The sequence below is a fragment of the Mitsuaria sp. CC2 genome, from assembly GCF_048957715.1.
Classification (GTDB): Bacteria; Pseudomonadota; Gammaproteobacteria; order Burkholderiales; family Burkholderiaceae_C; genus Roseateles.
Genome location: NZ_JARVXN010000009.1, coordinates 1 through 56679, shown reverse-complemented (window position 1 = coordinate 56679; position 56679 = coordinate 1). Strand labels below are relative to the sequence as shown.

Sequence of the window (56679 nt, the reverse complement as noted above, 5' to 3'; positions counted from 1 at the left end):
CGCCAGCTCGTGGACATCGCCCGTCGGAACAAGGCCGCGGAACTCGCCGCGACCGCCGCGCGCCTCGCGGGCACATCCGCGCCGGCGGGCGTACCGATGACGATCCGCGCTGCCACCGATGGCGGCACGCATCAGGGCTCGCGGAGGCTTCCGCAGCTGTGGTCGCTCATGGCCGCGGGCGGCCGCTGGCGCGCCGAAGTGCTGCTCGACGGGCGCCTGCATGCGGTCGACGCCTCGTCCGGACCGGACGCACGCATCGGTCCCTGGCGCATCGTCGGACTGCTGCCGGAAGGGCTGCGCTGCGAGCAGGTCGCGGCGGCCGGCGCGCCGCCGCTTGTCCTGGTGCTGCCCCCGCCCGGGCGAGGCGGCTCCGCGACCCGCTATCGCTTCGATCGTTTCCGTCCGCCCGCCGCCGATGCCGTCGATCCCCCCGGGCAAGGCGTCGCCGCACGTTCCGGCCCTCCGCACGCGGAGGACGATGCGGTCGATGCGAGCCCCGAGGACGATGCCGCCGTCCGGCGTGCCGCCCTTTTGCCGATACCTGCGCCGATACCTGCGCCGACATCTGCGCCGATGCCTGCGCCGATGCCTGCGCCCCTGCCGGCCGTGCCGCCGCCTTCCGGCGCTTCCTCCGCTTCCGCCCCTTGAACCGCCACATCGATGTCCCCGAGGGCCTGCCGCCGTTCGAGCGCGTCCTCACCGTCAGCGCGGACGCGTCGCTCGCCGCGCCCGCCGCCGACCTGCTGCCCGTCGCGAGTCGCAAGCAGGACCGGCTGGCGGCGCTCGCGCTGGGCGGCGGCCGCTTCCTCGTCGTGTCGGCCCCCGACGAGGTCCATCGGCCCGACTGGTATCGCCTCGTGCAGGCCGGCAAATCCAGGGGGCTGACCTACGCCGGCCACCTGACCGCGGCGCCGGAAGTGTTCGCGGCCCTGCTCGACCGGGTCGCCGCGCTCGGGACCTCCCTGGACGAGCCCCCCGGAACGTCTGAGGCGTTTGAAACGACCGCCGACGAGCGCCAGGCCGCGGAGACGGCCCGCGACATCGACGCCATGGTGGCCGCATCCTCGCCGCTCGAGTGGTTCCGGGCCCTGGTGCAACGCTGCCGCCTCGCCGGGGCCAGCGATCTCCACGTCGAGCTGCGCGGCGCGATCGCGCTCGCCCGCGTGCGTCTGGACGGCCGCATGCGCGAACTCGGCCGGCATTCGGCGCGCACCGCCGTCGACGGGCTCTCGGCGGCGTACACCATGCTGGCCGAGGAACGGTCCCGCTCCGAGGTCGCCTTCAACGGCGCGGTGCCGCAGGCCGCGATGATCCCGCTGGACCTGCCCGGCGCCAGGCTGACCTTGCGCTACCAGAGCCATCCCGCGGTGGGCGGCATGGACGTGGTGATCCGCCTGCTGCGCGCTTCCGGCGGCGCCGGCGCCGGGGCCGGCGACGGGCATCGGCCGCGTCCCGCCGCGCTCGAACCGCTGGGTTTCACCCCCTGGCAGGCCGACCGGCTGCGCGAGGCGCTGGCCTCGGCCTGGGGCGGCGTGTTCGTCGCCGGCGTCACCGGCTCGGGCAAGACCACCACGCTCAACGCGATGATGACGATGCTGGCGCGCGACGGCTCGCGCAAGCTCTTCACCATCGAAGACCCGGTGGAGTACGAAACGCCGGGCGTCAGCCACCTCTCCATCCAGCGGGGCGCGGCCGGCGGCGCGGACCCGTTCCACGGCGCCATGCTGGCGTTCCTGCGCATGGATCCCGACGTCGGCCTGTTCGGCGAGATCCGCGACGGCCTGTCCGCGTCGATGGCGCAGGCCGCGATCCAGACCGGTCACAAGATCCTGTCGACGGTCCATGCGACTTCCGCGCTGGGCATCGTGGGCCGGCTGTCCTCGCGCCTGCTGGGCCTGGCCCGAGAGGACCTCTGCGATCCGGAGTTCCTCTCCGCGATGGTCTACCAGGTGCTGATGCCGGTCAATTGCGACCACTGCAAGCGGCCCGCCGCCGCCGTCATGGGCGCCGACGCGATGCAGGTGTTCCGGGCGGGATTCGGCCTCGATCCGGACAGGATTTACTGCGCCAGCGCGAACGGCTGCACGCACTGCCGACGCCCCGGGATCGACTACGGGACCAGCATGCCCACCGACACCCTGACCACGCCCCGCGACGGCGCCGATGCGCGCATCGCCCCGGACGCCGGAACCGCCCGCCCCGCGGACGACACCCATGAGGGCACGGCCGGCGTGAAGGTCGGCGCCGAGGTGATCGTGCCGGACCTGCGTCTGCTGGACCTGCTCCGGCAGGGCCGGGACGCCGAGGCGCGCCGTCACTGGCGTCGCCGCCGCAAGGCGCCCTTCACCGACCCCGACATGGACGGCAAGGACGCCTGGGGGCATGTGCTGTACGACGTCGCCCAGGGGCGTGTCGATCCTTATCACTTCGAGCGGACCTTCGGCAGCGCGGCGCTGCTGGCCCAGACGCTCGCCGACGACGACATGAGCCCGCTCCGATGACCCACCCGCTCGACTGGCTGCTGCTGCGCCTGGCGGTCCGCCGCCTCCGCCGCCGGCGCGGCGACTTCTACTACGACCTGGCCTCCGCGCTGGAGGACCGCGTCCCGCTGTACACCATCCTGCGCAAGCTCGAGGCCCGCGCCCGGCGGCGCTCGCGCGGCGACCAGCTGCTCTACCGCCGCATGCTGCGCGCGGCGATGGGCGGCTCGCTGGCACGGGCGCTGCAGGGCGTCATGCCGCCGACCGAACTGCTCATGATCGACGCGCTGCAGGGCGGCGGCGACGAGCGCCTGTCGCAGGGCCTGCACTTCCTCTCCGGCACGGTCGACAAGGTCGACGGCATGTTCCGCGCGGTGCGCAAGGCGGTGGCCTACCCGCTGCTGCTGCTGGGGGCGATGACCGGGATCCTGGTGGCCTTCTCGCTGCACGCGGTGCCGGTGCTGGCCGACCTGATCGACCCGGCGCGCTGGCCGCCGCTGGGCCGCGCGCTGTATGCGGTCGCGTGGACCATCCGCCACCACGGCCTGACCCTGGGCGCCGCGGTGCTGGCCGCCGGCGGCCTGTTCGTGTGGTCCCTGCCGCGCTGGCAGGGCCGCCTGCGGCGCCGGCTCGACCGGCATCCGCCGTTCAGCCTCTACCGCGACTTCTCCGGGGCGATGCTGGTGATCTCCCTGTCCTCGCTGATGCGGGCGGGGGTGTCGCTGCGCGCGTCGCTCGAACGTGCCGGCCGCTTCAGCGCGCCCTGGATGCGCTGGCACCTGCGGCAGATCCTGTCGCGGCTGTCGGGACGCGAGTCGGCGCAGTTCGGCCGCGCCTTCGCCACCGGCGTGCTCAACCCGACCATGGAGGACCGCGTCCAGGACGCCGCCGAACGGCGCGACCCGGTGGCCGCGTTCGTGCGGATCGGCGTCGGTTCGATCGACCGGCTGCAGCTGGGCATCTCCGACTCCGCCGCGCGACTGAACGTGCTGCTGATGGTGGCCGCGGCGATGCTGCTGCTCTTCCTGCTCGGCGGATTCCTGGCCACCGTCATGGAGGCGCAGAGCAGCCTTCAATCCGAGATGGGGGGGCTATGACACGCGCGCGCGCCGCCTGGACCCTCGCGCTGGCGCTGGCCGGGGCGGAGGTTCCGCAAGCGCCGGCACTCGCGGCGCCTGCGCAGACGCCGCCGCGGGTCGGACCCGCGTCACGCGCCGAGCCCGCCGATCGCCCCGACATGACCCGTTTCGACCGCTGCTTCCTGCTGGCCGGCGAGCGCTACGGCGTGTCGCCGCTGCTCCTGAAGGCCGTGGCCCGCCAGGAGTCGGGCCTGGATCCGGCGGCATCCAACCGCAACGCCAACGGCTCGACGGACACCGGGCTGATGCAGATCAACTCCTCCTGGCTGCCCATCCTGGCGCGCTACGGCGTCAACGCATCCGACCTGCGCGTGCCCTGCGTCAACATCCTCGTCGGGGCCTGGATCCTGGGCAGCAATTTCCGCTCGATGGGCACGACCGCGGACGCGCTCGGCGCCTATAACGCGCGCGACCCGGCCAAGCGGCTCGCGTATGCGCGGCAGGTGTTGCGGCACTACGCCACATTGAACGCCACATTGAATGCCACCGTGAGCGCCAGGTTGAGCGCCCCCCGACCGGCCGGGCCGGCGCCCGGATCAGCCCGCCAGATCCGCTGACGCCGACGCGTCCGTCTCTTTCGTCGGCGGACCGCCCACGCGCGCGATCATGACCTGGTCGACGCGGTGGCTGTCGACGTCGACGACCTCGAAACGCCAGCCGTGCCATTCCACGACGTCGGTCCGCTTGGGAATGCGGCGCAGCATCACCATCAGGAAACCCGCCAGCGTGTCGTACTGGCCCTGGTGCGGGAAGTCGTCCACGCCCAGCGCGCGCTGCACGTCGGGAATGGGCGTGATGCCGTCGGCCAGGAAGCTGCCGTCGTCCCGGCGGATGATCTGCTGCTCCTCCTCGGCGGTGGAGACCAGGGAGCCCATCACCGTGCTCATCACGTCGTTCAGCGTGATCACGCCGACGACCAGCGAGTACTCGTTGACGATGACCGCGAAGTCCTCGTGCGCATGGCGGAACTGCGTCAGCACCTCGGCCAGCGTCAGCCGGTCCGGGACGATCAGCACCTTCTTGACCAGCGCGGGCTCGGCGCGCAGCGAGATGACCTCGCCGCGCAGCACGCGCTGGAACAGGTCGGTCGCGTCGACGTAACCGACGACCTGGTCGATCTCGCCGGCGCAGACGAGGTAGGTCGAGTGCGGCGAGTCCGCGATCCGCGTGCGGATCAGCGCCTCGTCGTCGTCGAGCGAGAAGTAGACGACGCGTTCGCGCGAGGTCATCGAGGACTCGACGGTGCGGGTGTCGAGCTCGAACACGTTCTCGATCACCTGCTGGTCGGCGGCCGAGACCACGCCGGCGCGCTGGCCCGCCGCGGCGAGGGCGAGGATGTCGTCGTGGGTGATGGTGTTGTCCGGGCTCATCGGGCGGCCAAGCAGCCGCAACAACCCGTCGGCGACGTGATTCAGCGCCCACGCGATCGGCCGCAGCACGACGGTGAGGAAGAGCATCGGCCGGATCAGCGCCATCGCCACCCGCTCGGGCTCGTTCATCGACAAGCGCTTGGGCAGCAGATCGGCCAGCACGACGAACAGGATGGTGACGCAGGTGAAGGACAGCGCGAAGGCCACGCGCTGCGCCGTGTCCACGTCGATCAGCGGTCGCAGCAGCGCCTCGAAATGCGGCGTCAGCGCGCCCTCCCCGACCACGCCGGCCAGGATCGCCAGCGTGTTGACGCCGATCTGCACGACGGTGAAGTAGTAGCCCGGTTGCTCCTGGACCTTCAGCACCTGCGCGGCGCGGTGATCGCCTTCGTCCGCCAGCTGTCGCAGCTTCAGCCGACGCGACGCGGCCAGCGAGAGCTCCGCCATCGAGAAGAACGCGCTGGCGCAGATCAGCAGGAGGATGAGCAGCAGGCTGGAACTCAAGGCGGCTTTCGGAATCTGGAGAGCCGCCAGTGTAGCGGGCGCCCCCCTCTGGGGTACCTCCCCCTTCCAGGCCGGAACCGCCCCCGCCGCCCACCTGGGAAGGTCGGTGGACAGCCAGGGCTGATGCGGGTGCGCGGCTTGCTTCGCGCTCCTAGACTCCGACCACCCTTCCCCCAGACGGAAAATCCTGCCGATGCACGTTCCGCCCGCCGGCCCCGCCGGGCCGCCTTCCCCGCCGCATTCCTCGCCGCCTTCCCCGCCGCATGACGGCCCGCTCGCCCGCGCGCCGCTTCCGGCCCCTGCCGCCGCGCCTCGGTTGCGCCACTTCCTGGACGGCGGCGGCGAGGTGGGGGAACGCCTGCGCGCGCTCGACTGGGCCGCCACGCCGATGGGCCCGCCGGACGGCTGGCCGGTCTCGTTGAAGACGGTCGTGCGCATGATGCTGGACTCGCGCTACGCGATGTGGTTGGCGTGGGGGCCGGAGATGATCTTCTTCTGCAACGACGCCTACCTGCCGACGCTGGGGATCAAGCGGGCGTGGGCGCTCGGGGCGCGGTCGGAACGGGTCTGGGCCGAGGTCTGGGACGCGGCCTACAGCCGCATCCGCCACGTGCAGACGACCGGCGAGGCGACCTGGGACGAGGGCCTGCTGCTGTTCCTGGAGCGCAGCGGCTTTTCCGAGGAGACGTATCACACCTTTTCCTACAGCCCGGTCTACGACGACACGCTGCGCGTGGACGGCATGCTGTGCGTCGTCACCGAGGTCACCGACCGCGTTGTCGGCGAACGCCGCCTGCGCGTGCTGCGCGATCTGGCAGCGCGCACCGTCGGCGCCGGCGACACGCACGACTGCGCGCGGCGCGTCTGCGGCGTGGTGTCCGACGCCCCGCTGGACCTGCCCTTCGCCGCGGTCTACCTGAACGAGCCCGGGGGACAGGTCGCCGGCCAGGTCGCGCGCCGGATCTGCTTCAGCCTCCCCGACGGCTCGGCGTCCTTCCCCGAACGACTCGACCTCCTCGACCCGCCGGACGGTTGGCCCCTGCAGGACCTGGCCGCGGGCGGCGCCGCGCGCGACCTGCCGGACCTGCCGGCGCTGGGCCTTTCGCTGACGCTGCCCGGCTGGCCCGAGGCGCTCCGGCACGCCGTGCTGCTGCCGCTGCGGGGCGCCGGCAAGGACCTGGCGGGTGTCCTGGTCCTGGGCGTCAGCCCGCGCCGCCCGCTGGACGAGGAGTACCGCGACTTCCTGAACCTGGTCGCCGGCCAGGTGTCGGCCGCGCTGGCCGACGCCTCCACCTACGAGGCCGAGCGCCGCCGCGCGGAGTCGCTCGCCGAGTTGGATCGGGCGAAAACGGCGTTCTTCTCCAACATCAGCCACGAGTTCCGCACGCCCTTGACGCTGATGCTGGGCCCGCTCGAAGAGCTGGTGACCGCGCCCCACCTGGACGGTCCCGCCCGCGACCGGCTGGCGCTGGTGCTGCGCAATGCGTCGCGGCTGCAGCGCCTGGTGAACACGCTGCTGGACTTTTCGCGCATCGAGGCCGGTCGCGCGCAGGCACGTTACGAAGCCACCGACCTGGCGGCGCTGACGCGCGATCTCGCGAGCACCTTCCGCTCCGCGATGGAGCGCGCCGGGCTGGCCTTCGAGGTCGATTGCCCCCCGTTGTCCGCGCACGCGTACGTCGACCGCGAGATGTGGGAAAAAATCGTCCTGAACCTGCTGTCCAACGCGTTCAAGTTCACGATGCGCGGGCAGGTGACGGTGCGGCTGCGTGAGGCCGGGCTCGAAGCCGGCCAGGATCTGTCGCAGGCGCAGGCGCAGTCGCAGTCACAGTTGCAGTCGCAGTCACAGTTGCAGTCGCAGTCACAGTTGCAGTCGCAGGCCGTGCTCGAGGTGGCCGACACGGGCGCCGGGATCCCGGCGGACGAGTTGCCCAAGGTGTTCGATCGCTTCCACCGCGTCGCCGGAGCGGAGGGTCGGACGCACGAGGGCTCGGGCATCGGACTGGCCCTGGTGCAGGAACTGGTGCTGTTGCACGGCGGTCGCATCGAGGCGTCCAGCGTCCACGGCCAGGGTGCGGTGTTCCGCGTCGTGCTGCCGCTGGGACGCGAGCACCTGCCGCGCGAGCGGATCGAACGGATCGAGCGGACCGCGAGCACGACCGCCGCCCGGGCCTATGTGGACGAGGCGTTGGGGTGGCTGCCCGCGCCAGAGCCGGCGCAAGATCCGGCGCACGCGCACGGATCCGGAACGGCGCGCGTCGATGAGTCCGGCCGTCTTGCCGCCGCCGGGTGGCCCGCGGCGGACCAGCGCTTCGCCGCGACCTTCGGCGCGCGGATCGTGGTCGCCGACGACAACGCGGACATGCGCGCCTATCTGCGCGACCTGCTGTCGCCGTACTACGCGGTGGAGCTGGCGGGGGACGGCTTGCAGGCGCTGGAAGCGGCGCGGCGCGTGCCGCCGGATTTGCTGCTGAGCGACGTGATGATGCCGCGTCTGGACGGCTTGGCGCTGCTGTCGGCGATCCGCGCGGACGCGCGCCTCGGCGGCGTGCCGGTGGTGCTGCTCTCCGCGCGCGCCGGCGAGGAAGCCCGCATCGAGGGCCTGGACGCCGGCGCGGACGACTACATGATCAAGCCCTTCTCGTCGCGCGAGCTGCTCGCGCGGCTGGGCGCGCTGCTGGAGCTGCGACGCATGCGGCAGTCCGCAGAGGCGGCGTCCCGGGTGAGGACCGAGCAGTTCGAGACCCTGCTCAACGCGGCGCCGATGGGGCTGTTCCTGGTCGCGCTGGACGACGGCGTCCTGCGCGTGCGCGAGGCCAATCCGACCGCCCGCGCCACCTTCGGACATGCGCCGGACCTGATCGGGGCGCGCTTTGATGCGCTGGTGGAGCGTCAATGGGGCCATCCGCTGTCGGACCAGGTCGTGTCGCTGTTCCTGCGCACGCTGGAAACCGGCGAGCCGTATCACACGCCGGAGTTCATCCAGGAGCGCAGCGACCTCGGCGTCACCGAGGCCTACGAGTGGCAGATCAGCCGGATCCCGCTGGCCGACGGATCGATGGGCGTGGTGTGCTACTACCGGGAGATCTCCGCGCACCTGAAGGCCCGGCGGCGGCTGGAGGCCGCGGACCGCCAGAAGGACCAGTTCCTGGCGATGCTGGCGCACGAGCTGCGCAACCCGATCGCGCCCATCCGCAGCGCGGGGGACGTGCTGTCGCGCCTGGGGCTGCCGGATGAGCGCTCGCAGAAGATGGTGGCCATCATCCGGCGGCAGGTGGAGACGCTGACGCGCCTGGTCGATGACCTGCTGGACGTCTCGCGGATCACGCAGGGCCGGGTGGAACTGCAGCTCAAGCCGGTGCTGCTGTCGGAGGTGATCGCGCAGGCCGTGGAGACGGCGGAGCCGCTGATGCGGGAGCGCCGCCACCACTTCTCTGTGACTTCGGTGACTTCGGTGACTTCGGGAACGACCGTCGCGCGGCCCTTGCGCGTGCATGGCGACCTCGCCCGGCTGGTGCAATGCGTGGCCAACGTGCTCACCAACGCGGCGAAGTACACCGATCCGGAAGGCCGCATCGATCTGACGATGAGCGAGGAGCCTGCGCTCGCGGGCGGCCCCGGCACCGCGTTGATCCGGATCAGCGACGACGGCATCGGCGTGCCGCCCGCGCTGCAGGCCACGATGTTCGACCTCTTCGTCCAGGGCGACCGCACGCTGGACCGTTCCCAGGGCGGCCTGGGCATCGGGCTGTCGCTGGTCCGGCAGCTGATCGGCATGCATGGCGGCAGCGTGTCGGTGCACAGCGACGGCGCCGGCTGCGGCGCGCGATTCGAGCTGCGCCTGCCGGTGATGGCGACGATCCCCGCCTCCGACTGAGGCCGCGGCGCGCGCCCCTCAGCCCCTCAGCCCCTCCGCCCGGATCACATCCCGAGCAGCTTCATGCCCTTCGTCAAGGTCTGGCGGCTCTTCCAATAGTCGCGCCAAGGATCGGTCTTCTGAAAGCTGAGCCGGTCGCGCGCATTGGCCAGGGTCCATTGGTCGCCGCGCTTCACGTCGACGAGCTCGTCCCAGTCGATCGGCATCGACACGCCCAGCCCGGGCCGCGCGCGCACGGAGAAGGCGCAGGCGGTCGTCTGCCCTTCCCCGTTGCGGAGATAGTCCGGAAAGATCTTGCCGACACGGTTCTTCGGCCCGCTCCTGGCCGAGAACTTCTTCGGAAAGGTGTCGGCCAGATGCTGTACGAGGGCTTGGCTGAAGGCTTTCGTCGTCGCGTGATCGTGCCGCCGCGCCAGCGGGACCACGACGTGCAGCCCCTTGCCGCCGCTGGTCTTCAGCCAAGCCTGCAGGCCGAGTTCCTTGAGCAGCGCGCGCGTGATGCCGGCCGCTTCCGCGACCGCCTTGAACGCAACCCCTTCGCCCGGGTCCAGGTCGATGATGAACCGGTCCGCCCGATCGAGCTTGTCGTCCTGCGCGTTCCAGGTGTGGAACTCGATGGCGTTCATCTGCGTCAGCTGCATCAGCGCGGCAGGATCGGGAAGCACGATGAGCGCATCGCCGTCGACATGCTTCTGGAAGAACAGCTGTCCCTCGATGCCGTCGGGCGCACGCACGATCGCCACCGGCCGTCGGCCGAGATGGGGCTGCATCCACGCCGACACGCTTTCGTAGTAGCGGACCAGGTCCATCTTCGTATGACCCGAGGACGGATCGATGACGCGCTCGGGATGCGTGATGCGAAGCTGCCCGGACGTGGCCGGCGTCGATGATTCCGCCGGCTTCGACGGCTTCGACGGCTTTGACGGCTTTGACGGCTTCGATGGCTTCGATGGCGTCGATGACTGCGATGGCCCAGGCTTGGTCACCTTGAGTTCCTCCGCGGGCTTGGCCGATTCACGTCCGATGTCCTTGGGCGCCTTGTCCTCCCGCTCGCCCTGGAACGACGCGTGGCGCACATGGCCGTCGGGCGTCCATTCGGCGAAGGCGACCTCGACGACGAGCCTGGGCTTCACCCATCGCGCGGTGCCGCCGGTGCGACCGCCGATACGCGCCCAATGGCTGCGCGCGATGGTCGCGTCATCGAAGTGCGGCGTCTTGACCTCGATCGCGCACAGGCGCCTGTGCATCTCGCCGGCCTGCTTCAGCGACCAGCCGGTGCCCACGCGCCCGGCGTAGCGCAACTCGCCGTCCTCGTAATAGCCGAGCAGCACGCTGCCCAGCGCCTTGGCGCCGTCCGAACGGTCCGTGAACCCGACCACGACGAACTCCTGCCGCTGCTGGCACTTCAGCTTCACCCAGGCATCGCTGCGGGCGGAGACATAGCCGCTGTCGGGTCGCTTCAGGATCAGGCCTTCGAGCCGCATCTGGCAGGCAGCGGCGAGCATCTCCTCCGGCGGAACCGCGAAGTCCTCGCTGAAGCGCAGGCGCTCGTCCTCCTGGGCCACCATCAGCGCGCGCAGCACGGCGCGCCGGTCGATCAGCGGCACCTCGCGCAGGTCGTGGCCGTTGAGGAACGGGAGGTCGAACAGGAAGTAGACGATGTCCTCGTGCCGCGTGCGCTTCGGATGGCCGATCGCGTTCTGCAGCAGGTTGAAATCCGGCGAACCGTCCTCGCGCAGCACGACGATCTCCCCGTCCAGCCAGCCGTTGTCGATGTCGAGCGCCGCGATCGCCTCCGCCAGCGCCGGCAGCCGCGACGTCCAGTCGTTGCCCCCGCGCGTGACCAGGCGCACCTTGCCCTGGTCGACGCGGGCCATCAGCCGGTAACCGTCGAATTTCGCCTCGGCGATCCAGTCGCCGGCCGGGGTCGCGCCGACCAGCGTGGCGAGTTGCGGCGAGAGTTCGGCAGGCAGGCGAGCCTTCTTCGCGCGGCTCAGATCCGGCGCCGTCTCTCCGCCCTCGCCGCTCGTCCCGGGCTTGCCGTTCTTCCCGTCCCTGTCGTTCTTCCCGTCTTTCGCGTGCTTCTCATTGCGCTCCTGCGCCAGTCCGAGCGGACGCTGGATCACGCTGTCGGGCAGTTCGACGGTGACGTCGTACTCCGCGTGCGGGCGTTCCCGGCCGTCGTGCTTCTTGATCAACAGCCACTGGTCGCGCCTGGACGCGTCGCGCGAGGTGCGGATCAGCTGCCACAGTCCGGCGAGTTTCTGCCCGTGCAGCCGGAACACCAGCTTGCCGTCGCGCAGGCCTTCGTGCGGATCGCCCTCCGGCGTCCAGGTGCCGTTGTCCCAGACGATCACCTCGCCGGCGCCGTACTGCTTCGGCGGGATGGTGCCCTCGAAGCCGCCGTAGGACAACGGGTGGTCCTCCACATGGATCGCCATGCGGCGCTCCTTCGTGTCGTAGGACGGGCCCTTGGGAACGGCCCAGCTCATCAGCACGCCGTCGAGTTCGAGGCGGAAGTCGTAATGCAGGTGGCTGGCCCAGTGCTTCTGGACGACGAAGGACAGCGCCCGCGGGGACTTCCTCGCCGCGCCCGTCCTTCGCGTGTCGCCCGGCTCGGGTGTGATGCGGAAGTTCCGCTTCTCACGGTAGCGGGACAGCGGATCCTGGCGCGGTGCAGTCGGCATCGGACACTCCCGGCGTTGCCGCGACGCTCAGGCCGCCTTCTTCTTCGACTTGCCGCCGAGGCTGCGTCGCAGCAGCTCGGTGAGGTCGACGACATTGCCGCCCTCGCCCGCGTCCTCGGGCGCCGCTTCGAGCGGCGTGACCGTCTCTGTCTCGCCCTCGTCGACCTTGCGCGCGATCAGGCCGCGGATCGCGGCGGTGAACTCGTCGTGGTAGTCCTCGGGATGCCAGTCGTTGCTCATCTCGTCGATCAGCTGGCGGGCCATCTGCAGTTCCGCCGCCTTGAAGCCGTGCGCGGACTTGCCCTCGGCGGGCAGGTTCAGGTCGTCGCACGGCCGGATCTCGTTGGCCCAGCGCAGCATCCCGATCATCAGCGCCGGCCCGGCGGGCAGCAGCGCGGCCAGGTGCTCCTTGCTGTGGATCACGAGCCGCGCGATCGCGATCAGGCCGGCGTCGGCCATCGCCTCGCGCAACAGCGCGTAGACCTTGCCGGACTTGCCGATCGGCTCCAGGTAGTACGGCTTCTCCAGATAGACGAAGGACACCTGCGTGGCGGGGACGAAGGTCTCGATCTCGATGGTCTGCGTGGTCGTGGGATAGGCCTTGCGGATCTCGTCGTCGGAGACCAGCACATAGTCGCCGTTCTCCTGCTTCACGCCCTTGACGATCTGCGTCTTGTCGATGTCCTTGCCGGTGCGCTTGTTGATGCGCTTGTAGCCGACCGGGTCCATGGTCCGCTTGTCGAGCCAGTCGAAATCGACGCGTTGGTCGCGCGAGGCCGGATACAGCGAGACCGGCACGTGCAGCAGGCCGAAGCTGATCGCGCCTTTCCAGATGGCGCGGCGGGCCGCCGGGGCGTCGTCGCTGTCGCCGCGCGTCGACGCCGCGTCGCCTGATTTGGCGCGCTCCTTCGTCGACGATCTGCCGGGCGATGCGCGATCGGCGTTGGACGCTCGCCGGCGGCTGGCGGCCGCCGGACTGGCGGAGCCGGTACGCGGCGCCGCCTTGCGGGCGCTCCGGGAAGACGTGGCGCTGGTTCTGCTGGGCATGGCAACCTCGACGACGGATCCGATGGAATCGACTCTTCGGCAAATCACGCGCCTGTCGCGGCGCGGCGCGCGCACTGGAAGCGGGCATCCGGCTTGCTCCGCTGCGGGCATGGACACGTCGCCCGCCTCCCGTTCGCTGATGGTTGCTGAACCTGCCGAACGCGCCGACAGGCGTTTCGCGGACAGGCGCGATGCGGGCCGGCAACTGGCCGATCGGCTGAAGGCCTACGCACATCGCGACGACGTCACGGTGCTGGCGCTGCCGCGCGGCGGCGTGCCCGTCGCGGCGGAAATCGCCCGCGTCCTGGATGCGCCGCTGGACATCCTGGTCGTGCGCAAGCTCGGACTGCCCGGCCAGCCCGAATACGCGATGGGCGCGATCGCCTCGGGCGATGTGCGGGTGCTCAACACGCAGGTGCTGCAGCAGCTGGCGATCAGCTATTCGGCGGTCGACCTCGTGACCCGCGCGGAGACGCGCGAACTGCACCGTCGTGAGAAGCTCTATCGCGGCGACCGGCCGATGCCGCCCATCGCGGGCCGCCAGGTGATCCTGGTGGACGACGGCATGGCCACGGGCGCGTCGATGCGCGCCGGCGCCCAGGCCCTGCGCGAGATGCGACCGGCGCGCATCATCGTCGCGGTGCCCGTGTCCTCCAGGGAAACCTGCCACCTGATCTCGCAGGATGCCGACGAGGTCCTCTGCGCGCGCACGCCGGAGCGATTCCGCTCGGTCGGGCAGTGGTATGAGCGGTTCGAGCAGACGACGGATGAAGAGGTCCGGTGCTTGCTCGCGACGATCCCCCTGTCAGTTCACTCCCTGTAGCGAGTCTCGCGGCATCATCACTGCACCGTGCGTGGGCAAGCCACGGCACATCAACGGGACGCCTGATGTTCCGCGGGCGTTCTGGCGCCGCTCCCCTTGCTGCGTCTGAACTCCCACGGCGGCGTCGGAGCAGCCTCGCTCCACAGTCCGCGCCGCGCACGTCGGGCATCGAGCTCCACGTCCGAATACAGGGCGCGCTGCTCGACCGGCTGCTCCCGCGCGTAGGCCTTGTAGTGCCAGGCCAGCCCCGCTCTCAACTGAGCCTGGCCGACATCGACCGAACGCACGCGGACCACGCCGAGGATGCGGCCATAGCGGTCTCTCTTCTTCCAATCCACCGCCACCTCCTGCCGGAACACCAGCGCCGAGAGATGCTGGCGCGACCGCTCCCCGAAGGCCTGGCGCTTCTCCGGCGCATCGATGCCCACCAGGCGCACGCGGTGCTGCTGGCGATCGTTGTCGAGCACGGTCAGCGTGTCGCCGTCAGCGAGACCGACGACTTCGCCGCGAAGCGTCGCTGCGCCGGCGGTGCCGAGCCAGCCACACAGGAGGACGGCCATCAGGCCTGCGTGCAGCGAAGAGAACGGGAGGATCTGCGAAAGGCATCTACCGGAGAGAACGGACATGACGCTGCGGATGGGCGACGGGACCCGGTTTGTAAGTCATTTCCCGACAGGCGTTTGATGGATTTACCGGCATCCGAACAAATGATAAAAATGCAAAATTCATTTCACGTTGATACGCCGTGATGAGCGGTGTCCACGTCCCCGTTTTCCTCCCTGAACGGGGTCGACCCCGGTCGATGACGCCCGACCGCGCAAGCGGATCGGGCTACTTTTTTTGCTTGTGCGGCCGGAAGGGCAGGCGGCCGCTGACCAAGAAAATGCGAATTCTGCTGATCGACGCTTCTTCCTCGTTCCGGCAGCGGCTCCACGAGCACCTGAGCCGCGTGCCGGGTGCTGCCGTCGTGGGAGAGGCGGAGCATGAAGACCAGGCCGTCATGGCCGCGGGTCTCTGCAGGCCGGACGTCATCCTCACCGACCTGACCCTGCCCACCGGCAACGGGTTCTCGGCGATCGAGCGGCTGCGGGCCATCGGATTCCAAGGCACGGCATATGCCGTCACCTGCGGGGACGAGAGCGTGTTGGGGCCGCTGTGTCTCGCGGCGGGCATCGACGGCTACTACGACAAGATCCACGACCTGGACCGCCTGGTGCAGGCGCTAGTCGTGATCGCGGATGCGCCGACTCCGCCGACGCGCTCGACGCTCAAGATCGCCGAGCTCTGACGGCCAGCGGCGACTGGCCACGCCCTTATCCTTCGCGGTCAACACATGAGGTCTGAATGCTCCGCCGAATCCTGTACGTCTCCTCGATCACCGAAGGCGTCACCGATCGGGAACTGACGCACATCGTGGCCGTCGCGCAGATCAACAACCGGCGGCTCGACCTCACCGGGGCTCTCGCCATCGGGCCGGGGGTGTTCGCGCAGGTCCTGGAAGGGCCGGTCGCGGACGTGGAGCGCACCCTGGCCCGCATCAAGCAGGACGACCGGCACGTCGGCCTGCGGCTCCTGCTGGACGAGCCCATCGCGCTCCGGCTGTTCGACCGCTGGCGCATGCAGCTCCTCGTCGACGACCGGGCCGCCCAGTTGGCCATCGAGGCCAATGAAGGGGGAACCGTCGCTCGCGCCCTGCTGGAGCAGATGCGCCTGCAGTACACGGAAGACCCGTACCTCTCCCCCGCCGCGATGCGGGGGATGGCGCTGGCGTCCTGAACCGGCGGGGGCGGGCTGCGAGCGACGCGCAAGTGACGTGGCAGAGTCGGGGGTGTCAACAGTCAACGATGGTCACCGCACATGAAGCTCCTCATCACCGGACTGAACGGCACCGTGGCGCCTTGGGTCCACCGCGAAGCGCAAACGCGAGACTGGGACGTCGTGGGCTGGGACCGCAGGGCGATCGACCCGGCCAATGACGCCGCCGCCCTCGCCTTCCTGCGCGCCGAGGCGCCGGATGCGATCGTCCATCTGGCGATGGGGTCGGAGTGCTGGGCAGGGCAGTTGGCGGACTTCGCCAGACGACATGGCGCGGCCATGGTCTTCGTGAGCACCGCGATGGTCTTCGACGCGTCGTCGGTCGGACCTCATCGGCCGGACGACCCGCGGACCGCCAGGGACGACTACGGGCAGTACAAGATCCGATGCGAGGACGCAGTGCTGACGGCCGATCCGTCGGCGACGGTGGCCCGCATCGGGTGGCAGATCGCGGCGGATGCGGTCGGCAACAACATGCTCCGCCACCTGGATGAGCAGCACGCCCGGGATGGGCGCATACGCGCGAGTTCCGCCTGGCGGCCGGCGTGCTCGTTCATGTCCGACACCGCGGCGGCGCTCTGCGATCTCGTCCAGGAAGGCACCGGCGGGCCCGTTCATCTGGACAGCAACGCCTTGGAGGCGCTCACCTTCGACCAACTCGTCCTGAACCTGGGAAAGAAGTTCGAGCGCGACTGGGTGGTCGAGGTGACGCAGGACTACCTGCATGACCAGCGGCTCGTGAACGAGAACGGTGGGTCGATGCTGCCGCCATTGAGCGTGCATTTGAGTTGAGCGGAGGGGCTGGCTGAGCGGGCACGCGAGGAACGTCCAGGCGAGCGCCTTGCCTCCCCTTGTGCAACGCAACGGGAGTCCCCGAACAAGCGCCCTGCCTTTCCCAAGGAGTTCCTCATGTCAGAAGAAGCCAGCTTTGCAGCACCCGCCGGCGGCCCCGCCGCTTCCAGCATCGACATCGCCGACGACAACCAGGTCCAGACCTGGGCGAGGAAGCTCGCCGTCTCGCCCGACCAGATCCGGGATGCGGTCAAGCACGTGGGCGCGAATGCCAGCGACGTCGAAGAGTTCCTGAAGGGCTCTCGCTCCACGACGAACGCGGAGCAGACCAAGAAGGCGATCTGAGCCGCGGAGACTGCCCGTGAGGGACAGTCATCCAGTGACGCCGGCGCGCCGGATCTCAATCGGCCTATGGCGAAGAACACGGTGTATGCGCAATCGGGACCAGATGTCCTTCGCCGCCATCTTGGCGAAGCATTGTTCCGGCCGGGACAATGGCCTGTTCCCCCGCTCCCTGTAGATGTTCGGAGCGCACGCCGTTACGCTGTCATATCGATAGACGTGCCCGGATCAACCGCCGGGCCATGGACGTATGCAGCAGTTCGACTTTGATCTTTTCGTGATCGGCGCGGGTTCCGGCGGCGCCCGCGCCGCCCGGGTCGCGGCCCACCATGGCGCACGCGTCGGCATCGCCGAGGGCGCCAACTTCGGCGGCACCTGCGTCAACCGCGGTTGCGTGCCCAAGAAGCTGATGGTCTACGCGAGCCGCATCCCCGATGCGATCCGGTCCGCCGAAGCCTTCGGCTGGGACGCGCCGGCGGCGAGCTTCGACTGGAACGCGTTGATCAATCACAAGGACACCGAGATCAGCCGCCTGGAGAGCGTCTATGAGCGCAACCTCCAGGGCTCGGGCGTTCAGACCTTCCCGGAACACGCCGCGCTGCTGGACGCCCACACCGTGCGCCTGCGCAGCAGCGGCCAGATCGTGACGGCCGGGCGCATCCTCATCGCCACCGGTGCGGCGCCCGCCCGCCCCGACTTCCCCGGCGTCGAGCTGGCGATCACGTCCGACGAGCTCTTCCATCTGACGGAGCAGCCGCGCCGCCTCCTCATCGTCGGCGGCGGCTACATCGCCGTCGAGTTCGCGGGCGTCTTCGCCGGCCTGGGCAGTCAGGTGACCCAGCTCGTGCGCGGCCCGGCCTTGCTCCGCGGCTTCGACGACGAGATCGCCGACACGCTGCGCGAGCACCTGTCCCTGCGCCGCGTCGATCTGGTCTTCGATGACCGCATCGAACAACTGCAACGGGCAGGCACGGCCTTGCGCGTCACAACGACCGGCGGCCGCTCCTTCGAGGTCGATGCCGTCCTGCTCAGCACCGGCCGTCGCCCGAACATCGACGGACTCGGGCTCGACGCGGCCGGCATCGCCGTCAACGACAAGGGCGCCATCGTCGTCGGCCCCGGCGGTCGCACCAAGGTCGCCTCGATCTTCGCCATCGGCGACGTCACCGACCGCCTGAACCTGACGCCGGTGGCCATCCGCGAGGGCCAGGCGTTCTCGGACCGGCACTTCGGCGGCATCGAATCGCCGGAGATCGACTACGCGCTGGTCCCGACCGCCGTCTTCACCACGCCCGAGATCGGCGTCGTGGGCATGACCGAGCGGCAAGCGCGAACGCACTACCCTCGCCTGCGCGTGCTGAAGACCCGCTTCCGCTCGATGGCGCAGGCCTTCGCCGGCTCGCGCGATCAGGTCTTCTTCAAGGTGCTGGTCGATGACGCGACCGACCGCGTGGTGGGTGTGCACCTGCTCGGCGACGGCGTCGCGGAGATGATCCAGTTCATCGCCGTCGCCCTGAAGGCGAACGCGACGTGGAGCGACTTCCGGAGCACCGTCGCCCTGCATCCGACCATCGCGGAAGAGCTCGTCACGCTCAAGTGAGAACGTGGGGTATCGGCGCGGTATTGGCGCGGTATCGGCGGTGGGGTCGGCGGTGGGGTCGGCGATCTCCGCCCGGAGGCTTCCTCTTGTCCTACACGCACTCCCACCGCTCTCCGGCAGAGGCAAGTCCCGACCCTCGGCACCATTCACGGCAATCCATCCGAGAACTGCCATGACCACCAACCCGCCGATCTCCGCCGCCGACATCCTCCTCCGTATCGCCTCTTCGCGTCCCGCCCAACGCGTGGAGGACGTCGAGCTGCACAGCTCGGCGCGCGGTCTGAGCAATGCCGCACTGGACGCCCTGGTGGTGCTGGCCGCGCTGACCGAAACCACCGACGAGGCCGCGGCCGAAGCGGGCTACCGTCAGGCCATCGCCAACGACCCGTGCCACATCGAGGCCTTCTCGCAGCTGACCTCGCTGCTCAGCCGCCAGGGCCGTCACGACGACGCACTGGAGCTGATCGACCAGGCCGTCGGCTGGTGCAGCGACATCGCCTCGCTGTACTTCTTCGCCGGCAAGGTCCAGGAGAGCGCTGGACGCCTCCCCCTGGCCATCGCCGCCTTCGAGCAGGCGCTCGACCTCAACCCGGCCCTGGCCGAAGCGCACTACCGCCTGGGCTCGTTGTGTGAGCAGCTCGGCGAGCCGCGCGCCTCCGCCGCCCACTTCCGCGTGTATCGCCGCCTGGTCGACGAGAACCAATCCAACATGCGTCTGAGCTGATGCCCGACGACGTGACGTAATCCCTCCTCCCGAACCGTCTGGACGGCGCGATCATCCGCCCGTCAACGAGGACTGCGGCGAGCAACGCCGTCGCCTACGGCTGGGCGCCGATGGCCAAACTCGGCATCGCGCTCTTCGTCATCCCACGGCTGCTCAAGACCCAGCTGGCCGGCGCGCGTTATGCCTCCCTCGGCGCGGCGCTCTGGAACGCCGCGCTCATCGCCGGCCTCGGTGCCATCGCCGCCGGCTTCAGCGACGGCCTCGCGAGACCAACACCTTCGGAACGATGGCGATTTGCCAGGCGGTGATTCCCCCCGCCTGCGCGCGGAGCATTGGGGAACCAGCCTGGTCGAGCCCGGCTACGGGCCCGGCTCGAACTTCTCCGCCCACTCCGGCGCGTCGCCGGTCCTGATGCGGTGGCGCTCGCCGAGCGCTGCTGAGCCCGGCTTGCTCAGTACTTCGCAGGCACGAACATCGACTCCGGCACCGGGTGGCGCTGGTAGTCCTCGTGGCGTTCGCGACCCGGCAGACGGATCTCCTGGCGCTCGACCTCGTGGTACGGGAACTGGTCCAGCAGATGCTGGATGCAGTTCAGCCGCGCGCGCTTCTTGTCGTCGGCGGCGACGACCCACCACGGCGCCTCGGGGATGTGCGTGCGGTCCAGCATCACTTCCTTGGCGCGGGTGTAGTCCTCCCAGCGCCGGCGAGACTCCAGGTCCATGGGCGACAGCTTCCACTGCTTGAGCGGATCGTGGATGCGGCCCAGGAAGCGCAGGTGCTGTTCCTCGTCGCTGATGGAGAACCAGTACTTGATCAGCGTGATGCCGGAACGCACCAGCATGCGCTCGAACTCGGGCACCGAGCGGAAGAACTCCTCGACGTCGTCCTCCTCGCAGAAGCCCATCACGCGCTCCACGCCGGCGCGGTTGTACCAGCTGCGGTCGAAGAGCACGATCTCGCCGGCCGCCGGCAGGTGCGGGACGTAGCGCTGGAAGTACCACTGCGTGCGCTCGCGGTCGTTGGGCGCGGGCAGCGCCACCACGCGGCAGACGCGCGGATTGAGCCGCTGCGTGATGCGCTTGATTGCCCCGCCCTTGCCCGCGGCGTCGCGCCCTTCGAACAGGATCACGACCTTCTGCTTCGTGTGGTGCACCCAGTCCTGCAGCTTCACCAGCTCGCGCTGCAGGCGGAACAGGTGCTTGAAGTAGGCGATGCGCTCGCCGTGCGCCTGGCCGGAATCGCTCTCGTCGAGCGCGCGCAGCGCCTCGTCGACGTGGCGGTCCTCCAGCTCCAGCTCCAGCTCCTCGTCGTAGCCGTCCTGCAGGTCGCGGCGGATGCGTTCGACGAGATCGTCGCGGTCGGTGGCTGAGCTCATGTCGGCAGGGGCGGAATTTCAGAAGCTCCCATCATCCTCCCGTGAGGTGACGGCGACGTGACGAGCCCTTCCCCGCACGCGCCCGGTGCCCGGCCTCCTCCCAAGTGTGGCTGGGCACGCAGGTGCCGGTGAAGGCGCAGCAGTCCGTCGCCAGGCGACGGCCGCGCGGTCAATCCGCTGCGCGCGGCGATCGCGACGGCCTCGGTGCGCGCGCCAGCGCCCACCTTGCTGAGGATCGCGCGCACATGCGTCTTGACGGTGGCGTCGGTGATGCCCAGGCGTTGCGAGATGTCCTTGTTCGACGCGCCCGTGGACATCGCCACCAGCACGTCCATCTCGCGCTTGGTGAGCCGGTCCTGCGTCAGGCTGTGCGCGAGCTTGGATGCCAGTTCCACCGACACGAACCGCACGCCCAGCATCACCGCGTCCACTGCCTCGGCCAGCTGCTCGGGCCGGCATCGCTGCAGCAGGTAGCCGTGCACGCCCGCCTCCATCGCGGCGCGGACGTCCCACTCCCGGTCCATCGCCGTCAGCACCAGGATGCGCGGACATCGACCCGGCGCGTGGGCGCCGTGGCGCCGCGCCACCTGCCGCGCGGTCAGGGCCAGCGCCAGCGCGCTGGTGTAGTCGGCGATGAGGACGTCGCAGCGCTCGGGCGACTCGCCGGACACGATGCGCACCGCGTGCGACAGGCTGCAGATCGCCGCCGCGAAGTCGGTCCGGTCGCCCAGCACCGCCGCGCATCCCGCGCAGGTCAGGGCTTCCTCGTGGACGATCTGGATGAAGGTCGGTCCAAGATGGGACATGGTCGCGCGCCTCTCAAGACTCCCGGCCCAATGTAAGTCCGCCACGGGCGGTACCGCAACCAACCCGCGCACCGACGCAGGGGACACGCCATGAACGCAGAAGCCTCCCACCACTCGCTGGAAACCCGGCGCCATCAGATGTACCCGCGGCTGAGCGCCTGCGACATGATGCGCATGCAGCGCTTCGGCACGCCGCAGACCTTCCAGCCCGGGCAGACGCTGCTCAGCGCGGGCAAGCCGGGGCCGGGGCTCTACCTGATCCTCGGCGGCACGGTGGAGGTGTGCCACCGCGACGGCATGGGCAACACCACGCCGCTGATCCAGCACACGCGCGGCAACTTCTCGGGCGAGCTGGCGGCGATGTCGGGCAAGCCCTCGCTGGTGGACGCGGTCGCGGTGGACACGGTCGAGACGCTGCTGCTCCCGCCCAGCCAGCTGCGCGCGCTGATCATCGCGGAAGCCGACCTGGGCGAACGCCTGGTGCGGGCGATGATCCTGCGCCGCGTGGGGCTGATCGAATCGGGCGCGAGCGGACCGGTGCTGATCGGCCGGCCCAACGCCGCCGCGCTGCTGCGCCTGCAGAGCTTCCTGCACAGCAACGGGGAGCCGTACCGCGTCGTCGACGTGACCCAGGACGCGGCGGCGGCCGCGCTGATCGAGGAATACGGCGCCGCACCCGGCGACGTGGTGGCCGTCTGCCCCGACGGCGCGGTGCTGGTGAATCCGCCCGAGGCCACGCTGGCGCGCTGCATCGGCATGGTGGACGAGAAGCCGCGCGAGGAGCTTTTCGACGTCGCCATCGCCGGCGCGGGCCCGGCCGGGTTGGCGACGGCGGTGTACGCGGCGTCGGAGGGCCTCAAGGTGGTCGTGCTGGACCGCCGTGCCTACGGCGGCCAGGCCGGCAACAGCGCGCGGATCGAGAACTACCTCGGCTTCCCGACCGGCATCTCCGGCGGGGCGCTGACCGGCCGCGCCTGCGTGCAGGCCGAGAAGTTCGGCGCCGAACTGCTGATCCCCACCGAGGTGCGGTCGCTGGATTGCGCGCGCGAAGGGCCGGAGGGCGAGCTCCTCATCGCCCTGACCGACGGACGCACGCTGCGCGCGCGCACGGCCGTCATCGCCAGCGGCGCGCGCTACCGCCGCCTGGCGGTGCCGCGCCTGAACGATTTCGAAGGCCGCGGCATCTGGTACTGGGCCTCGGCGCTGGAGGCGCCGCTGTGCGTGGACACCGAGGTGGTGCTGGTGGGCGGCGGCAACTCGGCCGGACAGGCGGCGGTGTTCTTGTCCGAGCACGCCTCGCGCGTGCATGTGCTGGTGCGGGGGCCGGGTCTCGCCGACAGCATGTCGCGCTACCTGATCGACCGCCTCGAGGCGACGTCCAACATCGAGCTGCGCCCGTTCACGGAAATCACCGAACTGCACGGCGACCCGCTGCGCGGCCTGGAGGCGGTGACCTGGCGCTGCGGCCGCACCGGCACCGAATCGCGCCGCGACACGCGCAACGTCTTCCTCTTCGTCGGCGCCGAGCCGGAGACGGACTGGCTCGCGGGCTGCCCGGTGCTGTCCGATGACAAGGGCTTCGTGCTGACGGGCACCGACGTGCGGCGTGCGCAGCGACGGGCGGACCCGACGCTGGCCGCTGACCTGGAGTGGCAGATCGACAGCGGTCCCGCGCCGCTGGAGTCCAGCGTCCCCGGCGTGTTCGCGGTCGGGGACGTGCGCTCCGGGTCGGTGAAGCGGGTCGGCGGCGCGATCGGCGAAGGCGCGGCGGTCGTCGCACAGATTCATCAATGTCTGGCGAGAATGCGGCCCCGGAGGTCCCCATGATCCTTGAAGTCGCCCCGCTCCCGATCCGCGCCGGCTACGAGTCCCGGTTCGAAGCCGCGTTCCTGCAGGCGCAGGCCATCATCGCGTCCATGCCCGGCTACCTGGGCCACGAGCTCCAGCGCTGCGTGGAGCGGCCCGGCGAGTACCTGCTGCTGGTCCGCTGGCGCACGCTCGAGGACCACGAGGTCGGCTTCCGCAAGTCGCCGCAGTACGAGGACTGGCGGGCGCTGCTGCACCACTTTTACGACCCGTTTCCGGTGGTGTCGCATTACGAGTCGGTGCCCGGGGCGGCGGGCTGAGAATCCCGGACATGTTCGAGATCGCCACCCTGGCGGGCCTGTGGCTCGCGCTCAATCTCTTCGCCACCCGGCGCGTGCTGACGATCGGCAAGCTGGTCCATCTGCCCCAGCGACTGCTCATCGCGTCGATCTGGCTGGTGCCGTACTTCGGCGCATTCATGGCCTTGGGGAACATGCCGTCGCGCGCGACCGCCGAAAGCGTCGCCGAGGGCGGGTCGCCGCGTGACCGGAGCGGCGAGTACGAGCCGCCGCCGACCGCGCTGACGTCGCCCCAGGGCGGCGAGTTTCCGCTCGTCGAGCATCTGCAACAGGGCAATGGCCTGCCGATCCTGGACTGGCAGGCGCTGGCCGCATGGGCGCCCGCGGCGGACGACGGCGCCGACACCGCCGCCGCAGCCGTCCGCGCCGACGCCATCGAACGCGGCCGACACGCCTGGCTGCTGCACCTACGCGAACAGCTGGGGCCGCAGATGGGGCTGTTGGTCACCGACGAGGCTTTCCTCCTCTCCTCGCTTGACGACAAGCGTGCGCGCCGCACGGCGGACTACGTCTCGACCGCACGGGCGCGCATCCAGCGCCTTCTGGGCCAGGTCGCGCACTTCCCCGGCGGTCACCGCAGCATCCTGCTGGTGCTCGATGACGAGGACGCGTACTACCGCTACGTGTCCATCTACCACCCGGACGGCGAGTTCTCCACGTCCAGCGGCATGTTCATCGACGCGGGCTGCCCGCACTTCGTGGTCGTGCGCGGTCATCTCCAGCAGATCGAGCCCATCATCGCGCACGAGATGACGCACGCCGCCCTGGCCCACCTGAAGCTGCCGCGCTGGCTCGACGAAGGCGTGGCGGTCAACACCGAGCGACGTGTCGCCGGGCCGCAAGGCTCGCTCTACACGCCGCACGAGCTGCACGCGATGCACCTCGACCACTGGAACCCCGACCGGATCCAGGCGTTCTGGACCGGCGACTCGTTCCTGAGCACGGAGGAGAACAGCGCCCTGCTCTCTTACGAACTGGCGCGGATCATCGTCGAGCAGATGGCGCGCGACTGGGACGCCTTCCTCGCCTTCCTGAGCGCCGCAGGGACGTTGGACGATGCCGGCGCCGAGGCCGCGCGGTCCGTCTTCGGCATCGGGCTCGGCGCCTACGCGGCAGCGTTGGTCGAGGCGCCTTCGGACGTCGGCTGGGCACCGGACACCGCCGACCGCACGGTCCGCACAGGTCGCACGGTCCACGAAGAGGCGGAGCCGGCCTAAACTCCTGCCCGCTGCTCCAGAACTCTGGTCCTGCACTCTGTCCCTGCACGCTCTTCCTGCACACTCTTCCTGCACGCTGAACCGGCCTCTCCGACGTCCCCATGCCTCACCTGACCCTCATCGCCGCCCTCGATCGCGCGCGCGGCATCGGCCGCGACAACGAACTGCTGGTCCGACTGCCCGAGGACATGGCGCGCTTCAAGGCGCTCACGATCGGTCACACCGTCATCATGGGACGCAAGACCTGGGACTCGATCCCCGCGAAGTTCCGGCCGCTGGTCCAGCGCCGCAACCTCGTGCTGTCGCGCCAGCCAGGACTGGCGCTCGCCGGCGCGGAAGTCTTCGCGACGCTGGACGACGCCCTCGCCGCCTGCGCACCGGAGGAGGCCGTGTTCGTCATGGGCGGCGCCCAGGTGTATGACCTCACCCTGCCCCGCGCCGACGCGCTCGAACTCACCGAGATCGCCGCCGCCTTCGACGCCGACGCCTTCTTCCCCGCCGTCGACCCCGCCGTCTTCGCCGAAGTGCGCAGAGAACGCCACCACAGCCCCGCCGAGCGCGGCCACGACTGGGACTACGACTTCGTTCGCTACGAGCGACGCGGCTGAGTTCTTCCGCGGCCTCGCGCCGCGGCACCTCCTCCTTCACCGATCCCGAACCATGTCCGGCAACCATTTCCACGTCCACGGCCCGCACGACCACGAACTTGAACACGCCGCGCAGCACGAGCCCAAGGGGCTCGCCGGCCAGTTGGCGGTGATCACCGCGATCCTGGCCACGCTGGGCGCCTGCTTCTCCTACATGGGCGGCGCCACGCAAGCCAACGCGGGGCTGTTCAAGAACAACGCCGCCATCACCAAGACCGAGGCCGCCAACCGCTGGAACTACTTCCAGGCCAAGAGCAGCAAGCAGAACCTGGCCGAGTTCGCGCTCGACCTGACCCCCGGCGAGGAGCAGAAGGCCAGGTACCGCGAGAAGATCGCCCGCTACGAGACCGAGAAGAACGAGATCAAGGTCCAGGCCGAGAAGCTCGAGGCCGAATCCAAGGCGTGGGACCACCAGAGCGACGAGCAGTTGCACCTCCACCACCGCTGGGCGCAGGCCACCACGGCGCTGCAGGTGGCCATCGCGCTCGCCGCCATCGCGCTGCTGACGAAACGCCGCTGGATGGAATACGCCACCTTCGGCGCCGGCGCCATCGGCGTCGGTCTGGGGATCGCGGCCTGGCTGCACTTCTGAAGACCTGGGCGCCGGAGCGCCGGAGCGCCGCCTAAGGTGCTCGCTCCGTCGGGGGAGGACGCTCAAGTTTCCCGGCGATGGGTCGATAGCGAAGGGATCACCGCCACGCCTTCAGAGCACCGCGGGATAAGCCGCCAGGGAGGCGCTTCGTCATGACCCTCATCACCTCGACCGGCGCGGGCGTGCTGGACCGCATCGCGGCCAGCCGTACGACCTCGACCTACCGCCCCGCGGGCGTGAGCGCGCAGGCTGCGGGCGCCGCCGCCAAGACAGCCGCCGCGGCATCCGCGCCCACGCGCGTCACGCTGGACGCGACGTCCGCCAGCGCCCTCGTCTACGCCAGACCCAGCACACCCGGCTTCGGGCCCCAACGCTTCTGGGCCAACGCGCGCGACGACGGCCTCAGCGAACTGATGACCCGCAACAGCGGCAAGGACGCGCTCACGCTGTCCGACCGCTGGCGCGGACTGGGCGGCGGACTGCTGAAGCAGTTCGCAGACACCGGCACGGCCTACCAGCAGACCCTCGCCGACTACGTGCCGGGCGTCGATGCCGCCGGCGCCACCGGTACCGTCGAGGGCACCGACGCCGCCGCGACGGCCGCCGCAGCAGCCGCGCTTCAGGAACAGGCCCTCGGTGGCGTCAGCACGAACGCCGCCGAGGTGAGCCTCAAGATCCAGACGCGCTCCGGCCACACCGTCGAGCTCAAGATCGGCGTGAACAACGGCGACCAGGGCGGCACGCGCGGCCTGCAGGTCGGGATCAAGAGCTCCGGCGCGCTCAGCAGCGCGGAGCGTCAGGCGCTCTCCGCCCTGAGCGACGGGCTCGATCAAGCGCTCGAGGGCCTCGGCGAAGGCGCGCCGACGCTCGACCTGTCCGGGCTGACGGCCTTCGACCGGAGCGGCGTGCTGACCGGACTCGATCTCGAGATCGAGCACCCGAACGCGTCCGCCGACGTCCCCGGCAAGCTGCAGGCGTTCTCGCTCCAGCTGGGCACGGACACGAAGTCGGTGACGATGCGTACGACCAGCGGCGAGATGAACCTCGAAGTCGACGCCACGCCGCCCACGGGCGCTTCGAACAACGGCCAGCGCCGATCCGCCATCGATCAACTGCTCAAGCAGATCGACGCCGCCGCCGATCGCGCACACGCGGACGCGGCGATGACGAAGTCCTTCAAGGACGCGTTCCAGCAGTTGCAGGCGCCGCCGGTCGACGAAGCGCCGGCCAGCACCGGGAGCGCCGCGACCATCGCAACCACCCTCGCCAAGGGCGGTCCGGACGAAGTGGCACCGGTCACGCCGTCGATGAGCGACGGCTTGCGCTCGCAGGTGCAGTCGCTGCAGAGCGGCCTGGCCGACTTCAAGGCGGACTTCAGCGCCGACTCGCAGCGCACCAGCCGCATCGGCAGCATCCAGGAAGCCGGCCACACCGACTACAAGATCAGCCAGACGACCGCCGACCGACCCAGCACCGCGACAGGCGGACGTTCGGTCACGCAAGCGCAGACCGAGGAACTCGACGCCAGCTACCAGAAGTCGCGCACCTTCACGCTGGACCGCAGCACCGGCAACTACGACGCCTACACGGTCCAGGACAGCAAGACCATCACGACGCTGATCGACACGGTGAAGGATTCGGTCTCGCGCGCCATGCGCAAGACCGACGAGCAGCGGCTGAAGACCTTCTCGCAGATCGAGAACTTCAAGCCGACCGGGCACAGCGAGTGGCCCTCGCAGCGCAGCGCCACGGAGCGGCTGCGCTGAAACGCTGAAACGGTCAAGCGCTGAGGCGCCGAGGCCCAGAAACAAGAAAGCCCCGCGGCGCGAGCCGCGGGGCTTTCCTTCAGGAGCGGTCGATCAGGCCGACTTGCGACGGCGCGAGGCGACGACACCGATCAGCGCCAGGCCGGCCAGCGCCAGGGTGGCGGGTTCCGGCACTTGGGCGGCGGAAGCCTGGAAGAAGATCTTCTGATAGGCGGTGCTGCCATTCAGGTCGACGATGTCGTTGATGCGATAGCCGCCGACGCCGTCGAGCGTGTGCAGGCACATGCTCATCGGGCTGCTGTTCTGGTAATCGCAGGAATTCAGGTTCACGGCGTCGTTCAGCGCGGTGAAGCCCCACGACCAGTTGGCCGAGAAGTACCAGTTCGCGCCATTGGCGACATGGGTGTTGTTGGTGTTCGAGCCGGTATTGAAGATGGCTTCGCTGCGCAGCGCGGCGGCCAGAGACAGCAGGGTGTTGGAGCCGGTGACGCGGCCGGCCATCATCAGGTAGTCGCCGGTGCAGGCGCTCAGGACGTTCTGCGCGGCGCTGCCGATGGCCTGGGCCATCGTGCCGACGTAGCACTGCGTCCAGCCGCCGTTCAGCACGTTGTTGATGTTGACGTTGGTCTGTGCGCCCACCGGCAGATAGGTCGGGGCCGCCTGGGCAGCGCCGGCGACGGCGAGGGTAGCGAACAGGGTGGCAATCTTGCTTTTCATGATGTCGGCGACGGGGAGGTCGGCTGATTGTTGATGAAACACAAATAGCAACCCTTGTGCCAATTTTGCAACCCATTGATTTGTATCGATATTTCTCGGGCACCCCTAATACTAGGGACATGAACGTAAACAAATTCGACACTTCGGGCACGCCACTTGCCGTGACCTAGTTCACGTTCCGGCGTGAGGTCCATTCATTGACCTGCGGCGGTCGTTTGTGCGTAAATGCGAATCGTTTTTATTTGGAAACGACACGCAGGTCGCCTTTCGAGCCGCTCCATGCAAGACACGCACACCCTCCAGCTCAACGACGTGGGCCACCTCTACCGTGGCCATCACCAGTGGCTGGTCGGCTGGTTGCGCCGACGACTCGGATGCCCCCACCATGCGGCCGACCTGGCGCACGACACCTTCACGCGCGTGCTGGTGCGGCGGGAAGCGCTCACCTGGCAAGCCGAGGTGGGCGGCGGCAAGGCGTTGCTCAGCACCATCGCCCACGGCCTGATGGTCGACCACCTGCGCCGGGCGGCGCTCGAACGCGCGTTCCTCGAGGCGCTCTCGCTGATCGCACAGGACCAAACGCCGTCGATCGAGGACCAGCAGGTCATGCTGGAGACGCTGGTTGAAGTCGACGCGGTGCTGCGCGGGCTGCCCGCCAAGGTCCAGCAGGCCTTCCTCCTGTCCCAGATCGACGGCCTGCCCTACGGCGAGATCGCCAGGGAACTCGGCGTGTCGCTCAGTTCCGTCCAGCAGTACATGACCAAGGCGTTCAGCGCCTGCTACCAGGCACGGCAAGGCTTGTCGCTGCAATGACGAACTCCGGCCCGGCGGCAGGCGACCTGCACCCGGCGGTGGTCGAGGTCGCGGTGGCGTGGATGGTCAAGCTCCAGTCGGGAGGCGCGACCGCCCAGGACCACGCGGCCTGCGAGCACTGGCGGCACGAGCGACCGGAACATGCGCAGGCCTGGGCCACGCTCAGCGGGTTCAGCCAGCGGCTGAAAGTCCTGCCGCCCTCGCTGGCGCGCAACGCGCTCGCGGCCGCACGGGAACTCGAACTCGAACTCGAACTCGAACTCGAACTCGAACTCGACCGCGAGCGCGCGCCGCGTCGCCGTTCCCTGCTCAAGGGCCTGGCGCTGGTGGTCGGAACCGCGGGCATCGGACTCGCGAGCGCCCCTGACGGCGGCTGGAAAAGCCTCGCCGCCTCGCACCGGACCAGCGTGGGCGAGCGTCGGCGGCTGGCGCTGGCGGACGGCAGCGTGCTGCATCTCAACACGGCCACGGCGCTGGATGTGCGCATGGATGGGCACGAGCGTTGCGTGGACCTCTTCGCCGGCGAGGTGTTGATCGAATGCGCCCGCCACGCCGGTCACGGCGCTGGCAGTGCTGAGGCCAGGCCTCTCATCGTGCGCACGGCGCAGGGCAGGATCCAGGCGGAAGAAGGCCGCTTCATCGTGCGAAAACTCGCCGCGCAGACCTTCGTGCAGGCGCTGGAGGGCTGGGTCGACGTGAGCCCCGGCCACGGTCAACTTGCCAGCCGGCGACTCGTGGCGGGTCGTCAATGGACGTTCGACGCCCGCGGCGCCGGCGCCGCCGAGGCGGCCGACGGCGGCGCGGGCGCCTGGGTCGACGGGCTGATCGTGGCGCGCGACATGCCGCTCGCGGCCTTGGCCGCGGAGCTCTCGCGCTACCGCCGCGGCTGGCTGCGCTGCGACGCGGCCGTGGCCAGGTTGCGCATCTCGGGCGTGTTCCCCGTCGACGACCTCCACCGCGTGGTCGCCGCGATCCAGCGCACCCTGCCGGTCCGGGCGCGCGCGCGGACGTCCTGGTGGGTGACCTTGGAGGCGCGGTGACACTGTCTTGAGAAATTTTTGAGAAGGGACTGCAGTTTCCGGCGGCTCGTTCGGTTCACAGGAAAACCACCCCCGATCTGACGAAAGGTTTCCATGACCGCCCGCCGCCTCAGCGCCGACCCTGCCTGCGCCGCGTCCCCCGCGTCCCCCGCGTCCTCCGCCTCTTGCGCTTCTCCGAAGACCTTGTTCAAGCGCTCGTCCCTGTCCGCTGCCAGCCTGGCCGCGTGTTTCGCCCTGCCGCTCGTGCCAGCCTCCGTGCTCGCGCAACAGGGCGCCGGCGGTGCAGCCACATCGACGGCATCGACGGCATCGGCCGCACGCAGCTTCAACATCCCGCCTGGCCCGCTCGACCTGGCGCTCACCCGGCTGGCCCGCAGCGCCGGCGTCCTGCTCTCCTTCGATCCCAAGCTCGTCGAGGGCCGTCAAAGCGCCGGACTGAGCGGGACCTACACGGTGGACGCCGGCTTGCGCAGCCTGCTGGGCGACACCCCGCTGAAGGCGGTGGCCCAGGCCGACGGCAGCTTCGTCGTCGAGCGCGCGACGGCCGATGAGGCGGCGACGATGCCGTCGGGCACCCTGCCGGCGGTTCGGATCAAGGCCCGCAACGGCCTGGCGGCGAGCGAGACGACCGACCGCTACGGCGCGCCCGCCTCGAGCACGGCCACGCGGCTGGCGCTCTCGCCGCGCGAGACGCCGCAGTCCGTCACCGTCGTCACCCGCGCCCGCATGGACGACTTCGGCCTGCTCAACGCCAACGACGTGCTCGCCAGCACCACCGGTGTCTCGGTCGACGTGGTCGAAACGGACCGGACCTACTTCAACGCCCGCGGCTTCGACATCTCCAACTTCCAGATCGACGGCGTGGGCATGCCGTTCACCAACGGCGACCAGCTCGGCGACATCGACACCGCGCTCTACGACCGCGTCGAGGTGCTGCGCGGCGCCAACGGCCTGCTGTCGTCGACCGGCAATCCCGCAGCCACGGTGAACTACGTGCGCAAGCGGCCCACGGCGGATTTCCAGGCGTCGTTCGGCCTCACGATCGGCTCGTGGGACAAGCAGCGCGCCGAGGGCGACGTCTCCGGCCCGCTCAACGAGTCCGGCACGCTGCGAGGTCGCGCCATCGTCATGGCCCAGCGCAACGAGTCCTTCATGGACAACTATGCGCTCAGCAAGAACCTGGTGGCGGGGCTGCTCGAGGCCACGCTCGCGCCGCGCACGACGCTGACGCTGGGCGTGTCGCGGCAGGCCAACCGCCCCGAAGGCACGGCCTGGGGCGGCCTGCCGCTGAACTACGCGGACGGCTCTCCCACCGACTACCCGCGCTCGACCGCCGCGGCGCCGCGCTGGTCACACTGGGACAACACCGACACGACGGGCTTGGTTGAGCTCGCGCACGCACTGGGCAACGGCTGGAACGCCAAGGCGATGGCGAGCTACCGCAAGCTCGGCGCCGACGGCAGGCTCTTCAGCATCTCGGGCGCCCTGCCCGACCGCGCGACGGGAACCGGCACGGAGAGCTGGCTCTCCACGCAGGTGACCGACGAAACCCAGGCGCTGGTCGATGTCAGCGCCTCCGGCCCCTTCGAACTGGCGGGACGCCGCCACGACGCGGTGGTCGGCATCAACACGGCGCGTGTCCACAACGAGGCGTCCTACCAGCGCGGCGCCGGCAACGGCACGGCGATCACGGCGCCCGACGGCTGGGGCAGCTACCCTGAACCGGCCTGGGACGGCGGCACGGGCTCGGCCGACTTCGTCAACCGGCGCGAGTCGATCTACGCGATGACGCGGCTGAACCTGGCCGATCCGTGGAAGCTGCTGCTCGGCCTCAACCACACCCGCATGCGCAGCGAGGGGCTGGGCTTCCGCGCGGTGCCGCGGGTCTACAAGGAAGCCGAGACCGTGCCCTACGTCGGCACCGTCGTCGACATCGACGCGCACCACTCGCTCTACGCGAGCTACACCAGGATCGTGAATCCGCAGACGCAGGTCGACGCGCGCCAGTCGCTGCTCGGGCCCATCACCGGCAGCAACGTCGAGGCCGGCGCCAAGGGCGAGTGGCTCAACGGCGAGCTGAACGGCTCGGTCGCCGTGTTCCGCACCAAACAGGACAACCTGGCCGAGTACGCCGGCTTCGACACCGACGGCGGGTTCTCGTACTACCGCCGCATCGATGCGGCGTCCACCGGATTCGAGCTCGAGATGGCAGGTCGGCTGAGTCCCGACTGGGACCTGACGGCCGGCTACACGCAACTGCGCCTGGAAGACGCCGCGGGCGCCGACGCCCGCACCTTCATCCCGCGTCGCACCGCGCGCCTGTCGGCGCGCTACCGCGTGCCCGCGCTGCCTCAGCTCAAGCTCGGCGCGACGCTGCGCTGGCAGAGCGGCATCCACCGCATCAACGGCACGCAGACCGCGCCGGACGGCGCCGACATCGTCGCCCGGCAGCCCGGCTATGCGGTGCTGGGCCTGATGGCGCGCTATGACTTCAGCGATCGGCTCAGCGCGCATCTGCTGATCAACAACGTGACCGACCGCAAGTACCTGGCCAGCCTCTACTGGGACCAGAGCCTGCACGGCGCCGGACGCAACGGCCAGCTCACCTTGAACTGGAAGCTCTGACATGACGGCGCCGCTGTCGCCGTCCCCGCACCCCGTCGTCGCCGACTTCATCGCCCACCGCCCGCTGCTCAAGCGCGCGGCGTGGCGCTGGATGGGCGATCGCGACCTCGCCGACGACGTGATGCAGGAGGCCTACATGAAACTGATGCAGAGCACCCCGCCGTCCGGCGTTCAGCAGCCGGTGGCCTACTGCATGCGGGTCGTGCAGCACCTCTGCATCGACCACCTGCGCCGCCGCAAGACCGAACAGCAGCTGCTCGGCGAGGAGGACGAGGGCCACGACCTCGAAGCCGGGACCGGCACGCCCGAACACCAGGCGATCGGCCGGCAGCTCCTGCAGTGCGTCGAGCGCTGCCTGAGCCGGCTGCCCGCGCGCACGCGCCAGGCCTTCGTGCTGCATCGCGTGCACGGCCACACGCAGCAAGAAGTGGCGCAACGACTGGGCGTGTCCACTGCGCTCGTGAACGCCATGGTGCAGGACGCCGTGCGGGCCCTGGCCCGCTGCCCGGACCTCGGTCGTCCGCGCTGAGGCGGCTCGGCTCACCCACTCGGACCAGCCACGTGGAGTAGCCCCTCGGATCGCAGGTTCTCTTCCTGAAAATTCGATCGCGGCATCCGTCAAAGGGAGGTAGCGCGCGGTCGACGGCCGCGCTCCCCACCCTCACCGACTGGAAGGCGGCCACGATGCCTGGCAACGATCCACTATCCAACGACGCCGAGGTGCTTGATGTCATCGGCATCGGCCTCGGCCCCTTCAACCTCAGCCTCGCCTGCCTCCTGGCGCCGCTGGCCGATGCGACGGTGCCCTGCCGCGCGCTCTTCCTCGAGAGCCACCGCGAATTCAACTGGCACCCCGGCATGCTGATCGACGAGGCCACGCTGCAGAACCCCTGCCTCGCGGACCTCGTGAGCCTCGCGGACCCGACCAGCGATTACAGCTACCTCAACTACTGCAAGCACAGCGGCGAGATCTACTCGCACTACATCAACGGCCCGCACTACATCACCCGCGAGGCCTTCAACCGCTACTGCCAGTGGGCCTCGCGACGCCTGCCCAACGTGCGCTTCGGCCATGAGGTGGTGTCGGTCTCCCACGATGCCCACGGCCCGGGCGGCGCGCTCTACCGCGTCCATGCCCGTCGCGCGGACGGCGCGATCGTCGAGTTCCTCGCGCGCAAGCTGGTGCTGGGCGTCGGCGCGCAACCCAGCCTGCCGGCATGCTGCGAGGGCGACGCCCCTCCCTACCTGCACACCGCCCACTACCTGCAGCACAGGGCGCAGCTGCTGGACAAGCGTTCGGTGACCATCGTGGGCAGCGGCCAGAGCGCCGCCGAGGTCTGCCACGACCTGCTGAAGGAAGCCGCGTCGCGCGGCACCACGGTCAACTGGATCACGCGCTCGCCCTATTTCTTCCAGATGGAGACGACCCGGCTCACGCTGGAGATGTTCTCCCCGGACTACACCGACTACTTCTACGACCTGCCCGACGAGCGCAAGGCCGCCGTGCTGGCGCGGCAGGACAGCCTCTACAAGGGCATCAACGCGCGGCTGATGGACGACATCTACCACCAGCTCGAACGCGCGCGGCAACGTCGCAGCCACCAGGCGCATCTGGTCACGCAGTCGGAACTGCGCCGCTGCCGATTCGACGAGGCGAGCGGACAGCACCTGCTCGAGTTCCACCGCACCGACACCGGCGAGGTCTTCGAGCATCAGACGGACGGGCTGATCTTCGCCACCGGCTACCGGCAGCGCGTGCCGCGTTTCCTCGGCGGCATCGAGCATCGCCTGCGCTTCGACCGCCAGGGGCGCTACCAGCCGACGCGCAACTACGCGGTCGACATCGCCGGCAGCGAGGTCTACGTGCAGAACGGCGGCCTGCACAGCCACGGGCTGAGCAACCCCGAGCTGGGCCTGGCCTGCTATCGCAACTCCTGCCTGATCCGCGAGCTGACCGGGCGCGAGCACTACCCCATCGAGACCGGCTTCGCGCTGCAGAGCTTCGGCGTGCCGCGATCGCCGCTGTTCCGGGCGCTGCCGTCCGCGGGCCTCTTCCCGAATTCTCCGCACTTCCCGCAGGACAAAGCATGCGCCTGAAACACGGACTGATCCTGATGACGCTGTTCGCCGTCATCAGCGACGGCCTGCTGATCCCGTTCTATCCGCAGTTCTTCGCGGAGCGCTACGGCGACGGCAGCCCCTGGCACGTCGGCGCCTACATCGCCTTCATCTCCATCACGGTGATGTGCGTGTTTCCGCTCTGGGTGCGGGTCGCCCGCCGAGTCGAGACGCTGCACATCCTGCAGTACACGCAGGGCATCGCCGCGGCGCTGTGCCTGGCCAGCTACTGGGCGCCGGACCTCGTGAGCTACTGGGTGCTGTCGATGGCGATGTTCGCCTTCAAGAGCAGCTACCTGCTCAACTTCCCCTACCTGATGCGCACGGAGTCCGACGAGACACGCGGCGGCACCATCGGCCTGCTGTCGGTGACGGCCCACCTGGGCGTGGTCCTCGGCGCGGTGACCGGCGGCGCGGTGATCGAGCACTGGGGCGTGCGCGCGTGCGTGCTGCTGATGGCCCTCGCCGACGTCGTGCAGATGCTCATCTGCACCTGGCTGATCCGCAGCCGGCGCATGGTGCCGGTGCTGGCCGAGGACGCGAAGGAACGCGTCGCCCCGCGGCGCTTCAGCCTGGCCGGTCACGCGCCCATCCTGAAGCTGGCCGTGGTGATGCTGCTGTTCGACTTCGGCGCGGCGCTGGTGCGGCCCTTCTTCTCGCTCTACTGGTCCAGCCTCGGCGATGCGGGCAGCGGGGCAGGCGGAGAACTGGCAGCCGGCGCGGCCTTCGCGGTGCCCAAGATCGTCGCGGTCTGCGCCTTGCTGATCCACCGCTGGCTCACGCTGCCGGAGCAGCACCCCACGCGCCGCACGCTCGCCAACCTGATGCTGGGCGCCGTGGGCCTGGGACTGCAGGCCGCGCCCGACGTCGCCACGCTGCTGATCGGGCGCGTGCTGCTGGGCTGGGCGCTGTACCAGCTGGTCATCAACTTCGACGTGCAGCTCTACCAGCTCAGCACACCGGACGACTTCGGCCGCGACTACGGCGTCATCAACATCTTCCAGAACTGCGGCGTGCTGCTCGCGTCGTTCACCGCCGGCTCGCTGGTGGCGACGCTCGGCCTGCGGGCGCCGTTCATCGTGGCCGGTACGGCCTTCCTGCTCGCGGCCGCGCTGTGGCTCTGGCGCTTCCCGAAAGCGCGCTCCGCGGACCACGCGCCCGCCCTCACCCCTGATCCGGAGGAGTCGTCCCATGCGCCCGTCGCTTGAATCCGCCGTCGCCGACACGGCCGCCGCGTCGGCATCCCATGCTGCCGCTGATGCGCCGGCGATCTACACCTCGCCGGGAGGCCTGGCGTTCCGCCGCCTCGTCATCCCGGACGACATCCCGCTCATCCACAGCTGGTTCCAGCAGCCGCACGCGAAGTTCTGGTGCCTGCAGGGCAGCAGCGTGGCGGAGGTCCGCGACCTCTACGCCGCGCAACTGGCCTGCGGCTTCCGCGACGTCCACATCGGCTCGCTGGGAGGCGAGCCCGTGGTGCTGGCCGAGTCCTACGAACCGCGCTTCGACCAGCTGGCCGATCACTACGCGGTGCAGCCCGGCGACCTCGGCATGCACATCTGCGTGGCGCCGGCCCGCCGGCCCGTGCGCGGCTTCTCGCGCCGCGTCTTCCAGGCCGTGATGGACCTGATGTTCGACGGCCTGGGCGCACGCCGGGTCGTCGTCGAGCCCGACGCGCACAACGAACGGATCCACGTGCTCAACAAGACCTTCGGTTTCGTCTACCGCGGCGACGTCCAGCTGCGCGAGAAGGTCGCCAGCCTCGCGCTGTGCACCCGCGCGGACTACCGCACCGCCCTGCAACACCTCCAGGAGATTCCCGCATGACCTCGCATACCCCGCCTTCGACGCCCTCGCCCGCCGCCGTGGTCGACCACCTGAACCCGGAGGTCTGGCGGACGGTCAACCGCCTGCTCGTGCGCAAGGCGCTGTCCGAGTACGCGCACGAACGCATCATCGAACCGCGGCTGGATCCCGCGTCGGCCGCGCGGCGTCCGCTGCATCAGTGTTATTCGCTGGCCACGCCCGACGGGAACACCGTCTACCGCTTCGAGGCGCGGCTGATGGCGCTGGGGCACTGGGCCGTGTCCGCCGAGTCCATCGAGTGCCTGGCGGGCGGCGTCAGCCGTGAGCTCGACGCGCTGCGCTTCATGACGGATTTCAAGCAGGCGCTGGGCCTCAAGCCCGAGCAGCTGCCGATCTACCTCGACGAGATCTGCAGCACGCTCTACAGCAGCGCGTACAAGCGGCTCAACACCGCGCACGGCAGCCGCGCGCTGATCCACGAGGCCGACTTCCAGGTGATCGAGACCTCGATGACCGAGGGCCACCCGGCCTTCGTCGCCAACAACGGCCGCCTCGGCTTCGACGGCGCCGATTACCGCGCTTACGCCCCTGAGGCCGCCTCGCCATTCCGGATCGTGTGGCTGGCGGTGCACCGCGACCAGGCGGCCTTCCACTGCGTGCCCGACCTCAGCTACGAGCAGCTGCTGCGCGAGGAGCTCGGCGACGAGACGCTCGCCCGCTTCGACCGCCAGCTGCGCGAGCAAGGCCTGACCCCGGCCGACTACCTCGTCATGCCCGCGCATCCCTGGCAGTGGGCCAACAAGCTCTCGGTGGCCTTCGCGCCGTACGTCGCGCAGCGGCGCATCGTCTTCCTGGGGCTGAGCGACGACCAATACCTCGCGCAGCAGTCCATCCGCACGATGTTCAACCTCGGCGCGCGGCACAAGCGCTATGTGAAGACCTCGCTGTCCATCCTCAACATGGGCTTCATGCGCGGTCTCTCGCCGTACTACATGTCCGGCACGCCGGCGATCAACCAATGGATCAAGGACCTGCTGGACCGCGACGACGAACTGCGCGCCAACGGCTTCACGATGCTGCGCGAGGTCGCCTCCATGGGCTTCCGCAACCACTACTACGAGGCTGCCGTCGAGTCCGACACGCCCTACAAGAAGATGTTCTCGGCCCTGTGGCGCGAGAACCCGCTGCCCCTGCTCAAGCCGGGCGAGCGGCTGATGACGATGGCGGCCCTGCTGCACGTGGACCGCGACGACGTGGCGCTGCTGCCGGCGCTCATCGAGGCTTCGGGGCTGAGTGCGCGGGCCTGGCTGAAGCGCTACCTCCAGGCTTACCTCACGCCGCTGATCCATTGCTTCTATGCCCACGACCTCGTGTTCATGCCGCACGGCGAGAACCTCATCCTCGTCCTGCGGGACCACGTGCCGGTGCGCGTGCTCATGAAGGACATCGCGGAGGAGGCGGCCATCTTCAACACCGAGGCGCAACTGCCGGAGAACGTCCGCCGGCTGGTGATGGACTTCCCCGACGACTTGAAGACGCTGGCCGTGTTCATCGACATCTTCGACGGCTTCTTCCGGTACATGAACCAGGTCCTCGTCGAACACGGCGCGTGCAGCGAGTCGGACTTCTGGCACGAGGTGGCCGACAACATCCGCGGCTATCAGGACGAGCATCCGCAGCACCGCGACAAGTACGCCCGCTACGACCTCTTCGCGGCGACCTTCCGGCAGTCGTGCCTGAACCGGCTGCAGATGGGCAACAACACGCAGATGATCAACCTGTCCGATCCGGCGGCCAACCTGAAGATCGTCGGCACGCTGGACAACCCGCTGGCCCCGTTCGCGCCGGCAGCGTCCGCCACCGCGGCGAAGCGCGGGGCGGCATCGGCGTCGGCGTCCGCGCCGGCCGAGGTCGCATCCTGACCCTCGCCGCCTTCTTCGCGCACGCGCGCACCGTGGTGCCGTCGCTGCAGGGGCGTTGCGGTGTCGATGTCGATGTCGATGTCGATGTCCATGTTGATGTCGAGGTCGATGCAGAAGCGGTCATCGCGCCGCCCCTGCCGGCCGCTGTGGCCGCTGAACGGCTCGTCGCCGCATTGCGGGCGCGCGATCCCCAGGCAGGCCGGGCGTACTGGGCGCTGCGCGCCTGGTCGCGGCTGGTCTGGCAGCCGACCTACGCCAGCGTGTTCGCCGTCGAGCTGGCGGGCGGCGTGCTGCCGCTGGCCCGCCTCGGCTGGGACGTGGACGTCGACGAGGCGGACGTGACCGGCTTTGCCATTCCGGCGACTGGCTTTGCGGCGACGACTCCGGAGGCGACGGCGGGGGCGACGGCGGGGTCAGGCCGTGCCAAGGCGGCCGCGCAACTGCGCACGTTATCGGCCACGCTGCTGGGCGCCGTGCAGGCCACCCTGCCGCTGCATCCCAAGGCGGCGCGGCGACAGCTCGCCGACTGCGTGCTCGCCGCGCTGCTGCGAGTGCAGCCGATCGCGAGGCTCGCGGACGACGCACTGTCCGACATCGGCGCCGACTGGCTCAGGCACCTCGGCGCGTCCGGCGAGAGCGGCTACCTGGTTTTCGACACGGCGCCCGGCACCTCGTGCCTGGCGCTGGACCGCGGCGTGTGCTGCCTCGACGACAGGCGCGCCGGCGGCGACATGTGCAACACCTGCCCGCGCCTGCCGCGCGCCGAACGGCTGCGGCGGCTGGGCGCCCTGGATCTCCGGAACTTCGCATGAACGACATCGTCCGACGCGCCCACCTGCTGTCCACCCAGCCGCAGTTGCCGGCGCAGGCCTATTTCGACGACGAGCGCTTCCAGCGCGAGATGGCGATGTTCGAGCGCCAGGCGCCGCGCTACGTCGGGCATCGTCAATGGGTGCCGGAAACGGGCGACTGGCGCACCCTCGGCCACGAGGACAACGGGCGCGTGCTGGTGAACGGACGCGACGGCGTGAAGCTGCTGTCCAACGTGTGCCGGCACCGCCAGGCGCTGATCCTGGGCGGCGATCCGGGCGCGGTGACGGCCGGCACTTCGCACGGGCGGCTGCCGGCGTCCGCTGGCGGTCACATCGTCTGCCCGCTGCATCGATGGACTTACACCGATGCCGGCGAACTCGTGGGCGCGCCGCATTTCTCGCCGCAGCCCTGCGCGCATCTTCCCCGGTATCCGCTGAAGGAGTGCCACGGCGCCTTCTTCGAAGGTCCGCGCGACCCCGCGCGCGACCTGGCCGGACTGTTCAAGCGGCCGGAGTTCGATGTCTCGGACTACGTGCTGGACCGCATCGAGACCCACACCTGCCGCTACAACTGGAAGACCTTCATCGAGGTCTACCTGGAGGACTACCACGTCGGCCCTTTCCACCCCGGTCTGGGCAGCTTCGTGACCTGCGACGACCTCGACTGGGAGTTCGCCGAGCCCTTCAGCGTGCAGCGCGTGGGCGTGCATCGCGGGCTGGATTCGCCGGGATCGCCGGTCTACAGCGCCTGGCATGACCGGCTGCTGGCCTATCGCGGCGGCGTGCCGCCGGAGTTCGGCGCGATCTGGGTGACCTACTACCCGACCCACATGATCGAGCTCTACCCGCACGCGCTGGTGCGCTCGACGCTGCACCCGCGCGGTCCGCAGGAGACGCTCAACGTCACGGAGTTCTACTACCCCGAGGACATCGTCGCCTTCGAGCGCGAGTTCGTGGCGGCGCACCAGGCGGCGTACAACGAGACGGTCGTGGAGGACGACGAGATCGCCGAGCGCATGGATGCGGGACGCCGGGCGCTGGTCCGGCGCGGCACCACCGATGCCGGTCCGTATCAATCGCCGATGGAGGACGGGATGCGGCATTTCCATGAGTGGTACCGGCTGACGATGGGCGGTTAGCCGTCAAGGCGCGAGTCGCGTAGAATCGGTGTCCCCTCATGGCTGACTGGCAATGCCGCCAGACTGCAGCCGTTCGCGTACCGACCATCTGCTCACGCCAGAGGTCGAGCACGCATCCTCCGCGCCGTGCGCGCCTATGGGGCGCCTCAGACTCCTGACGGCGCGCCATGACTCAGAAAGGCTCTCCTTGAGCACCAAGATCTATGTTGGGAATCTGCCCTACTCCGTGACCGACGCCAGCCTCCGAAGCAACTTCGGGGAACATGGCAGCGTCAAGTCCGCCAAGGTCATGACCGACCGCGACACCGGCAACTCCAAGGGCTTCGGCTTCGTGGAAATGGCCTCGGCCGAAGACGCCCAGGCGGCCATCACCGCGCTGAACGGCATGTCGGTGGACGGCCGCTCCATCGTCGTCACGCTGGCCCGCCCGCGCGAAGGCGGCAACGACGCCGGCGGCAGCCGCGGCAACAGCGGCTCGGGTGAGTTCCGTTCGAGCAAGCGCTCGGACGTCGGCTACGGCAACGGCGGTTTCGGCGGCGGACGCTACTGATCCCGGCAGCCTCGGCTGAAAGGACCGGCTCGTTGGAGCCGGTTTTTTTTCGTCTCGACGCGCCAGCCCGTCAATCGCAGGCCGCGCCGGCCTGCACGCGCCGCAGACACCCGCGCTCCGACCGCGGGTCGGCGTCCGTTCCCCAGTAGACGGGGGGATAGTTCCAGATCGGTCCGCCCCACGACAGCGTACGCGCGCCGTCCGTGACATAGACGTAGTGCGTGCGGGTCTGCTTCAGCACGTCCTGCATGTGAGCGGGCGTGGCCGAATGGATGAGCGCCCAGGTCTTGACCTGCAGCGCGTCGGCCACCTCTCGGGCGTGCGCGTCGAGAATCCGCCCACGCTGATCGTCGGCCGGACCGTCGACGCTCACCACATGCTCGCCCGCGCGGGCCGATCGCAAGAAGCAGTGGTTGGGTCCGGAGGCGCCCGCATTCCAGACCACGGTGCCCCCGACGTTCAGCGCGGACAGATGCGCACGCACGCCCTGCCAGCGGGTATTCGCGGTTTCGCACGCGTCCGGCTTGACGGCGAGCATCGGATCAGGTCCCGCCTGATCGAAGAAGAAGCCGTCCACCCCGTCCAGGACGTCGCGATAGGCGGCGATCTCCAGCGGCACGGCGGCGAAGCTGGCCTGCTGGTCCTGCGTCACGCCGCCGTGTCCCATGGCGATGTAGCCGAGCACCTGGCCTCCTTGCGACCGGATGGTCCGGATGACCGCCTTCCAGTTCGCCCGCTGCGTCGCATCGAGGCGCTGCACGCCCTGCACCGGGCCGATGACCACCAGACTGCCCGGCGGCACCCGCCCCTCATAGCTGCGGGGCGACTGATCCCACAGGGCCAGCATGCCGAAGTTGGACGGCGCGGCTTCACTGGCCGGACTGAGCGCGGCGAGTGCGAAGAATGCGGCCGCCAAGGCCATCGCGGCGATGGGAGATCTGAGCCGGCCTCGCGTCGAGGCGTTCATCGGTTTCATCATGCGCCAGGGGCTTTCGCCAGCCATCGTGAACGACGAGCCCATGGTCGCTCGTCGCGAACAACCTTGCCCCGCGGAGGGATCGCTTCCGCAATCATGGGTTCAGCGACTGCCCCAACTTGCCTCGCGTGAACAGGATCGGCGTGCGACCGACGACCAACTGTCATCGGTAGGCGACGCTGGCCAATTGACGCAATCGCCTGCCGGTCACCGGCTTGAGGATGAATTCGTCGAAGCCGATGCAGTCCGCCAGCACGGGGTCCAGGTCATGGAGATCACCGGTCAGCGCCACCAGGCAGGTGCGCTGCTGGCCTTCCGCGCCGCGGATGCAGGCCGCGGTTTCGAAGCCGTCCATGTCGGGCATCTGGATGTCCAGGATGATCAGGCGGGGGCGCAATGACGCGGCCAGCTCCACCGCCCGCCTGCCGTCGTAGGCGGCACAGGCGTCAAAGCCCAGCGCACCCAGCAGGGCGACGAGCGAGTCGGCCGCGTCGACGTTGTCGTCCACCACCAGGATCCTGCAATCAGATCGGGGCTCAGTCTTCATGCCCTCCATCGGCAAACGTCGTGCCGCGCACCGAACCGCACTGCACCGCACCGCACCGCCGAGCGGCCGTGCTCATGATCTGCGACGCGCCCTCACAGTGACGAAGCCGCCTGGAACCTCGGCCGCACGGGTATGCATCAGTTTCTGCACCCAGTTGCGCTGACATACTGAGACCGTGCATGAACTGGAACAGATCATCGTCCTCTTCGTCGCCGCAGTCCTCCTGGCCGCCGCGGCGAGGAAGCTCGGCGCTCCGTCGCCGGTGTTCCTCGCGCTTGGTGGCGCGGCGCTTGCGCTGGTGCCAGGCGCGCCTGAGCTCACCTTGCCGCCCGACCTGGTGCTCGCCTTGTTCGTGGCGCCTATTCTGGTCGACGCCGGATACGACGCGTCACTGCGCGATCTGAAGGACAACTGGCTGCCCTTGACCAGCCTCGTTGTCGTCGCGGTCGGGCTCACCACTGCGGCGGTCGCGCTCGTTGTGCACACCCTCGTCCCGTCCCTGCCCTGGGCGGCGGCCGTTGCTCTGGGCGCCATCGTCGCGCCTCCGGATGCCGTCGCGGCCACTGCCGTCCTGCGCCCGCTGCATCCGCCTCAACGCATCCTGGGGGTGCTTGAGGGCGAGAGCCTGCTCAACGATGCCAGCGCGCTGCTGATCTACCGCCTGGCGGTCGGCGCCGTCGCCTCCGGAGGCTTCGTCATCCAGGCGGTGGCCCCAGCATTCGTCCTCAGCGTCGTGGGGAGCCTCATCGCCGGGCCCGTGCTCGGCTTCCTGACGCAGCGGCTGTTGGAGCGCGTCCAGCACATTCCGACGGCCATCCTGCTGCAGTTCGTCGGCACCATCGCGGTGTGGCAGCTCTCGGAGCGCTTCGGGCTGTCGGGGGTGCTCACCACGGTCGGCTTCGCCATGACCCTGGCGCGCCTTGCGCCGGCCCGCATCGGGGCTCGCGTGCGCGTGCCCACCAATGCCGTCTGGGCGACTGTGGTGTTCGCGCTCAACCTGCTCGCCTTCATCTTCATCGGGCTGCAGCTGCGCCCCATCCTCATCGAGCTTCCGCAGACGACCCGGGACCAGTACCTGTCGGTGGCCGCGGCTGTTCTGGCGACCGTCATCGCCGTGCGCATCGTGTGGCACATGACCTTCAACCAGCTGCTGCAGTTCCTCGGGGGCCGCCACAGCCTGCGCGCGGCGCGGCTGATGCTCAGGCCCACCGTGGGCAGCGGGCTCGTCATTTCCTGGGCCGGCATGAGAGGCGTCGTCACGCTTGCGGCAGCGCTTGCGCTGCCCGCCACCTTCCCTGGCCGCGACCTGATCCTGCTGACCGCCTTCCTCGTCGTCCTGGGCACGCTCCTGATCCAGGGACTGACGCTGAAGCCGTTGCTGCGCGGACTCAAGCTGCGCGATAACGACCCCGTCGGCGAGGAAGAGACGGCCGCGCGACAACGCATGCTGGAGGCCGCGCTGGCGCGAATCCCGGCGGAAAAATCCGCGGCACTCGATCTCGCACGCAAGAACCTGAAGATGCATCTGGGGCGTCCGCTGCATGCCCCGGAAAGTGCGGCCGCTTCGTTCGGCGTCGATTACGACACGGCCTATGAGGGCGCCCTCAGCGCGGCGCGCCAGACTTTGCTGGACATGCGGGACGCCGCCGAGATCGGCGACGACGCCTTCCACGCGCTCGAAAACGAACTGGACTGGCTCGAAGCCACGGATCCCTTGCGTGCCGCCAATGCGGATGCCATTCCCTAGTAGCGGCATCGTCCGCCCCCACCCGGCGTGCTCGATGCGCCGAGCACGTCTCGGCGCGTTCATCGACTGTCTGCTGGATCGGGCAGCGTTCGCACAATCAGAGTGAAACGACCCACGCCGTCCGTGGACGCCGGGACCGGCGCCCACGGCGGCCTTCAGACGCCTCGCGCCTGACGGACGGGCTCGCCCGTGCGCTGGGAGATTTGCATCACGAGCATCGCGAATCGACCTCCTTGACGCAGCGCGACATAGCGCTCACGCGCGGCGTTCAGCCCGGCGATGTCGTGGCCCAGCTCGTGCGACACGCGCTCGGCTTCGGCCAGTCCCGACTCCTGGTAGATCCGCAGATCGGCCAGCACTTCGGCGCGGGTCAGCATCGACGGCATGCCGTGCCGATGCTCGACGTCCACGCGCGGATAGTGATCGGCGCGGGCGGCGGCGCCGATGAAGGCAGAGGCGCCGACGATCATGGTCAGGGCGGCGCGAGACACGGCATTCAAGGTGGAAGAGCGGTTCATGGCAGTCTCCAGGTGGGGGTGGTGGGGTGATGGAAAGGGAGGGGAGGAATCTGCCGGCCGTCACTTCGGCTGGACCTTGGCCGCGGCCAGGATCGCGGCGGCGACTTCCGAGGTCTTGGACAGCTGCGGCACGTGACCGGCCTTCAGGCGGATCGTCGTCGCGGCGATCTTCTGGGCGTTGTCGAGCTGCAGGGCGGGCTGGATCATCAGGTCGTTGTCGGACACGATGAACCACGACGGCTTCGTGCGCCAGGCCGCGGTCGTCACCTTCTCCTCGAAGGCCTTGCCCCGGATCGGACCCTGCGTCGCCGCGATGAGCCGTGTCTCGGACAGGGGCACGTCCTGAGCGAAATGCCGCGTGATGCCTTCGAAGGTCATCGAGACGAATCCTTCCTTGTCGCTGACGACGTGCGACAGCCCGCTCGGCGTCGGGTACTCCTTGCTGAGGTCGACGATCGACTGCCCTTCGGACGGCGCGAACGACGCGACATAGACCAGCGACTTCACGCGCGGGTGGTTGCCGATCTCGGTGATCACCATGCCGCCCCACGAGTGGCCGACCAGCACCACCGGCCCGGTCTGGGCGTCGAGGGCGCGCCGGGTGGCGGCCACGTCGTCGGCCAGCGAGGTCAGGGGGTTGTTGACGGCGACGACGTCCAGGCCTTCAGCCTGCAGCCGGGTGATGACCCCGTTCCACGAGGCGCCGTTGTCGAAGGCGCCGTGGACGACCACCACGGTGGTCTTGCCGACCGGCGGGGCGGCCGATGCGGGCTCCATCGCGACGATGGACGCGAAGCTCAGGGTGGCGACGAGGAACGGCAGCTTGATGGTGGGCTTCATTTGAATCTCCTTGGGAGAGTGGGTGGCAGAGCTCAGGCGCTATAGCTGTCGCTGTGGCAGCCTGTGGTCCGAACTTTCTGCTTCCCGGCCCTTGTCGCCATCGCTCCCGTGGAGGGGAGATCGGGGCGACGTTGGCACGATCCGGTCAGCCTCCAAGGCGTGCGCCGAACCTGTCCAAAGGAGGTAGACCGCCACGACCGCTGTCCCTCACCCCTGCCCTCTCCCGCAAGCGGGAGAGGGGGCAAGACGGCGCGGGGTCAGTCCTTGCCTCAAGGGTCCGTTACATCACCTTTCACGTGGACCTCGATCCGCATCGCGCGGTTCTTCGTAGGTCGAGGGCTTGATGTTCGAACCCCTCACGTCCCCATGCCTGCTGTCGTCTTCGCCTGTACCCTCGATACCCACGCCTTCGAATCGCTGCTCCCCTTCGCCACGGCCCTGGCGCGTCGCGGCTACCGCGTCCACTTCCTCGCCGAGCCCACCTTCCGGGTCCGCACGGAAGCCGCCGGCATCGCGTTCGAGGCGATGCGTCATGCGCAGGACACGGACGACATCGATGACGGCGGCATCCCGTGTCGCACGGCTGTCGCCAGGCGGCTGCTCAGCTTTGCGCACGGCGTGCGGCGCCATCATGTCGACCGCGTCCGCGGACAGCACGCATCATTGCAGTCGCTCCTGGAACGCCTGTCGACTCGATACCCCGGCGAGGCGACCGTGTTGATCCACGACACGATGTTCCTAGGCGCCTGGCCGCTGCTCCTAGGCGCGCCGGGTCACCGCCCCGCCGCCGTCCTGTCGATCGGCGTCATGCCCCTGCCGGCGACGGATGCCTTTCTCGCGCCCTTCGGCACGGGACTGCCGCCCGACAGGAGCGAGAACGGCCGACGACTGCATGCGGCGATGGACGCGCAGTTGCGGGAACTGTTCGCGGGCGCCCAGGCGGCGCTGAGCAGGACGCTGAAGCGTTGCGGCGCGACCCGCCCGCCGCCGTTCGTGCTGGACGGCATGCTGACCTTGCCGGATCGGTTCCTGCAACTGGGTGTCGCGCCGTTGGAATACCCGCGGCGCGACCCGCTGCCCAACCTGCGCTTCATCGGCCTCGCGCCCCTGCTTCCCAGCGCCGCCGCCCTGCCCGTCTGGTGGAGCGATCTCGACACGGCGCGACCCGTCGTCTTCCTGGCGGCAGGACGGGTCGCCGGCGGAGACCTGGATCCGCTTGTGCTGACGACGCTCTACGCGCTGCACAACGAACCGGTGCTCATCGTCGTGACGGTGGACTGGGACGCACAGCGCTTCGGCCCCTTGCCGGTCAATGCGCGAGCCGCCCGGTCTCTGCCGCCGGAGGCCCTGCTGCCTTGGGTCGACGTGATGGTGAGTCACGGCGGCGACGCCGACGTCCAACGCGCGCTGTCGCAAGGCATCCCTGTGGTGCTGGGTCCCGAAGACGAAGCGCAGCGGGAACTCGCCGCGCGCGTGGTCCATGCCGGAGCGGGCGTTCAACTGACGTCACCGATCTACGCCGAGGAGATCCTCACGGCGGTGCAGACCGTCCTGGAGACCCTGAGCTTTCTCGCCGCGGCCCATCGACTGCGCAAGGCCTACCACCGACACGATGCGGTGGCGGCTGTCATCGCTGCGGTTGAAGCGGCAGCCGATCCGGGCACGGCGGCGGCGCCATGACTTCGGCCTTCCAGGAAGGACCGCACACCGAGCGTCGGGAGGGCTGGCCTCCGCGCAGGCGCCTCGGTTGGCCTTGGTCGGCGATTGCGTGGCTGCTGGACGTGAACGCTATCGAGGAATTGTTTCTCCCGGACGTGCCGGACATGCCGGACACGGCGGACAAGGCCCACAAGGCGGACAAGGCGGACAAACCGCCCGCCGATTCAGGGAATCGGCAATGAGGTCTTGGACAGCACCTCTTTCAACACCATGAAGGTCCTGATCTGCCGCACGCCGGGCAGATAGAGCAGTTGGGTGGCGTGCAGCCGGTTGTAGCTTTCGTTGTCCCTGGTCCGGACCAGCATGAAGTAGTCGACCTCGCCCGAGACGACATGGCATTCGAGGCACTCCGGGATCTTCTGGACCAGCTTCTCGAACTGGGCGAAGGACTCCGGCGTCGACCGGTCCAGCACCACGCCGATGAAGATCAGCGTGCCCGCCTCGACCGCCCGGGGCTCCACCAGCGCGACGATGCCCTTGATGAAGCCGAGCGTCTTGAGCCGCTCCACACGCCGCAGGCAGGCCGGCGCGCTGAGATGGACCTTGGCGGCCAGCGCCACGTTCGAGAGCGACGCATCGCGCTGCAGCAGTTTCAGGATCGTGCGGTCGATGCGGTCCAGCGCGTCAATGCCGACCGCACCGCCCGCGGCCCCCGCCGCGCCAGCGTCACTGCCGCCACGCAACATTGTTTTGCGCATGATGATCTCCTGGCAACTTTCATCAACGACGAATCCACCGTAGAGCGATTTATACGGCGAAGGCCGTCGAAGTCGCAATCCCATTGCGCGCACATGTTCCTACGATCCTCTTCTCGATGCCGCCCCGGCATCCCCGTGGAGGACGGTGATGACCCTCGATCGACATGAGCGCTATCCGCTCACCTTCGGCCCCACCCCGATCCAGCCGCTGCGACGGCTGTCGGCCCACCTCGGCGGGCAGGTCGAGCTCTACGCCAAGCGCGAGGACTGCAACAGCGGCCTGGCCTTCGGCGGGAACAAGACCCGCAAGCTCGAATACCTCATCCCCGAAGCCCTGCGCGAGGGCTGCGACACGCTGGTGTCGATCGGCGGGATCCAGTCGAACCAGACCCGCCAGGTCGCCGCGGTCGCGGCCCATCTGGGCATGAAGTGCGTGCTGGTCCAGGAGAACTGGGTCAACTACGCCGACGCCGTCTACGACCGCGTCGGCAACATCGAGATGTCGCGCATCCTCGGCGCCGATGTGCGCCTGGACGCGGCGGGTTTCGACATCGGCATCCGACCCAGCTGGGAGCAGGCGCTCGAAGACGTGCGGCGCGCCGGCGGCAAGCCCTTTCCCATTCCCGCCGGCTGCTCCGAGCATCCGCTGGGCGGGCTGGGCTTCGTCGGCTTCGCCGAGGAAGTGCGGCAGCAGGAGCAGGCGCTGGGGTTCCGGTTCGACTACATCGTCGTCTGCTCGGTCACCGGCAGCACGCAGGCCGGCATGGTCGTCGGATTCGCCGCGGACGGCCGCGCCGATCGCGTCATCGGCATCGACGCCTCCGCCAAGCCCGCGCAGACACGCGAGCAGATCCTGCGCATCGCCCGCCGGACCGCGGCGCTGGTCGACCTCGGCCGCGACATCGAGCCGCGGGACGTCGTGCTCGACGAGCGCTTCGGCGGACCCGAATACGGGCTGCCGAGCGACGGCACGCTCGAGGCGATCCGCCTGTGCGCGCGTCAGGAAGGCATGCTCACCGACCCCGTCTACGAAGGGAAGTCGATGGACGGGATGTTGAGCATGGTCCGCAACGGCGAGTTCCCCGCCGGGTCGCGCGTGCTCTATGCGCATCTGGGCGGCGTGCCCGCGCTCAACGCCTACAGCTTCCTCTTCCGCAACGGATGAGCGCCGGCGGGTGCCATGTCGATGCGACCGATCGATCGCCGGTCAGTTCACGCGCTGCCGCATCTGTCGGAGCAGGACCGCGTCGGTCGCGATCGCGGCCAGCTCCTGCAGCGTCCTGCGCTGGGCAGGATCCAGCTGGCGCGGACGGTAGTCGATGACGCAGATGGAGCCCAGGGCGAAGCCGTCGGGGTCATAGACGGGCGCTCCCGCGTAGAAGCGGAAGTTCGGGGCGTCCGTCACCGCGGGGTTGGCGGCGAAGCGCTCGTCCTTGGACAGGTTCTTCACCTCGAAGACGTCCCGTTGCAGCAGGGTGTGATTGCAGAAGGCCCAGCTTCTCGGCGTCTGCGCCAGGTCCAGCCCCTCACGGGCCTTGAACCACTGTCGATCGGCGGTCAGCAGCGTCATCAGCGCCACGGGCGCCTTGAGCTCACTGGCGGCCAGCCGCGTCACGCGGTCGAAAGCCGATTCCGGCGGCGTGTCGACGAGCCCCGAGCGCGCCACGGCCTGAAGCCGACCGGCCTCGTTCGGCGACACCGGGAACTCGCCCTCGATGAAATCGACGGCGGCCTGGACCTTGTCCTCCGTCAGCGGAATCAGCACACCGCCCAGCGCGTCGAGGCTGGTCTTGACGGCGCGCGCCGGCAGCTTCACGGCACCCCGTCTGCCGCCCGGAAAGACGGCGACGAGCGCCGCCGCCTTGAACTGGTCCGAGTCGGCCAGCGCTTGCAGCAGTCCCACCCCTGCCCCCTGGAAGGCGGCCACATCGACCACGACCGCGGCAGGCACCCGCTCGCCGACTGCGGCGGCGGCGGCCCAGGTGTCGGCGTGGAAGACGGGAGAGACGTGCGCGATCCGCCGCAGGACGGCCTCGAAGCCGGGACGACCCGCGTCGTCGGTCACCACCAGCACGGTCGCCGAGGACACGTGCGCGGCGACCGCCACGGCGGCGCCTCCGCCGGGAAGGATCGCATCGACGTCGCTGCGCAGCACGCGACGGTGGCCGCCGGGCGTCTTCCACGAGGGCAGCTTGCCGGCCTCGATCATGAGCTGGGCGGTGCGGACCGAGATGCCGAGGAGCTTTGCTGCTTCAGTGGTGGTGAGGACGTCGTCTGTCATCTGCGCGGAGGTGCAAGCCCGGACCGGAGGCCCAGCGCTGCACGGAGGCCAGTTTACGTCGCGTGGCGGAACGCCGGGCGCGCCGCTCCCCTCAGCCCTACAAATTCGGTCAAATTCGACAATTTTCGATGTCTTTGGTAGATTTGAAACTTGCAGCGAAATTCGGCAAGGCCGGATCCGCATGTTCACCCCTTCCACTCACCACCGACTGCATCCATGGCTCCGATCTCCACCGAATCCTCCCGTCGCGACCCGTCTGGCGACGCCCGCTCCACGCCCGACCGCCACTTCGACTTCATCGTCTGCGGCGCCGGCACCGCCGGTTCCGTGGTCGCCGGCCGCCTGGCGGCGGATCCGGACGTGCGCGTCCTGCTGCTGGAAGCCGGCGGCGACGACGACTGCCCCGAGGTCATGGAACCCGGCCAGTGGCCGCTGAATCTCGGCTCCGAACGCGACTGGAACTTCAGCGGCGCGCCCAATCCCCACCTCAACGACCGCAGCATCCCGTTGAACATGGGCCGCGCCCTGGGCGGCGGCTCCAGCATCAACGTGATGCTCTGGGCGCGCGGCCACATGAACGACTGGGAGGACTTCGCGCTGGCCAGCGGCAACGACGCCTGGAACTACGAGTCCGTGCTGAAGATCTACCAGCGTGTCGAGGACTACTGGGGCGCGCCGGACCCGCAGCGGCGCGGCGTCTCCGGCCCGGTCCACGTGAGTCCGGCGGCGCGTCCGCAGCCGGTGGCGACCGCCCTGCTCGAGGCCGCCCGCCAGATCGGCATCCCGACCTTCGAGAACCCCAACGGCGAGATGATGGAAGGTCGCGGCGGCGCGGCCATCAACGACCTCATCGTCAAGGAGGGTCGCCGCCAATCGATCTATCGCGCCTATGTCCATCCGCGCCGCGGCCAGTCGAACCTGACGGTGCTCCCCCACTCGCTGGTCAGCCGGCTGGTCTGGTCCGGCAAGCGGGTCGTCGGCGTCGACGTCGTGCGCGACGGACGCCTGGAGCGCTTCACCGCCGATCGCGAAGTCATCCTGTCGCTCGGCGCGGTCAACACGCCCAAGGTCCTGATGCAATCCGGCATCGGCCCCGAGGCGGAGCTCGGCCGGCACGGCATCCCGCTGGTCCAGCATCTGCCCGGCGTCGGCGCGAACCATCAGGACCACGTGTCCTTCGCCACCATCTTCGAGTACGAAGAACCGCAACAGGTCGGCCACGGCGGCTCCGAGGCCACCTTGTACTGGTCGAGCGACAGCGCGATGCGCCTGCCCGACATGTTCCACTGCCAGGTCGAATTCCCAGTCCCGAGCGCCGAGAATGCCGGCCCGGACGTGCCGCAACACGGCTGGACCATGTTCGCCGGCCTGGCCCATCCGAAGAGCCGCGGCCACGTCACCCTGTCCGGTCCCGACGTCACGGACGCGCCCATCATCCAGACCAACACGCTGGCCGACCCGGACGACCTGCGCTGCGCGCTCGACAACATCCGCCTGGTGCAGGAACTCGGCGCGCAATCCGCCTTCAAGGGTCTGGTCAGGCGCGAGAGCCTTCCCGGCAGACTGTCGGGCGCTGCGTTGGAGCACTACGCGAGGAACGCCGCGGTCACCTACTGGCATCAGTCCTGCACTGCCAGGATGGGGCGCGACGAGATGTCGGTGGTGGACGGCGCCCTGAAGGTCTACGGGGTCGAAGGCCTGCGCATCGCCGACGCGTCCGTCATGCCCCACATCACCAGCGGCAACACCATGGCGCCCTGCGTGATCATCGGGGAACGCGCCGTCGAGGAGATCAGCGCCGCCTACGGATTCTGACGCCAGCGGAAAGGCCTCTCCGATCATGTTCCGGTCCGCCCCCGCCGCGTCCGACGGTTCCGCCGTCCTGCGCCACCTGCTCACACGCGTCGTCCAGCGGGACCGCGACGCGTTCGAGCGGCTCTACCGCGCCACGTCGGCGCATCTCTTCTCCATCGCCCTGCGCGTGATGCGCGACGAGGCGCGGGCCGGCGAGGTGCTGCAGGACGCCTATGTCAGCATCTGGCAGAGAGCCGACAGCTACCGGTCGGACGTCGCCTCACCCATGACGTGGATGATCAACATCGTCCGCAACCGGGCCATCGACGCCTTGCGCTCAGGCCGGCGGGAACGGGAATGCACCGTCGATCTGGACGACCGCGCCCTGCAGGTCGCCGCCGACGCGAGCGGCGATCCGCAGGCGCTGCTGGAGCTCAGTCTGACGAAGGCCCGCATCGACCGCTGCATGCTGGTGCTGTCCGCCGCGCAGCGTCAATCGCTGGCCCTGGCCTACTACCGCGGGCTGGCGCACACGGAGATCGCCGACCTGCTCGACACCCCGCTGGGCACGGTGAAGGGCCGGTTGCGCGGCGGGCTGGATCAGTTGCGGTCCTGCCTGGACGTCAGCCCTCTTCGGGCGTGAGGCAGGCCTCGAAGAGGCGCAGACCCGCTTCCAGCGTCTTGAAGCCCTCGGGAATGCCGGACATGGCTGCCAGCTTCTCCCGATACAACGCGTCGGTGCGGGCCAGCACCGCGTCGACGGTCTTCTTGCCGCGCGGCGTCAGACGGATCAGGTAGCTGCGGCGGTCGTTCGGATCGTTCATGCGTTCCGCCAGATCCTGCGACGTCAGCTTGTCGATGCGGTAAGTCGCCGTCCCCGAGGTCACGCTGTGCATCCGCAGGATGTCGGTCGGCCGCAGTGCATAGGGCTCGCCGATCCGGCGCAGCGCCATCAGCAGCATGAACTCGTCGTACTTGATCCCCAGCGCCGTGCAGTCCTCGATCAGCAGCCGGTCGATCAGCATGCCGATGCGCCGGATGCGGATGCCCAGGAGCATCGCCTCGGAGGCCTTGTCCCCCAACTCGCCGCGCCACTGGTCGATCAGCACGTCCGAGTTGCCCCACACCGGACTGACCTCCGTGTCCTGCGGTGCGGGCAACTGCTCGGCGAGCTGACCCAGCAGCTCGGAAACGCTCGTGCGCGGCTTGGCCAATGTCATGCCTCTTTGGAGGTAGGTGGAAAAACTGATGCTTTGAAAGTATATCCAAGATCACGTATCTTTAAAGTTAAGATAAATTTCTGCAACGGCCCGCCGCCGCCCTGCGGAGTGCCTTTGTCCGGGGAACAGCCCCCCTCGCCGAGCACCACACGCCATGAGCACTCCGCCGACATGTCCTCCGCTCTTGCCGCTGCCGATGCCGCCGCTGCCGATGCCGCCGCTGGCGCCGGACGTCGACGCCAGCGGCGTCGGGGCCGGTCTCCTGCGTTTCGGTGAATTCGAGATCTCCCCGGCGCGTCGCACGCTGTCGCGCCATGGCGAGCCCCTGCGACTCGGCAGCCGCTCCTTCGACCTGCTGGTCGCGCTCTGCCAGCGTCCCGGCGAAGTCCTCTCCAATCAGGACCTCATGGCGGCCGCCTGGCCGAATCGCGTGGTGGACGAGGGCGGCGTGCGGGTCCAGATCGCCGCTCTGCGCAAGGCCCTCGGCGACGGACGGGACGGCCGGCGCTTCATCACCAATGTGCCGCTTCGCGGCTATTGCTTCGTGGCCACGGTCGGACGGGCCGGCACTGACGTGCCGCAACCCGTCTCCGCAGCCGATGCATCAGCATCAGCATCAGCATCAGCATCAGCATCAGCATCAGCATCAGCATCAGCATCAGCATCAGCATCGGCAACGACGCCGCAGCCGGCGGCACGCCCGTGCGCCATGCCGTCGCTGCTGTCCTCGCTCGTCGGTCGGGAGGACGACATCGACGAGGTGACGCGCCGCCTCGCCGAATGGCCCTGCGTGACCCTTGCGGGGCCCGGCGGCATCGGCAAGACGAGCGTCGCCCGCGCCGTGGCGGAGAAGCTCAGCCAGCGGGACGGGTTCGACGCGGTGTTCGTCGAACTCGCCAGCCTGGCCACCTCGGCGCACATCGGCATGGCCGTCGCCTCCGCCCTCGGCATCAAGGCGTCCGACACGGATCCGCTGCCCGCCATCGCCGCCACCTTGCGGAGCCACGAGCAGTTGCTCCTCGTGCTGGACAACTGCGAACACGTCGTCGACGGCGCCGCCGACACGGTCGAGTACCTGCTCGCCCACGCGCCGAATGTGCGCGTGCTGTGCACCAGCAGGGAGTCGCTGCGGACCTACGGCGAGTGGGTCCACGGGCTCGGGCCGCTGACCCTGCCTCCAGGAAATCTGCCCAGCACCGGGGACGCCCTGCGTTATCCGGCGGTGCGTCTCTTCGTCGATCGCGCGAGTGCCGCGTCCCGCGCGTTCCACCTGGGAGACGAGGAAGCCCGGCAGGTCTGCGGCATCTGCCGCAGCCTGGACGGCATTCCTCTGGCAATCGAGCTGGCGGCAGCCGCGGTCGACGTCGTCGGGCTCGCCGGCCTGGTCGATCGCCTGGGCAGCCGGCTCGCCCTCCTCGGGCGCGGTCGGCGCACCGCGCCCGCCCGGCAGCAGACGCTGCGCGCCACGCTGGATTGGAGCTACCAGCTGCTGTCCGCCGACGAGCAGTCGATGCTGGCAGCGTTCTCCGTCTTCAAGGCCCAGTTCACGTACGCGGCCGCGAGCGCCGTCTCGGGTCGGTCACCGGAGGCCCTGGACGCCGGCCTCGCAGGCCTGGTCAGCAAGTCGCTCCTGAGCTCGGACCGGACCGGGGGCACCATCCGCTACCACCTCCTGGAGACCACGCGGGCGTACGCCGCAGAACGCCTGGCGGCGAGCGAGGTCGAACAGGGGGTGGCATGGCGACACGCGATCTTCCTGCGCGACCTGCTGCGTTCGAGCGCCCAGGCCGGCGAACCGGGTCAGCCGCAGACGGCCCGATGGATGTGCGAGCACGCCCGGTGGATCGACGATCTGCGTCTGGCGATCCACTGGGCGTTCAGGCGCAAGGAGACGCGGTCGCTCGGCCTGGCCATCGTGGCCCGGGCGGCGCCGCTGTACTTCTCGCTGTCGCTGCTGGCCGAATACCGCGAGATGGCGGAGCGCGCGCTGGCGCAGATCGACGCGCCAGACGCCACCCTCGACGCCACCCCCGACAGCGACGCCGAAGACGAGATGCATCTGTGCGAGGGGCTGGGCCACGCACTCTGGCACACCCGCGGCGACAGCGCCGCAATGGCCCGGTCGTTCCGGCGCGCGCTCGTGATCGCGGAGCAGCGCCAGGCGACGATGTCGCGCAGGCGCTGTCTCTGGGGCCTGTGGCTGGTCTGCAATGCGACCGGCGACTACGCCGGATCGCGCGCGCTGGCGGAGCGCTTCGGCGAGGTGGCCTCCACACCGGTCCTTTCCGCCACCGATGGCACCGTCGCGGTCGATGTCACCAGCGACGATGGCTCCGTGGGCCTCACCCATGCCCGCATGATGGCGCTCGGCCTGCACCTGGACGGCCAACAGGATCTGGCCTCGCCGTTCGCGCAGAGGCTCCTCGACGAACCCGCCACGATCAACCAGGCGGCGGGCATCGGCTGGTTCCAGTTCGATCAACGGGTGGCCGCACTGGCGGTGAGCGCGCGGATCCAGTGGCTTCAGGGACGGCCAGACGCCGCGCTGGCATCCGCGGCCGAAGCGGTCAGGGAAGCCGTCGCCATCGACCACGCCCTGTCGCTCTGCTATGCGATCGCCATCGGCGCCGCACCGGTGGCGTTCTGGCGTGGAGACCTGGCGCAGGCCCGGATCTGGACGGCGCTCCTGCGCCAGAGTGCGGAGGCCAGGTCGCTGCATTTCTGGCGTGCATTCGCCGACAGCTACGAGCAGCTCCTTGACATCGAGGACGGGCGGCTCGCGCCGGACGCGGCCGGCATCCGACCGGCCATGGACACGATGCTGCGGGAGACGCGCTGCACGGTGCAGCCCGCGCTGGCCGACGACTTCGTGCTGTCTCGAGCGCGGCGGGGCGAGTCCGGATGGTGCAACCCCGAACTGCTGCGCCTGGCCGGCGAGCGGCACCTGGAGGCCGGCGACGCGCAGGCGGGCGTCGACGCCATCCGCAAAGGCATCGACCTGGCGCAAAAGCAGGGAGCGCTGTCGTGGG

General features: G+C 69.5%; 50 protein-coding genes and 1 pseudogene (1 of these 51 only partly in view). 37 read left to right on the top strand and 14 right to left on the bottom strand.

The window, feature by feature from the left end; genetic code table 11:
* The 4 genes in view from PV762_RS05495 to PV762_RS05480 are tightly spaced (each overlapping or abutting the next) and all read left to right on the top strand, a layout consistent with a single transcriptional unit that may run on beyond the window.
* Positions 1 to 648 carry the 3' portion of a hypothetical protein gene (locus PV762_RS05495; protein WP_421034019.1) on the top strand. It extends 150 nt beyond the left edge of the window, so the window shows 648 of its 798 coding nt (coding positions 151-798); the start codon falls outside the window, past its left edge; its stop codon occupies positions 646 to 648.
* On the top strand, positions 645 to 2501 hold the full coding sequence (locus PV762_RS05490; protein WP_421034018.1) for a GspE/PulE family protein: 1857 nt from the start codon (positions 645 to 647) through the stop codon (positions 2499 to 2501). The genes PV762_RS05495 and PV762_RS05490 overlap by 4 nt, the downstream gene beginning before the upstream one ends.
* Positions 2498 to 3577, top strand: a complete 1080-nt coding sequence (locus PV762_RS05485) for a hypothetical protein (protein WP_421034017.1) — start codon at positions 2498 to 2500, stop codon at positions 3575 to 3577. The genes PV762_RS05490 and PV762_RS05485 overlap by 4 nt, the downstream gene beginning before the upstream one ends.
* Positions 3574 to 4176 (top strand): lytic transglycosylase domain-containing protein, encoded by a 603-nt coding sequence (locus tag PV762_RS05480; protein WP_421034016.1) that lies wholly within the window; start codon positions 3574 to 3576, stop codon positions 4174 to 4176. The genes PV762_RS05485 and PV762_RS05480 overlap by 4 nt, the downstream gene beginning before the upstream one ends.
* Here PV762_RS05480 and PV762_RS05475 read toward each other — a convergent pair.
* On the bottom strand, positions 4156 to 5493 hold the full coding sequence (locus PV762_RS05475; protein WP_421034015.1) for a hemolysin family protein: 1338 nt from the start codon (positions 5491 to 5493) through the stop codon (positions 4156 to 4158). The genes PV762_RS05480 and PV762_RS05475 overlap by 21 nt on opposite strands.
* Before the next feature lie 193 nt (positions 5494 to 5686).
* Between PV762_RS05475 and PV762_RS05470 the strand changes: the two genes are divergently transcribed.
* A complete protein-coding gene (locus PV762_RS05470; RefSeq protein ID WP_421034014.1) occupies positions 5687 to 9370 on the top strand; it encodes an ATP-binding protein in 3684 nt (1227 codons plus the stop codon).
* A gap of 44 nt (positions 9371 to 9414) precedes the next feature.
* On the opposite strand, the gene ligD is transcribed toward PV762_RS05470, so the two are convergent.
* On the bottom strand, positions 9415 to 12057 hold the full coding sequence (gene ligD, locus PV762_RS05465) for a DNA ligase D (protein WP_421034013.1): 2643 nt from the start codon (positions 12055 to 12057) through the stop codon (positions 9415 to 9417).
* 27 nt (positions 12058 to 12084) lie between these two features.
* Complete coding sequence (locus PV762_RS05460; protein WP_421034012.1) at positions 12085 to 13104, bottom strand: Ku protein; 1020 nt, start codon at positions 13102 to 13104, stop codon at positions 12085 to 12087.
* Positions 13105 to 13243: 139 nt separating this feature from the next.
* Between PV762_RS05460 and PV762_RS05455 the strand changes: the two genes are divergently transcribed.
* A complete protein-coding gene (locus tag PV762_RS05455) occupies positions 13244 to 13927 on the top strand; it encodes a phosphoribosyltransferase (protein WP_421034082.1) in 684 nt (227 codons plus the stop codon).
* 50 nt (positions 13928 to 13977) lie between these two features.
* On the opposite strand, the gene PV762_RS05450 is transcribed toward PV762_RS05455, so the two are convergent.
* Positions 13978 to 14487 (bottom strand): thermonuclease family protein, encoded by a 510-nt coding sequence (locus PV762_RS05450; RefSeq protein WP_421034011.1) that lies wholly within the window; start codon positions 14485 to 14487, stop codon positions 13978 to 13980.
* Between the two features lie 242 nt (positions 14488 to 14729).
* On the opposite strand from PV762_RS05450, the gene PV762_RS05445 reads away from it, so the two are divergent.
* The 7 genes and pseudogenes from PV762_RS05445 to PV762_RS05415 all read left to right on the top strand — a co-directional run.
* Positions 14730 to 15215, top strand: a complete 486-nt coding sequence (locus PV762_RS05445; RefSeq protein WP_421034010.1) for a response regulator — start codon at positions 14730 to 14732, stop codon at positions 15213 to 15215.
* Between the two features lie 56 nt (positions 15216 to 15271).
* On the top strand, positions 15272 to 15703 hold the full coding sequence (locus PV762_RS05440; protein ID WP_421034009.1) for a BLUF domain-containing protein: 432 nt from the start codon (positions 15272 to 15274) through the stop codon (positions 15701 to 15703).
* A gap of 81 nt (positions 15704 to 15784) precedes the next feature.
* On the top strand, positions 15785 to 16534 hold the full coding sequence (locus tag PV762_RS05435; protein WP_421034008.1) for a sugar nucleotide-binding protein: 750 nt from the start codon (positions 15785 to 15787) through the stop codon (positions 16532 to 16534).
* Positions 16535 to 16651: 117 nt separating this feature from the next.
* The gene (locus tag PV762_RS05430) at positions 16652 to 16879 is read left to right on the top strand and encodes a DUF3606 domain-containing protein (protein WP_421034007.1); all 228 of its coding nucleotides are present in this window, start codon (positions 16652 to 16654) and stop codon (positions 16877 to 16879) included.
* 247 nt (positions 16880 to 17126) lie between these two features.
* Positions 17127 to 18476 carry a glutathione-disulfide reductase gene (gene gorA, locus PV762_RS05425; RefSeq protein ID WP_421034006.1) on the top strand — a complete coding sequence of 450 codons (1350 nt, stop codon included), beginning with the start codon at positions 17127 to 17129 and terminating at the stop codon, positions 18474 to 18476.
* Between the two features lie 172 nt (positions 18477 to 18648).
* A complete protein-coding gene (locus PV762_RS05420) occupies positions 18649 to 19200 on the top strand; it encodes a tetratricopeptide repeat protein (protein ID WP_421034005.1) in 552 nt (183 codons plus the stop codon).
* A 68-nt stretch (positions 19201 to 19268) separates the two neighbouring features.
* Positions 19269 to 19463 (top strand): annotated as a pseudogene (locus tag PV762_RS05415) (hypothetical protein); the annotation flags it as partial.
* Positions 19464 to 19651: 188 nt separating this feature from the next.
* On the opposite strand, the gene ppk2 reads toward PV762_RS05415, so the two are convergent.
* Together ppk2 and PV762_RS05405 are read right to left on the bottom strand one after the other, a co-directional pair.
* Positions 19652 to 20575 (bottom strand): polyphosphate kinase 2, encoded by a 924-nt coding sequence (gene ppk2, locus PV762_RS05410; protein ID WP_421034004.1) that lies wholly within the window; start codon positions 20573 to 20575, stop codon positions 19652 to 19654.
* Positions 20572 to 21381 (bottom strand): LuxR C-terminal-related transcriptional regulator, encoded by an 810-nt coding sequence (locus PV762_RS05405; RefSeq protein ID WP_421034003.1) that lies wholly within the window; start codon positions 21379 to 21381, stop codon positions 20572 to 20574. Before PV762_RS05405 ends, ppk2 begins: the two co-directional genes overlap by 4 nt.
* A gap of 90 nt (positions 21382 to 21471) precedes the next feature.
* Here PV762_RS05405 and PV762_RS05400 point away from each other — a divergent pair, with 90 nt between their 5' ends.
* From PV762_RS05400 to PV762_RS05375, 6 genes are all read left to right on the top strand, one after another.
* The gene (locus PV762_RS05400; RefSeq protein ID WP_421034002.1) at positions 21472 to 23208 is read left to right on the top strand and encodes an FAD-dependent oxidoreductase; all 1737 of its coding nucleotides are present in this window, start codon (positions 21472 to 21474) and stop codon (positions 23206 to 23208) included.
* Complete coding sequence (locus PV762_RS05395) at positions 23205 to 23507, top strand: antibiotic biosynthesis monooxygenase family protein (protein WP_421034001.1); 303 nt, start codon at positions 23205 to 23207, stop codon at positions 23505 to 23507. The genes PV762_RS05400 and PV762_RS05395 overlap by 4 nt, the downstream gene beginning before the upstream one ends.
* Before the next feature lie 11 nt (positions 23508 to 23518).
* Entirely contained in the window at positions 23519 to 24763 is a 1245-nt protein-coding gene (locus tag PV762_RS05390; RefSeq protein ID WP_421034000.1) for a hypothetical protein, read from the top strand.
* Positions 24764 to 24864: 101 nt separating this feature from the next.
* The gene (locus PV762_RS05385) at positions 24865 to 25371 is read left to right on the top strand and encodes a dihydrofolate reductase (protein WP_421033999.1); all 507 of its coding nucleotides are present in this window, start codon (positions 24865 to 24867) and stop codon (positions 25369 to 25371) included.
* 52 nt (positions 25372 to 25423) lie between these two features.
* On the top strand, positions 25424 to 26002 hold the full coding sequence (locus PV762_RS05380; protein ID WP_421033998.1) for a DUF4337 domain-containing protein: 579 nt from the start codon (positions 25424 to 25426) through the stop codon (positions 26000 to 26002).
* 152 nt (positions 26003 to 26154) lie between these two features.
* Positions 26155 to 27768 (top strand): hypothetical protein, encoded by a 1614-nt coding sequence (locus tag PV762_RS05375; protein WP_421033997.1) that lies wholly within the window; start codon positions 26155 to 26157, stop codon positions 27766 to 27768.
* A 93-nt stretch (positions 27769 to 27861) separates the two neighbouring features.
* Here PV762_RS05375 and PV762_RS05370 read toward each other — a convergent pair whose 3' ends face one another.
* Positions 27862 to 28485 carry a PEP-CTERM sorting domain-containing protein gene (locus PV762_RS05370; protein ID WP_421033996.1) on the bottom strand — a complete coding sequence of 208 codons (624 nt, stop codon included), beginning with the start codon at positions 28483 to 28485 and terminating at the stop codon, positions 27862 to 27864.
* Between the two features lie 279 nt (positions 28486 to 28764).
* On the opposite strand from PV762_RS05370, the gene PV762_RS05365 reads away from it, so the two are divergent.
* The 11 genes from PV762_RS05365 (at position 28765) to PV762_RS05315 (ending at position 41310) form a co-directional block, all read left to right on the top strand.
* Complete coding sequence (locus PV762_RS05365) at positions 28765 to 29298, top strand: sigma-70 family RNA polymerase sigma factor (protein WP_421033995.1); 534 nt, start codon at positions 28765 to 28767, stop codon at positions 29296 to 29298.
* The gene (locus PV762_RS05360) at positions 29295 to 30338 is read left to right on the top strand and encodes a DUF4880 domain-containing protein (RefSeq protein ID WP_421033994.1); all 1044 of its coding nucleotides are present in this window, start codon (positions 29295 to 29297) and stop codon (positions 30336 to 30338) included. Before PV762_RS05365 ends, PV762_RS05360 begins: the two co-directional genes overlap by 4 nt.
* 93 nt (positions 30339 to 30431) lie before the next feature.
* Positions 30432 to 32963, top strand: a complete 2532-nt coding sequence (locus PV762_RS05355; protein ID WP_421033993.1) for a TonB-dependent siderophore receptor — start codon at positions 30432 to 30434, stop codon at positions 32961 to 32963.
* Between the two features lies 1 nt (position 32964).
* Positions 32965 to 33492, top strand: coding sequence for a sigma-70 family RNA polymerase sigma factor (locus PV762_RS05350; RefSeq protein ID WP_421033992.1), 528 nt, complete (start codon positions 32965 to 32967; stop codon positions 33490 to 33492).
* A gap of 155 nt (positions 33493 to 33647) precedes the next feature.
* Positions 33648 to 35060, top strand: coding sequence for a lysine N(6)-hydroxylase/L-ornithine N(5)-oxygenase family protein (locus tag PV762_RS05345; RefSeq protein WP_421033991.1), 1413 nt, complete (start codon positions 33648 to 33650; stop codon positions 35058 to 35060).
* Positions 35051 to 36289 carry an MFS transporter gene (locus PV762_RS05340; RefSeq protein WP_421033990.1) on the top strand — a complete coding sequence of 413 codons (1239 nt, stop codon included), beginning with the start codon at positions 35051 to 35053 and terminating at the stop codon, positions 36287 to 36289. Before PV762_RS05345 ends, PV762_RS05340 begins: the two co-directional genes overlap by 10 nt.
* Positions 36273 to 36908, top strand: a complete 636-nt coding sequence (locus PV762_RS05335; RefSeq protein ID WP_421033989.1) for a GNAT family N-acetyltransferase — start codon at positions 36273 to 36275, stop codon at positions 36906 to 36908. Before PV762_RS05340 ends, PV762_RS05335 begins: the two co-directional genes overlap by 17 nt.
* Positions 36905 to 38809, top strand: a complete 1905-nt coding sequence (locus tag PV762_RS05330) for an IucA/IucC family protein (RefSeq protein ID WP_421033988.1) — start codon at positions 36905 to 36907, stop codon at positions 38807 to 38809. Before PV762_RS05335 ends, PV762_RS05330 begins: the two co-directional genes overlap by 4 nt.
* A 32-nt stretch (positions 38810 to 38841) precedes the next feature.
* Positions 38842 to 39621: a (2Fe-2S)-binding protein gene (locus PV762_RS05325; protein ID WP_421033987.1), complete on the top strand. Its 780-nt coding sequence runs from the start codon at positions 38842 to 38844 to the stop codon at positions 39619 to 39621.
* Complete coding sequence (locus tag PV762_RS05320; RefSeq protein ID WP_421033986.1) at positions 39618 to 40760, top strand: aromatic ring-hydroxylating oxygenase subunit alpha; 1143 nt, start codon at positions 39618 to 39620, stop codon at positions 40758 to 40760. Before PV762_RS05325 ends, PV762_RS05320 begins: the two co-directional genes overlap by 4 nt.
* 187 nt (positions 40761 to 40947) lie before the next feature.
* Complete coding sequence (locus PV762_RS05315; protein ID WP_421033985.1) at positions 40948 to 41310, top strand: RNA recognition motif domain-containing protein; 363 nt, start codon at positions 40948 to 40950, stop codon at positions 41308 to 41310.
* A gap of 70 nt (positions 41311 to 41380) precedes the next feature.
* Here the strand turns inward: PV762_RS05315 and PV762_RS05310 are convergent, their stop codons facing one another.
* Positions 41381 to 42331: a spherulation-specific family 4 protein gene (locus PV762_RS05310; protein WP_421033984.1), complete on the bottom strand. Its 951-nt coding sequence runs from the start codon at positions 42329 to 42331 to the stop codon at positions 41381 to 41383.
* Between the two features lie 118 nt (positions 42332 to 42449).
* A complete protein-coding gene (locus tag PV762_RS05305) occupies positions 42450 to 42794 on the bottom strand; it encodes a response regulator (RefSeq protein WP_421033983.1) in 345 nt (114 codons plus the stop codon).
* A 214-nt stretch (positions 42795 to 43008) separates the two neighbouring features.
* Here PV762_RS05305 and PV762_RS05300 point away from each other — a divergent pair, with 214 nt between their 5' ends.
* Positions 43009 to 44580 carry a cation:proton antiporter gene (locus tag PV762_RS05300; RefSeq protein WP_421033982.1) on the top strand — a complete coding sequence of 524 codons (1572 nt, stop codon included), beginning with the start codon at positions 43009 to 43011 and terminating at the stop codon, positions 44578 to 44580.
* A 155-nt stretch (positions 44581 to 44735) separates the two neighbouring features.
* Here the strand turns inward: PV762_RS05300 and PV762_RS05295 are convergent, their stop codons facing one another.
* Positions 44736 to 45098, bottom strand: a complete 363-nt coding sequence (locus PV762_RS05295) for a hypothetical protein (protein ID WP_421033981.1) — start codon at positions 45096 to 45098, stop codon at positions 44736 to 44738.
* 60 nt (positions 45099 to 45158) lie between these two features.
* The gene (locus tag PV762_RS05290) at positions 45159 to 45938 is read right to left on the bottom strand and encodes an alpha/beta fold hydrolase (RefSeq protein WP_421033980.1); all 780 of its coding nucleotides are present in this window, start codon (positions 45936 to 45938) and stop codon (positions 45159 to 45161) included.
* 366 nt (positions 45939 to 46304) lie between these two features.
* Between PV762_RS05290 and PV762_RS05285 the strand changes: the two genes are divergently transcribed.
* Together PV762_RS05285 and PV762_RS05280 are read left to right on the top strand one after the other, a co-directional pair.
* Positions 46305 to 47618: a glycosyltransferase gene (locus tag PV762_RS05285; protein WP_421033979.1), complete on the top strand. Its 1314-nt coding sequence runs from the start codon at positions 46305 to 46307 to the stop codon at positions 47616 to 47618.
* Complete coding sequence (locus PV762_RS05280; RefSeq protein WP_421033978.1) at positions 47615 to 47839, top strand: hypothetical protein; 225 nt, start codon at positions 47615 to 47617, stop codon at positions 47837 to 47839. Before PV762_RS05285 ends, PV762_RS05280 begins: the two co-directional genes overlap by 4 nt.
* On the opposite strand, the gene PV762_RS05275 is transcribed toward PV762_RS05280, so the two are convergent.
* On the bottom strand, positions 47822 to 48355 hold the full coding sequence (locus PV762_RS05275; protein WP_421033977.1) for an Lrp/AsnC family transcriptional regulator: 534 nt from the start codon (positions 48353 to 48355) through the stop codon (positions 47822 to 47824). The genes PV762_RS05280 and PV762_RS05275 overlap by 18 nt on opposite strands.
* Before the next feature lie 148 nt (positions 48356 to 48503).
* Here PV762_RS05275 and PV762_RS05270 point away from each other — a divergent pair, with 148 nt between their 5' ends.
* The gene (locus PV762_RS05270; RefSeq protein ID WP_421033976.1) at positions 48504 to 49520 is read left to right on the top strand and encodes a 1-aminocyclopropane-1-carboxylate deaminase; all 1017 of its coding nucleotides are present in this window, start codon (positions 48504 to 48506) and stop codon (positions 49518 to 49520) included.
* Between the two features lie 42 nt (positions 49521 to 49562).
* On the opposite strand, the gene PV762_RS05265 is transcribed toward PV762_RS05270, so the two are convergent.
* Complete coding sequence (locus PV762_RS05265) at positions 49563 to 50636, bottom strand: helix-turn-helix domain-containing protein (RefSeq protein ID WP_421033975.1); 1074 nt, start codon at positions 50634 to 50636, stop codon at positions 49563 to 49565.
* 216 nt (positions 50637 to 50852) lie between these two features.
* On the opposite strand from PV762_RS05265, the gene PV762_RS05260 reads away from it, so the two are divergent.
* Positions 50853 to 52451, top strand: coding sequence for a GMC family oxidoreductase (locus tag PV762_RS05260; protein ID WP_421033974.1), 1599 nt, complete (start codon positions 50853 to 50855; stop codon positions 52449 to 52451).
* A gap of 25 nt (positions 52452 to 52476) precedes the next feature.
* Positions 52477 to 53073, top strand: a complete 597-nt coding sequence (locus PV762_RS05255; protein ID WP_421033973.1) for a sigma-70 family RNA polymerase sigma factor — start codon at positions 52477 to 52479, stop codon at positions 53071 to 53073.
* On the opposite strand, the gene PV762_RS05250 is transcribed toward PV762_RS05255, so the two are convergent.
* Positions 53054 to 53650, bottom strand: coding sequence for a MarR family winged helix-turn-helix transcriptional regulator (locus tag PV762_RS05250; RefSeq protein WP_421033972.1), 597 nt, complete (start codon positions 53648 to 53650; stop codon positions 53054 to 53056). The two genes, PV762_RS05255 and PV762_RS05250, sit on opposite strands and share 20 nt — an antisense overlap.
* 154 nt (positions 53651 to 53804) lie before the next feature.
* Between PV762_RS05250 and PV762_RS05245 the strand changes: the two genes are divergently transcribed.
* Positions 53805 to 56679, top strand: a 2875-nt coding sequence (locus tag PV762_RS05245; protein ID WP_421033971.1) for an ATP-binding protein, incomplete at its 3' end; no start/stop codon positions are given.

Excerpts from the sequence above, each read along its gene's own strand:
- PV762_RS05350 (WP_421033992.1), top strand. The coding sequence starts at position 32,965 with ATGACGGCGCCGCTGTCGCCGTCCCCGCACCCCGTCGTCGCCGACTTC.
- PV762_RS05375 (WP_421033997.1), top strand. The coding sequence starts at position 26,155 with ATGACCCTCATCACCTCGACCGGCGCGGGCGTGCTGGACCGCATCGCG.
- PV762_RS05395 (WP_421034001.1), top strand. The coding sequence starts at position 23,205 with ATGATCCTTGAAGTCGCCCCGCTCCCGATCCGCGCCGGCTACGAGTCC.
- gorA (WP_421034006.1), top strand. The coding sequence starts at position 17,127 with ATGCAGCAGTTCGACTTTGATCTTTTCGTGATCGGCGCGGGTTCCGGC.
- PV762_RS05335 (WP_421033989.1), top strand. The coding sequence starts at position 36,273 with ATGCGCCCGTCGCTTGAATCCGCCGTCGCCGACACGGCCGCCGCGTCG.
- PV762_RS05400 (WP_421034002.1), top strand. The coding sequence starts at position 21,472 with ATGAACGCAGAAGCCTCCCACCACTCGCTGGAAACCCGGCGCCATCAG.
- PV762_RS05420 (WP_421034005.1), top strand. The coding sequence starts at position 18,649 with ATGACCACCAACCCGCCGATCTCCGCCGCCGACATCCTCCTCCGTATC.
- PV762_RS05435 (WP_421034008.1), top strand. The coding sequence starts at position 15,785 with ATGAAGCTCCTCATCACCGGACTGAACGGCACCGTGGCGCCTTGGGTC.
- PV762_RS05365 (WP_421033995.1), top strand. The coding sequence starts at position 28,765 with ATGCAAGACACGCACACCCTCCAGCTCAACGACGTGGGCCACCTCTAC.
- PV762_RS05295 (WP_421033981.1), bottom strand. The coding sequence starts at position 45,098 with ATGAACCGCTCTTCCACCTTGAATGCCGTGTCTCGCGCCGCCCTGACC.
- PV762_RS05470 (WP_421034014.1), top strand. The coding sequence starts at position 5,687 with ATGCACGTTCCGCCCGCCGGCCCCGCCGGGCCGCCTTCCCCGCCGCAT.
- PV762_RS05355 (WP_421033993.1), top strand. The coding sequence starts at position 30,432 with ATGACCGCCCGCCGCCTCAGCGCCGACCCTGCCTGCGCCGCGTCCCCC.
- PV762_RS05270 (WP_421033976.1), top strand. The coding sequence starts at position 48,504 with ATGACCCTCGATCGACATGAGCGCTATCCGCTCACCTTCGGCCCCACC.
- PV762_RS05390 (WP_421034000.1), top strand. The coding sequence starts at position 23,519 with ATGTTCGAGATCGCCACCCTGGCGGGCCTGTGGCTCGCGCTCAATCTC.
- PV762_RS05445 (WP_421034010.1), top strand. The coding sequence starts at position 14,730 with ATGACGCCCGACCGCGCAAGCGGATCGGGCTACTTTTTTTGCTTGTGC.
- PV762_RS05260 (WP_421033974.1), top strand. The coding sequence starts at position 50,853 with ATGGCTCCGATCTCCACCGAATCCTCCCGTCGCGACCCGTCTGGCGAC.
- PV762_RS05275 (WP_421033977.1), bottom strand. The coding sequence starts at position 48,355 with ATGCGCAAAACAATGTTGCGTGGCGGCAGTGACGCTGGCGCGGCGGGG.
- ppk2 (WP_421034004.1), bottom strand. The coding sequence starts at position 20,575 with ATGAGCTCAGCCACCGACCGCGACGATCTCGTCGAACGCATCCGCCGC.
- PV762_RS05280 (WP_421033978.1), top strand. The coding sequence starts at position 47,615 with ATGACTTCGGCCTTCCAGGAAGGACCGCACACCGAGCGTCGGGAGGGC.
- PV762_RS05345 (WP_421033991.1), top strand. The coding sequence starts at position 33,648 with ATGCCTGGCAACGATCCACTATCCAACGACGCCGAGGTGCTTGATGTC.
- PV762_RS05380 (WP_421033998.1), top strand. The coding sequence starts at position 25,424 with ATGTCCGGCAACCATTTCCACGTCCACGGCCCGCACGACCACGAACTT.
- PV762_RS05285 (WP_421033979.1), top strand. The coding sequence starts at position 46,305 with ATGCCTGCTGTCGTCTTCGCCTGTACCCTCGATACCCACGCCTTCGAA.
- PV762_RS05485 (WP_421034017.1), top strand. The coding sequence starts at position 2,498 with ATGACCCACCCGCTCGACTGGCTGCTGCTGCGCCTGGCGGTCCGCCGC.
- PV762_RS05330 (WP_421033988.1), top strand. The coding sequence starts at position 36,905 with ATGACCTCGCATACCCCGCCTTCGACGCCCTCGCCCGCCGCCGTGGTC.
- PV762_RS05385 (WP_421033999.1), top strand. The coding sequence starts at position 24,865 with ATGCCTCACCTGACCCTCATCGCCGCCCTCGATCGCGCGCGCGGCATC.
- PV762_RS05265 (WP_421033975.1), bottom strand. The coding sequence starts at position 50,636 with ATGACAGACGACGTCCTCACCACCACTGAAGCAGCAAAGCTCCTCGGC.
- PV762_RS05480 (WP_421034016.1), top strand. The coding sequence starts at position 3,574 with ATGACACGCGCGCGCGCCGCCTGGACCCTCGCGCTGGCGCTGGCCGGG.
- PV762_RS05370 (WP_421033996.1), bottom strand. The coding sequence starts at position 28,485 with ATGAAAAGCAAGATTGCCACCCTGTTCGCTACCCTCGCCGTCGCCGGC.
- PV762_RS05310 (WP_421033984.1), bottom strand. The coding sequence starts at position 42,331 with ATGGGCTCGTCGTTCACGATGGCTGGCGAAAGCCCCTGGCGCATGATG.
- PV762_RS05250 (WP_421033972.1), bottom strand. The coding sequence starts at position 53,650 with ATGACATTGGCCAAGCCGCGCACGAGCGTTTCCGAGCTGCTGGGTCAG.
- PV762_RS05450 (WP_421034011.1), bottom strand. The coding sequence starts at position 14,487 with ATGGCCGTCCTCCTGTGTGGCTGGCTCGGCACCGCCGGCGCAGCGACG.
- PV762_RS05455 (WP_421034082.1), top strand. The coding sequence starts at position 13,244 with ATGGTTGCTGAACCTGCCGAACGCGCCGACAGGCGTTTCGCGGACAGG.
- PV762_RS05255 (WP_421033973.1), top strand. The coding sequence starts at position 52,477 with ATGTTCCGGTCCGCCCCCGCCGCGTCCGACGGTTCCGCCGTCCTGCGC.
- PV762_RS05290 (WP_421033980.1), bottom strand. The coding sequence starts at position 45,938 with ATGAAGCCCACCATCAAGCTGCCGTTCCTCGTCGCCACCCTGAGCTTC.
- PV762_RS05340 (WP_421033990.1), top strand. The coding sequence starts at position 35,051 with ATGCGCCTGAAACACGGACTGATCCTGATGACGCTGTTCGCCGTCATC.
- PV762_RS05440 (WP_421034009.1), top strand. The coding sequence starts at position 15,272 with ATGCTCCGCCGAATCCTGTACGTCTCCTCGATCACCGAAGGCGTCACC.
- PV762_RS05360 (WP_421033994.1), top strand. The coding sequence starts at position 29,295 with ATGACGAACTCCGGCCCGGCGGCAGGCGACCTGCACCCGGCGGTGGTC.
- ligD (WP_421034013.1), bottom strand. The coding sequence starts at position 12,057 with ATGCCGACTGCACCGCGCCAGGATCCGCTGTCCCGCTACCGTGAGAAG.
- PV762_RS05320 (WP_421033986.1), top strand. The coding sequence starts at position 39,618 with ATGAACGACATCGTCCGACGCGCCCACCTGCTGTCCACCCAGCCGCAG.
- PV762_RS05460 (WP_421034012.1), bottom strand. The coding sequence starts at position 13,104 with ATGCCCAGCAGAACCAGCGCCACGTCTTCCCGGAGCGCCCGCAAGGCG.
- PV762_RS05430 (WP_421034007.1), top strand. The coding sequence starts at position 16,652 with ATGTCAGAAGAAGCCAGCTTTGCAGCACCCGCCGGCGGCCCCGCCGCT.
- PV762_RS05405 (WP_421034003.1), bottom strand. The coding sequence starts at position 21,381 with ATGTCCCATCTTGGACCGACCTTCATCCAGATCGTCCACGAGGAAGCC.